This window comes from uncultured Porticoccus sp., from assembly GCF_963975625.1.
GTDB lineage: Bacteria > Pseudomonadota > Gammaproteobacteria > Pseudomonadales > Porticoccaceae > Porticoccus.
In genome coordinates, this window is sequence record NZ_CAXBHS010000002.1 from 173,015 (window position 1) to 230,685 (window position 57,671).

62 protein-coding genes (2 of these 62 running past the window's edge) are annotated in these 57,671 nt (G+C 49.8%); 28 read left to right on the forward strand and 34 right to left on the reverse strand.

What is annotated here, in order from left to right; translation table 11 throughout:
• The 4 genes from AACZ64_RS03450 to AACZ64_RS03465 all read right to left on the reverse strand — a co-directional run.
• Positions 1-505, reverse strand: the 5' portion of a protein-coding gene (locus AACZ64_RS03450) for an orotate phosphoribosyltransferase (RefSeq protein WP_293614843.1). 185 nt of this gene lie to the left of the window's left edge; only the first 505 of its 690 coding nucleotides appear in the window; its start codon is at positions 503-505; its stop codon lies beyond the left edge, outside the window.
• 247 nt (positions 506-752) lie between these two features.
• A complete protein-coding gene (locus tag AACZ64_RS03455; RefSeq protein ID WP_339639693.1) occupies positions 753-1,130 on the reverse strand; it encodes a hypothetical protein in 378 nt (125 codons plus the stop codon).
• Positions 1,111-1,347: a hypothetical protein gene (locus AACZ64_RS03460; protein ID WP_339639694.1), complete on the reverse strand. Its 237-nt coding sequence runs from the start codon at positions 1,345-1,347 to the stop codon at positions 1,111-1,113. Before AACZ64_RS03460 ends, AACZ64_RS03455 begins: the two co-directional genes overlap by 20 nt.
• Before the next feature lie 14 nt (positions 1,348-1,361).
• Positions 1,362-2,477, reverse strand: a complete 1,116-nt coding sequence (locus tag AACZ64_RS03465) for a phage/plasmid replication protein (RefSeq protein ID WP_339639695.1) — start codon at positions 2,475-2,477, stop codon at positions 1,362-1,364.
• Positions 2,478-2,643: 166 nt separating this feature from the next.
• On the opposite strand from AACZ64_RS03465, the gene AACZ64_RS03470 reads away from it, so the two are divergent.
• A complete protein-coding gene (locus AACZ64_RS03470) occupies positions 2,644-3,072 on the forward strand; it encodes a helix-turn-helix transcriptional regulator (protein WP_339639696.1) in 429 nt (142 codons plus the stop codon).
• A 543-nt stretch (positions 3,073-3,615) separates the two neighbouring features.
• Here AACZ64_RS03470 and AACZ64_RS03475 read toward each other — a convergent pair.
• The 3 genes from AACZ64_RS03475 to AACZ64_RS03485 are packed head-to-tail and all read right to left on the reverse strand — an operon-like array spanning position 3,616 to position 5,253.
• A complete protein-coding gene (locus AACZ64_RS03475; RefSeq protein WP_293614370.1) occupies positions 3,616-3,993 on the reverse strand; it encodes a hypothetical protein in 378 nt (125 codons plus the stop codon).
• A complete protein-coding gene (locus AACZ64_RS03480) occupies positions 3,974-4,210 on the reverse strand; it encodes a hypothetical protein (RefSeq protein ID WP_293614369.1) in 237 nt (78 codons plus the stop codon). The genes AACZ64_RS03475 and AACZ64_RS03480 overlap by 20 nt, the downstream gene beginning before the upstream one ends.
• A complete protein-coding gene (locus AACZ64_RS03485) occupies positions 4,207-5,253 on the reverse strand; it encodes a phage/plasmid replication protein, II/X family (protein WP_293614368.1) in 1,047 nt (348 codons plus the stop codon). The genes AACZ64_RS03480 and AACZ64_RS03485 overlap by 4 nt, the downstream gene beginning before the upstream one ends.
• Before the next feature lie 165 nt (positions 5,254-5,418).
• Here AACZ64_RS03485 and AACZ64_RS03490 point away from each other — a divergent pair, with 165 nt between their 5' ends.
• The 3 genes from AACZ64_RS03490 to AACZ64_RS03500 all read left to right on the forward strand — a co-directional run bounded on the left by AACZ64_RS03490 (position 5,419) and on the right by AACZ64_RS03500 (position 7,057).
• Positions 5,419-5,853, forward strand: a complete 435-nt coding sequence (locus AACZ64_RS03490) for a helix-turn-helix transcriptional regulator (protein ID WP_293614367.1) — start codon at positions 5,419-5,421, stop codon at positions 5,851-5,853.
• Entirely contained in the window at positions 5,834-6,145 is a 312-nt protein-coding gene (locus AACZ64_RS03495) for a hypothetical protein (protein WP_293614366.1), read from the forward strand. Before AACZ64_RS03490 ends, AACZ64_RS03495 begins: the two co-directional genes overlap by 20 nt.
• Before the next feature lie 666 nt (positions 6,146-6,811).
• Positions 6,812-7,057, forward strand: a complete 246-nt coding sequence (locus tag AACZ64_RS03500; protein WP_293614365.1) for a DUF1737 domain-containing protein — start codon at positions 6,812-6,814, stop codon at positions 7,055-7,057.
• Positions 7,058-7,214: 157 nt separating this feature from the next.
• Here AACZ64_RS03500 and AACZ64_RS03505 read toward each other — a convergent pair whose 3' ends face one another.
• From AACZ64_RS03505 to AACZ64_RS03540, 8 genes are all read right to left on the reverse strand, one after another.
• Positions 7,215-7,574 carry a hypothetical protein gene (locus tag AACZ64_RS03505; RefSeq protein WP_293614364.1) on the reverse strand — a complete coding sequence of 120 codons (360 nt, stop codon included), beginning with the start codon at positions 7,572-7,574 and terminating at the stop codon, positions 7,215-7,217.
• 361 nt (positions 7,575-7,935) lie between these two features.
• On the reverse strand, positions 7,936-9,291 hold the full coding sequence (gene gorA / locus AACZ64_RS03510) for a glutathione-disulfide reductase (protein WP_339639697.1): 1,356 nt from the start codon (positions 9,289-9,291) through the stop codon (positions 7,936-7,938).
• A 21-nt stretch (positions 9,292-9,312) separates the two neighbouring features.
• Positions 9,313-10,692 carry a siroheme synthase CysG gene (cysG, locus tag AACZ64_RS03515; RefSeq protein WP_293614362.1) on the reverse strand — a complete coding sequence of 460 codons (1,380 nt, stop codon included), beginning with the start codon at positions 10,690-10,692 and terminating at the stop codon, positions 9,313-9,315.
• A 28-nt stretch (positions 10,693-10,720) separates the two neighbouring features.
• Positions 10,721-12,007 carry a serine--tRNA ligase gene (serS, locus tag AACZ64_RS03520; protein ID WP_339639698.1) on the reverse strand — a complete coding sequence of 429 codons (1,287 nt, stop codon included), beginning with the start codon at positions 12,005-12,007 and terminating at the stop codon, positions 10,721-10,723.
• A gap of 14 nt (positions 12,008-12,021) precedes the next feature.
• Positions 12,022-12,393, reverse strand: a complete 372-nt coding sequence (crcB, locus tag AACZ64_RS03525; protein WP_293614360.1) for a fluoride efflux transporter CrcB — start codon at positions 12,391-12,393, stop codon at positions 12,022-12,024.
• Positions 12,393-13,727, reverse strand: a complete 1,335-nt coding sequence (locus AACZ64_RS03530; RefSeq protein ID WP_339639699.1) for a replication-associated recombination protein A — start codon at positions 13,725-13,727, stop codon at positions 12,393-12,395. Before AACZ64_RS03530 ends, crcB begins: the two co-directional genes overlap by 1 nt.
• The gene (gene lolA / locus AACZ64_RS03535) at positions 13,720-14,352 is read right to left on the reverse strand and encodes an outer membrane lipoprotein chaperone LolA (protein ID WP_293614358.1); all 633 of its coding nucleotides are present in this window, start codon (positions 14,350-14,352) and stop codon (positions 13,720-13,722) included. The genes AACZ64_RS03530 and lolA overlap by 8 nt, the downstream gene beginning before the upstream one ends.
• A gap of 27 nt (positions 14,353-14,379) precedes the next feature.
• Entirely contained in the window at positions 14,380-16,755 is a 2,376-nt protein-coding gene (locus AACZ64_RS03540) for a DNA translocase FtsK 4TM domain-containing protein (protein WP_339639700.1), read from the reverse strand.
• A gap of 188 nt (positions 16,756-16,943) precedes the next feature.
• On the opposite strand from AACZ64_RS03540, the gene trxB reads away from it, so the two are divergent.
• From trxB to infA, 4 genes are all read left to right on the forward strand, one after another.
• Complete coding sequence (trxB, locus tag AACZ64_RS03545; protein ID WP_293614356.1) at positions 16,944-17,894, forward strand: thioredoxin-disulfide reductase; 951 nt, start codon at positions 16,944-16,946, stop codon at positions 17,892-17,894.
• Positions 17,895-17,896: 2 nt separating this feature from the next.
• Positions 17,897-18,613: a leucyl/phenylalanyl-tRNA--protein transferase gene (gene aat / locus AACZ64_RS03550; protein WP_293614355.1), complete on the forward strand. Its 717-nt coding sequence runs from the start codon at positions 17,897-17,899 to the stop codon at positions 18,611-18,613.
• Positions 18,614-18,647: 34 nt separating this feature from the next.
• Entirely contained in the window at positions 18,648-19,370 is a 723-nt protein-coding gene (locus AACZ64_RS03555; protein WP_293614354.1) for an arginyltransferase, read from the forward strand.
• Positions 19,371-19,437: 67 nt separating this feature from the next.
• Positions 19,438-19,656 (forward strand): translation initiation factor IF-1, encoded by a 219-nt coding sequence (infA, locus tag AACZ64_RS03560; RefSeq protein ID WP_036861763.1) that lies wholly within the window; start codon positions 19,438-19,440, stop codon positions 19,654-19,656.
• A 22-nt stretch (positions 19,657-19,678) separates the two neighbouring features.
• Here infA and clpA read toward each other — a convergent pair whose 3' ends face one another.
• Positions 19,679-21,943 (reverse strand): ATP-dependent Clp protease ATP-binding subunit ClpA, encoded by a 2,265-nt coding sequence (clpA, locus tag AACZ64_RS03565; RefSeq protein WP_293614353.1) that lies wholly within the window; start codon positions 21,941-21,943, stop codon positions 19,679-19,681.
• 24 nt (positions 21,944-21,967) lie between these two features.
• On the reverse strand, positions 21,968-22,333 hold the full coding sequence (gene clpS / locus AACZ64_RS03570; protein WP_293614352.1) for an ATP-dependent Clp protease adapter ClpS: 366 nt from the start codon (positions 22,331-22,333) through the stop codon (positions 21,968-21,970).
• Between the two features lie 255 nt (positions 22,334-22,588).
• Between clpS and AACZ64_RS03575 the strand changes: the two genes are divergently transcribed.
• Positions 22,589-22,858, forward strand: a complete 270-nt coding sequence (locus AACZ64_RS03575; protein ID WP_293614351.1) for a cold-shock protein — start codon at positions 22,589-22,591, stop codon at positions 22,856-22,858.
• A 64-nt stretch (positions 22,859-22,922) separates the two neighbouring features.
• Here the strand turns inward: AACZ64_RS03575 and icd are convergent, their stop codons facing one another.
• Positions 22,923-24,176: an NADP-dependent isocitrate dehydrogenase gene (gene icd, locus AACZ64_RS03580; protein WP_293614350.1), complete on the reverse strand. Its 1,254-nt coding sequence runs from the start codon at positions 24,174-24,176 to the stop codon at positions 22,923-22,925.
• 183 nt (positions 24,177-24,359) lie between these two features.
• On the opposite strand from icd, the gene AACZ64_RS03585 reads away from it, so the two are divergent.
• From AACZ64_RS03585 to AACZ64_RS03610, 6 genes are all read left to right on the forward strand, one after another.
• The gene (locus tag AACZ64_RS03585; protein ID WP_293614349.1) at positions 24,360-24,950 is read left to right on the forward strand and encodes a pseudouridine synthase; all 591 of its coding nucleotides are present in this window, start codon (positions 24,360-24,362) and stop codon (positions 24,948-24,950) included.
• Positions 24,944-25,390 (forward strand): NUDIX hydrolase, encoded by a 447-nt coding sequence (locus AACZ64_RS03590; protein WP_293614348.1) that lies wholly within the window; start codon positions 24,944-24,946, stop codon positions 25,388-25,390. Before AACZ64_RS03585 ends, AACZ64_RS03590 begins: the two co-directional genes overlap by 7 nt.
• 13 nt (positions 25,391-25,403) lie before the next feature.
• Entirely contained in the window at positions 25,404-26,513 is a 1,110-nt protein-coding gene (mnmA, locus tag AACZ64_RS03595; protein ID WP_293614347.1) for a tRNA 2-thiouridine(34) synthase MnmA, read from the forward strand.
• Positions 26,504-27,136, forward strand: coding sequence for a high frequency lysogenization protein HflD (gene hflD / locus AACZ64_RS03600; RefSeq protein ID WP_293614346.1), 633 nt, complete (start codon positions 26,504-26,506; stop codon positions 27,134-27,136). Before mnmA ends, hflD begins: the two co-directional genes overlap by 10 nt.
• An 82-nt stretch (positions 27,137-27,218) precedes the next feature.
• A complete protein-coding gene (gene purB, locus AACZ64_RS03605; protein WP_293614345.1) occupies positions 27,219-28,586 on the forward strand; it encodes an adenylosuccinate lyase in 1,368 nt (455 codons plus the stop codon).
• 67 nt (positions 28,587-28,653) lie between these two features.
• A complete protein-coding gene (locus AACZ64_RS03610; RefSeq protein ID WP_293614344.1) occupies positions 28,654-29,592 on the forward strand; it encodes a cupin domain-containing protein in 939 nt (312 codons plus the stop codon).
• Positions 29,593-29,626: 34 nt separating this feature from the next.
• Here the strand turns inward: AACZ64_RS03610 and ggt are convergent, their stop codons facing one another.
• Positions 29,627-31,318, reverse strand: a complete 1,692-nt coding sequence (ggt, locus tag AACZ64_RS03615; protein ID WP_293614388.1) for a gamma-glutamyltransferase — start codon at positions 31,316-31,318, stop codon at positions 29,627-29,629.
• Between the two features lie 138 nt (positions 31,319-31,456).
• On the opposite strand from ggt, the gene AACZ64_RS03620 reads away from it, so the two are divergent.
• On the forward strand, positions 31,457-32,428 hold the full coding sequence (locus tag AACZ64_RS03620) for a GNAT family N-acetyltransferase (protein ID WP_293614343.1): 972 nt from the start codon (positions 31,457-31,459) through the stop codon (positions 32,426-32,428).
• A gap of 74 nt (positions 32,429-32,502) precedes the next feature.
• Here the strand turns inward: AACZ64_RS03620 and AACZ64_RS03625 are convergent, their stop codons facing one another.
• Positions 32,503-34,668: a malate synthase G gene (locus AACZ64_RS03625; RefSeq protein WP_293614342.1), complete on the reverse strand. Its 2,166-nt coding sequence runs from the start codon at positions 34,666-34,668 to the stop codon at positions 32,503-32,505.
• A gap of 120 nt (positions 34,669-34,788) precedes the next feature.
• The gene (locus AACZ64_RS03630; protein WP_293614341.1) at positions 34,789-35,727 is read right to left on the reverse strand and encodes a LysR family transcriptional regulator; all 939 of its coding nucleotides are present in this window, start codon (positions 35,725-35,727) and stop codon (positions 34,789-34,791) included.
• Between the two features lie 109 nt (positions 35,728-35,836).
• Here AACZ64_RS03630 and AACZ64_RS03635 point away from each other — a divergent pair, with 109 nt between their 5' ends.
• On the forward strand, positions 35,837-37,429 hold the full coding sequence (locus AACZ64_RS03635) for an isocitrate lyase (RefSeq protein ID WP_293614340.1): 1,593 nt from the start codon (positions 35,837-35,839) through the stop codon (positions 37,427-37,429).
• Between the two features lie 445 nt (positions 37,430-37,874).
• Here AACZ64_RS03635 and AACZ64_RS03640 read toward each other — a convergent pair whose 3' ends face one another.
• Positions 37,875-38,426: a cytochrome b gene (locus AACZ64_RS03640; RefSeq protein ID WP_293614339.1), complete on the reverse strand. Its 552-nt coding sequence runs from the start codon at positions 38,424-38,426 to the stop codon at positions 37,875-37,877.
• Positions 38,427-38,519: 93 nt separating this feature from the next.
• On the reverse strand, positions 38,520-39,008 hold the full coding sequence (gene rraA, locus AACZ64_RS03645; RefSeq protein WP_293614387.1) for a ribonuclease E activity regulator RraA: 489 nt from the start codon (positions 39,006-39,008) through the stop codon (positions 38,520-38,522).
• Between the two features lie 313 nt (positions 39,009-39,321).
• Here rraA and pabB point away from each other — a divergent pair, with 313 nt between their 5' ends.
• Positions 39,322-40,710 carry an aminodeoxychorismate synthase component I gene (gene pabB / locus AACZ64_RS03650; RefSeq protein WP_293614338.1) on the forward strand — a complete coding sequence of 463 codons (1,389 nt, stop codon included), beginning with the start codon at positions 39,322-39,324 and terminating at the stop codon, positions 40,708-40,710.
• A gap of 5 nt (positions 40,711-40,715) precedes the next feature.
• Here pabB and thrH read toward each other — a convergent pair whose 3' ends face one another.
• The gene (gene thrH, locus AACZ64_RS03655) at positions 40,716-41,333 is read right to left on the reverse strand and encodes a bifunctional phosphoserine phosphatase/homoserine phosphotransferase ThrH (RefSeq protein WP_293614337.1); all 618 of its coding nucleotides are present in this window, start codon (positions 41,331-41,333) and stop codon (positions 40,716-40,718) included.
• Between the two features lie 250 nt (positions 41,334-41,583).
• On the opposite strand from thrH, the gene AACZ64_RS03660 reads away from it, so the two are divergent.
• Together AACZ64_RS03660 and AACZ64_RS03665 are read left to right on the forward strand one after the other, a co-directional pair.
• Positions 41,584-42,315: a phosphoadenylyl-sulfate reductase gene (locus AACZ64_RS03660; protein ID WP_293614336.1), complete on the forward strand. Its 732-nt coding sequence runs from the start codon at positions 41,584-41,586 to the stop codon at positions 42,313-42,315.
• Positions 42,316-42,329: 14 nt separating this feature from the next.
• A complete protein-coding gene (locus AACZ64_RS03665; protein ID WP_293614335.1) occupies positions 42,330-42,665 on the forward strand; it encodes a hypothetical protein in 336 nt (111 codons plus the stop codon).
• A 69-nt stretch (positions 42,666-42,734) separates the two neighbouring features.
• Here the strand turns inward: AACZ64_RS03665 and cysB are convergent, their stop codons facing one another.
• Positions 42,735-43,709, reverse strand: coding sequence for an HTH-type transcriptional regulator CysB (gene cysB, locus AACZ64_RS03670; protein ID WP_293614334.1), 975 nt, complete (start codon positions 43,707-43,709; stop codon positions 42,735-42,737).
• Between the two features lie 113 nt (positions 43,710-43,822).
• On the opposite strand from cysB, the gene AACZ64_RS03675 reads away from it, so the two are divergent.
• Positions 43,823-44,611 (forward strand): sulfite exporter TauE/SafE family protein, encoded by a 789-nt coding sequence (locus AACZ64_RS03675; protein ID WP_293614333.1) that lies wholly within the window; start codon positions 43,823-43,825, stop codon positions 44,609-44,611.
• 12 nt (positions 44,612-44,623) lie between these two features.
• Here AACZ64_RS03675 and AACZ64_RS03680 read toward each other — a convergent pair whose 3' ends face one another.
• A complete protein-coding gene (locus AACZ64_RS03680; RefSeq protein ID WP_293614332.1) occupies positions 44,624-45,529 on the reverse strand; it encodes a 5'-nucleotidase in 906 nt (301 codons plus the stop codon).
• Between the two features lie 341 nt (positions 45,530-45,870).
• Here AACZ64_RS03680 and AACZ64_RS03685 point away from each other — a divergent pair, with 341 nt between their 5' ends.
• Positions 45,871-46,353, forward strand: a complete 483-nt coding sequence (locus AACZ64_RS03685) for a DUF411 domain-containing protein (RefSeq protein ID WP_339639701.1) — start codon at positions 45,871-45,873, stop codon at positions 46,351-46,353.
• 28 nt (positions 46,354-46,381) lie between these two features.
• On the opposite strand, the gene AACZ64_RS03690 is transcribed toward AACZ64_RS03685, so the two are convergent.
• The 8 genes from AACZ64_RS03690 to AACZ64_RS03725 form a co-directional block, all read right to left on the reverse strand.
• On the reverse strand, positions 46,382-47,704 hold the full coding sequence (locus AACZ64_RS03690; RefSeq protein WP_293614386.1) for a sodium:alanine symporter family protein: 1,323 nt from the start codon (positions 47,702-47,704) through the stop codon (positions 46,382-46,384).
• A 20-nt stretch (positions 47,705-47,724) separates the two neighbouring features.
• Positions 47,725-48,741 (reverse strand): D-cysteine desulfhydrase family protein, encoded by a 1,017-nt coding sequence (locus AACZ64_RS03695; RefSeq protein ID WP_293614385.1) that lies wholly within the window; start codon positions 48,739-48,741, stop codon positions 47,725-47,727.
• Between the two features lie 33 nt (positions 48,742-48,774).
• On the reverse strand, positions 48,775-49,110 hold the full coding sequence (yajC, locus tag AACZ64_RS03700; protein WP_293614330.1) for a preprotein translocase subunit YajC: 336 nt from the start codon (positions 49,108-49,110) through the stop codon (positions 48,775-48,777).
• Positions 49,111-49,185: 75 nt separating this feature from the next.
• On the reverse strand, positions 49,186-49,662 hold the full coding sequence (gene bcp / locus AACZ64_RS03705; RefSeq protein ID WP_293614329.1) for a thioredoxin-dependent thiol peroxidase: 477 nt from the start codon (positions 49,660-49,662) through the stop codon (positions 49,186-49,188).
• A gap of 70 nt (positions 49,663-49,732) precedes the next feature.
• Entirely contained in the window at positions 49,733-50,245 is a 513-nt protein-coding gene (locus tag AACZ64_RS03710) for a DUF2244 domain-containing protein (protein WP_293614328.1), read from the reverse strand.
• Between the two features lie 130 nt (positions 50,246-50,375).
• Complete coding sequence (locus tag AACZ64_RS03715; RefSeq protein WP_293614327.1) at positions 50,376-51,356, reverse strand: malate dehydrogenase; 981 nt, start codon at positions 51,354-51,356, stop codon at positions 50,376-50,378.
• 115 nt (positions 51,357-51,471) lie between these two features.
• On the reverse strand, positions 51,472-51,894 hold the full coding sequence (gene folK, locus AACZ64_RS03720) for a 2-amino-4-hydroxy-6-hydroxymethyldihydropteridine diphosphokinase (protein ID WP_293614326.1): 423 nt from the start codon (positions 51,892-51,894) through the stop codon (positions 51,472-51,474).
• Positions 51,887-52,663 (reverse strand): SDR family oxidoreductase, encoded by a 777-nt coding sequence (locus AACZ64_RS03725; RefSeq protein ID WP_293614325.1) that lies wholly within the window; start codon positions 52,661-52,663, stop codon positions 51,887-51,889. The genes folK and AACZ64_RS03725 overlap by 8 nt, the downstream gene beginning before the upstream one ends.
• A gap of 184 nt (positions 52,664-52,847) precedes the next feature.
• On the opposite strand from AACZ64_RS03725, the gene AACZ64_RS03730 reads away from it, so the two are divergent.
• From AACZ64_RS03730 to AACZ64_RS03755, 6 genes are all read left to right on the forward strand, one after another.
• On the forward strand, positions 52,848-54,920 hold the full coding sequence (locus AACZ64_RS03730; RefSeq protein WP_293614324.1) for a carboxy terminal-processing peptidase: 2,073 nt from the start codon (positions 52,848-52,850) through the stop codon (positions 54,918-54,920).
• Between the two features lie 172 nt (positions 54,921-55,092).
• Positions 55,093-55,905, forward strand: a complete 813-nt coding sequence (xthA, locus tag AACZ64_RS03735; RefSeq protein ID WP_293614323.1) for an exodeoxyribonuclease III — start codon at positions 55,093-55,095, stop codon at positions 55,903-55,905.
• Between the two features lie 73 nt (positions 55,906-55,978).
• Positions 55,979-56,308: a hypothetical protein gene (locus AACZ64_RS03740; RefSeq protein ID WP_293614322.1), complete on the forward strand. Its 330-nt coding sequence runs from the start codon at positions 55,979-55,981 to the stop codon at positions 56,306-56,308.
• 43 nt (positions 56,309-56,351) lie between these two features.
• Positions 56,352-56,957 carry an RNA polymerase sigma factor gene (locus AACZ64_RS03745; RefSeq protein WP_293614321.1) on the forward strand — a complete coding sequence of 202 codons (606 nt, stop codon included), beginning with the start codon at positions 56,352-56,354 and terminating at the stop codon, positions 56,955-56,957.
• Entirely contained in the window at positions 56,950-57,279 is a 330-nt protein-coding gene (locus AACZ64_RS03750; protein ID WP_293614320.1) for a hypothetical protein, read from the forward strand. The genes AACZ64_RS03745 and AACZ64_RS03750 overlap by 8 nt, the downstream gene beginning before the upstream one ends.
• Before the next feature lie 3 nt (positions 57,280-57,282).
• On the forward strand, positions 57,283-57,671 hold the 5' portion of the coding sequence (locus tag AACZ64_RS03755; protein WP_293614319.1) for a DUF3106 domain-containing protein. Its footprint extends 85 nt past the window's final position; 389 of the gene's 474 nt are visible here — the first part of the coding sequence; its start codon is at positions 57,283-57,285; its stop codon lies beyond the right edge, outside the window.

The window sequence follows — 57,671 nt, forward strand, 5'->3', positions numbered from 1 at the left end:
ATATGTCATAAAAGAAGATAACGAATGTATCGCTAACAGTAGCACCAGCATCGCGCAAAGCCTGGCAAAATTTGATCTTGCTGCCACCGTCCGTGGTCAGATCTTCAACCAATAGAACTCTCGAACCTTCCTTTAAATCACCTTCAATCTGCGCATCGCGGCCAAAACCCTTAGGTTTTTTACGAACATACTGCATAGGTAGAGACAAACGCTCTGCAAGCCAGGCTGCAAAAGGAATTCCAGCGGTCTCACCGCCAGCAATGCCATCAATAGATTCAAAGCCTATATTGCGGAGAATCGTCGAGGCACCGAAATCCATCAATGTCGATCTAACTCGGGGAAATGAAATAATTTTTCTGCAATCAATATATACAGGGCTAATTTTTCCTGACGTTAACTGAAAGGGATCATCTGGCCGAAAATTGATTGCACCAATTTCAATCAGCATCTTTGCAGATAATTGAGCAATCAATTTGGGGTCAGGAAAGCTATTGAACGACATCATTTCACCTGTATAACGAATCGCGAGAAGAGAAGGGAAAAATACGGTTAGTGGTTAGACTTGCCAAAAAACAAGCTGCGGAAATTTTGCCAGAACATCAGCAGAGATTCCATTTAATCAGACGTATTCCGGGCAGGTTATTCCCCAACAACCAAAAGAAAAGGGACCAAGCATCTGTCCAATTATTATATTTAACATAATATACATTATGCGCACATATAAAATGACCATAAAACCCGCTAAGCCAGGCTTAAAGCGCCAGTGTCGCCTTATGCAGTGAAATCAGCCCTGACAGATTGTCAGTCTCGACAATCGAAATATCCTTAACCCCAAACAATGGCATGACCAGGTGTTTGGGTTCCCACCAATGCCGCCAGGACAGCTCGTTGAAGTACAACCGGCCGCCGCGGATCTCCCAGTTCTTCCAGCCCAGATGATCCAGGTGGCCACATTGCGAGAGGATCAGTCTGACAGCCCAGCGCGGTGCTCTCTCAGCCTGCCAGCGGTACCAGGTGCGCGGGCTGATGTCACAAAGGGTAATTGCGTCGGCCACCGACATGCGTGCCATATAGCGGGCTTCGCGGATGTCTGAGGTGAGATTGAGACGATTACTCGGGACGTAGGACACGACGAGCCAACGAATCAACAGCCTCAAAGCGCTCAGCAATCAGCGCAAATGTTGAGGATAAATTAAGGGGTTCGTTCAGCATGGCCCGGACAGACTCAAGCTGGGACCATTCATCGAGAATGGCATGAAGAACGTCCAGCTCAGACAATACCTGCTCAACCTCGTCAGAGGAACGACCAAGGCCGGTTTTGCCCTGGGCAATCAATTCAAGACTCATAAATCAGCACTCTGCTAAGCCACCAAATGAAGTTGATGGCGTGTTATGGGCATCCGGTACCAAGAAGGCGGCTTGACGGATTTGACCTCAATAACCTGAGTAGATCGAACGGTGGGAGGCACGCGCGTCACATCATAAGGAATGGAGATATCGATACCGATCCGAAGCAAACGGGATCGGTGTATGTAGTACTGACTATTCCGAACTATCGGCTGACCATGCAGCCACTTGAAAGCAACGGCCTGGGTAGAATTTGCAGATTGGGTACTATTCACAATATTGCGAGAGAGCAATTGCTCAGAAATCATTTCATAAGTTGTGTGTGTCATATCATCGAGCCTCTTAAATATGTTTTCGATGTCAGTTAGATGAGGCAAAAAATCGGCTTCGTTGAGCCTGCCATATAGGCGTAAATTGTGGCGTTCAAGCCAGGGTTGTTTAAATGAATGCTCTTCTCTAATAAGTCCTACTTCCTTACAAAATTCAATGAGTTGATTGTAATATCGTTTATCCTCCTCGGTGGCTTTTCGGGTATTTACAGCGCGCTTGTCGAGCATATCAGCAGCTTTGTTGTAGAGCTTTTTATAAAGCCACTTTGAGTTTTGATACCAATCGACTGTTTTACCATTAGGGTAAAGATAAGCCGTTTTCCCTCTACCAAGGGACTGACTGGAGATGCCGCGAAGAAAGGCATTTTCCGTTCCGGGTGGCACAGAATGATTGCGAGTCCAGTCGATATGATCGATAAAAGCACCGTCCGTTACCAGTTGGACCTTGCCGCCCTCCTCGCCCTGGCGGTATTTAACTTCGGTGCATTTAGTGAATGGGGGAAGGTCAAAAGAAGCGAGAACCTGATTGTAGACGTTTATGCAATCATCAATGGTCTGGAGGCCAAAGAGATTATCAATACGATGGAATCGGCTGGGATTACCAGTAACTTTGACCCTGGACCCATCACAGCGAACGGTCAGCTTTGTGGAATGTGAACCTTCAACTAACTTGAAATTGGGTGATTCACTAATTGGTTCACCAGTAGAAAGCTCAACACGGATCACCATCTGTTCACCCACCAAAGGCAAAAGCCTTTGGTGATCTTGGTGGACGTTAAGCTTATCAATGAACCACGTCAAAACGGTTTAAATCCTTCCCATAAATTCCGGATGTCCGGAGTTAGTTTGTATGTAATAAGGACACAAACTGCCCTCTTCCAAAAACCTGTCAATCCCTTTGTGACATAACTTTAATCTACCCTATAGGGTATTATCAACTCCACAAGGTAAATATTGGAATTAAAATATGCTCACAGAAGAACTTGAGATGATAGATATGTCCTTTGGAGAGAATTTAAGAAGGCTTAGAAGGGATAAAGGGTTAACTCAGGCAGAACTGGGAAAACTCGCAGATATGAAGATCACCCATATGTCAAAGCTAGAGAACGATACCGGTGATCCAAAGCTATCGACACTCTACAAGCTAATGGGTGCCCTGGAGTGCTCAGCGGACACTTTGCTGATGGATGCAAACAAGGTTGGAGTGGATGGAGTTCTTCAAGCATCGTTTGATCGAGCGCAACAGCTACCCAAGCGCAAAAAAGCCATTGTCATTGAGCTGATTGACAGTTTTTGTATTGCCGATGGGATGAGCGAAATTTTTAACACCAAAGGCTGGACCTATCGAGACGGGGCAACGAAGCCAATTATGGACGGTCTAGAAGCTGAAGATTGAGGTAGAAACAGAACCCGAATATCCAGCTTAGCCCACATGTCAAAAAGTCCCATCATGGGAGTGACACAGGGCATTAGAGTGCCCCGTATGGAGCAAATCAACAAGAGCATAAAATCACCCTGATTTGCATGGAAAGTCCGACCCATCGGACTAAGTGGCGGTGTTACTAGGACCGCCACACCAGGTGAAGACCCAGAGAGGTTAAACGGCGTAAAACCGGAAGTAGCAGAGCACGGCCAACCATTGCACGTTAAGCGGCCTTAGATGGGCCGTGAGCCGCTTACGCGGCGGTAATCAGTACAGAAGAGCCCGAAGGACAACACAAGGGATTTGAACATTAGATCGCCGCAGGGAAGGTAAACGCGCTTATCTGCTCGCTCGCATTGCTTCGCTCGACAGATCGCGCTTGGGTTGGTGGGTGCGGTGTGGCGGAGGGCAAGCCTGCTCGCCACTCACCGCATCCCCAGCAAACCATCTAACTTATTGATATTGTTATACATTATGCGCACATATAAAATGACCATAAAACCCGCTAAGCCAGGCTTAAAGCGCCAGTGTCGCCTTATGCAGTGAAATCAGCCCTGACAGATTGTCAGTCTCGACAATCGAAATATCCTTAACCCCAAACAATGGCATGACCAGGTGTTTGGGTTCCCACCAATGCCGCCAGGACAGCTCGTTGAAGTACAACCGGCCGCCGCGGATCTCCCAGTTCTTCCAGCCCAGATGATCCAGGTGGCCACATTGCGAGAGGATCAGTCTGACAGCCCAGCGCGGTGCTCTCTCAGCCTGCCAGCGGTACCAGGTGCGCGGGCTGATGTCACAAAGGGTAATTGCGTCAGCCACCGACATGCGCGCCATATAGCGGGCTTCGCGGATATCTGAGGTGATGTTGAAACGATTACTCGGGACGTAGGACACGGCGAGCCAACGAATCAACCTCCTCAAAGCGCTCAGCAATCAGTGCAAACGTTGAAGATAAATTAAGGGGTTCGTGCAGCATGGCACGGACAGACTCAAGCTGAGACCATTCATCAATAATGGCATGAAGCGCATCCAGTTCGGACAATACCTGTTCAACCTCGTCAGAAGCACGACCAAGGCCGGTTTTGTCCTGGGCAACCAATGAAAGACTCATGACACGGCCCTCAGTGGCATTTTAGATGCTGATGGATGCACCAGACCACGATCGAAGGCCCAAGCAGGAATCTGAGCCGGTACCGCTTCGAGAATGCGAACCAGAGGCACCACATTAGAGCGGTCCATGGAATCTTGGCGTAAATCGATATTAATCCCATATTCCATCAGCTCTTTACGGTGTCGGTAATAGGTGTTTTTGGCCATGTTTGAGCGCAAATCGTGGCCATCCTTCCAAAGGACATAGGTGGAGCGCAGCCGCTGAGGCAGGTTCATCAACTCTTCGGTGCTAAGTGCAATTTGGTCATTCATATTGAGCCTCTTTAAATAGTCAAAGTACGTAGTCATCGCAGTACGAGGCAGCCAGCTATAGGCCTTAGATAAGTTAAGTTCGTCGAGTTCTTTAGATTTAAGTCGTAGTTCAATGCGCAATTTATTGTCGACCCATGGGATCAACGGCGTGTCTAGCAATGAATCCGGTAAACGGTGTTTAGGGACTTGCACCTCCTCAGCTTTGCAATAAGCCACCAGCTCCCAACGTTTGGAGCCTTTTCCATAATAAAGCGAACCACCCTTCGACGATGGCCGCCCGTGCCTGGTCTTGGATTTGTACTCGGCAGCTCGGAGCCAGGCGAGCACATCAGACCGTGAATCGAGCTCAAAGGAATTGTTGATATCTAGGCGAGTCAAACGGTAGTCCCCTGCCCTTACCTGGTTGAAATCGGTCAGTGCGGGGATCAGTTCCAAATATCGGCAAACAGAATCGTAGGTATCAACCATGAGCGCCACCAGGTCATCGGAACCAAAGATGTTATGACCCTGAAGGAATTTTGACGGATTACCGCTGAAAAATAGATGAGTTGCATTGCCGTTGCCGTCTGAACCATGGCTTTTAACAGTGACATTCTTCTCGAAAGAGCCTTCGACGACCATGCGACAAGGTGCAGACCACTCCACCTCACCGCCAGGCGTAATCTTGCAAACATGCCCCGCATTTAGCGGGGGATGAACGCATGGCAAGAATGCCGAAACCCAGTCAATCACAGAATCCGTCTACCCCTCGATTTGTACCCAAAATGGGACAAAAGGAACGTATTACTAACCCGTTCCTTTCCTCCCGCCAAAACCTGTCAAGCCCTCCACAGGGCAACTTTAATATCCCCTATAAGGTAATATCAAGCCTACGGTTAAAATTTATGGGGTTGATCTATGCCTGAAGAGCAACTTGAGATGATAGATATGTCCTTTGGAGAGAATTTAAGAAGGCTTAGAAGGGATAAAGGGTTAACCCAGGCCGAGCTGGCAAAACTAGCAGACCTGAAGATCACCCATATGTCTAAATTGGAGAACGACACGGGTGATCCAAAGTTATCGACGCTGTACAAGCTGATGGGTGCCCTAGAGTGCTCAGCAGACACCTTACTGATGGATGCCAACAAGGTTGGGGTGGATGGCGTACTTCAAGCATCGTTTGACCGGGCACAGCAGTTACCGAGGCGCAAGAAAGCCATTGTCATTGAACTGATTGATAGCTTCTGTATCGCTGACGGCATGGGCGAGATATTCAACACCAAAGGCTGGACGTACAGAGATGGGCCAACAAAACCGATAGGCGAAGGAATGGATGAAAAAGAACAAGGATAAAGACCCGAAAGTACAACAGGTTATCGAAGAGTTTGGGCTACCGAAGAATACAAAATTTTTGGGGTTCGTATGCCACCTGCCAGCATCAGACGAGTTCTTGCATGAAGTTAAGCGAGTCGATGACATAGAAGGCAGATTGTGGGGCGCGATACCACGACTTGCTCACAAGTATCAAACACATCGTGAAGCGAAAAAAGAAGTTGATCTGTACGGAGATGGTGCAGTTGTAGCTTTGCTCTTCGACGTTGGCCCACAATACATAGTTATTATCGATGAAGACTATGCGGGATAACCCGACAAGCTTACCCCCCCCTCGCCCGGCCTAACCTCATCCCTGCAATAAAACACTGACCAACCGAAAGAGATCAGATACCTGCTCAAGTAAGTTTAACGGCGTAAAACCGGCAGCAGCTGAGCATGGCCGACCAGTGCACGCTAAGGGGTTCTTAACCAAGTCGGAGCCGCTTCGCGGTGGTAATCAGCGAAAAGGGCCGGGAGTTGCTCCCATCATGGGCGTAATACGGGGCACCAGAATATCCCGGCAAAGGCTAACAGCGCTTATCTGCTCGCTCGCATTGCTTCGCTCGACAGATCGCGCTTGGGTTGGTGGGTGCGGTGTGGCGGAGGGCAAGCCCTGCTCGCCACTCACCGCATCCCCACCAAAACGCATAACCTATTGATATTGTTATACATTATGCGCATATATGAATCGGACAGAAAACCCGCTAAGCCAGGCTTATAGGGCCAAAGCAGCCTTGTGCAGTGAAATCAGCCCTGCCACATTGGCAGTCTGTGCCGGTTCGGCAATCGAAACATCCTTAACCCCGAACAGTGGCATGACTAGGTGTTGCGGTTGCCACAATATTATAATAAAACACCGGGGGAACTGGCAGCAGATTAGTACTTATCGGCACAGACAGCGTTAAATCCCTAACTATTGAGGATAAAGGAAGATCAGATGTTCATATACAAGGTAGTAACTGCAAAAAAAGGGTTTGTCGAGCTGGAAAAGGAAGTGTCATCCCTATTGAACAAGGGCTGGAAGCCCGTAGGCGGCGTGGCGTTCAATAACGGTTACCCATACCAGGCAATGGTAGGAAAGACAGCAAAAGACAGCCAAAAAACTGAAGAACCAAAATCAGAAACAACCTCCCTTCCCCGTGGCGCAATCGATGCCATGAAAAAGATAGACTCACTCACATAGAACACCGGGAAAAGAGATGAAGCCGTTTACAGCGGCCCCGACGGGGCTAGCGCCCCGGCCTTTCACCTGCGTGTGAGAGTACTGAAGCGGCAAGAGAAAAGCGGTTGAACAGGAAAGTAGTTCCTTTTGTCCCGTTTTGGGTAAAAAGGGGTGTTTCTTACTTACAGGCAGCATTCATCATTAACTTGTCGTGGGTTTTGCGGGTTTTGGCATACTCCGCACGCCAAAACGTGCAAGTTCGCTGTTTCTGGGCGTTGATGGCCTGTTGTTGCCTGCGATCAGCTTCTGACTGTAATCGGGCTTGGTTGAGCTCTTGTTGACGTGCAGCGCGTTCGCCTTTGGCAATGAGAGCGCGATATTCCATTTCTTTTTGCATGGCGATGGTTTCAGCTTCGAGTTGTCGGTCAAGAGCTCTGAGATCGTATTCAAACCAGAGCTTGAAGGTAGTGCCAACAACGAGCGATGAAAGTGTAAGTGCAAAAAAGATAGTTACACCGAGTTTTCCATAGCTGAGCATTTATCACCCTCCTTTGGTAAGGGTTGAATGATAGATGATGTTTTTGACTTTAGAAACGGCTATGGCTGGAACGGCTAACGTTTGGATCTATGAGCCGGTCTGTTGTTGTCTGTCGCACTGGTAGTTGGCAGGCATGGAGGAGACCCATCTAGCCGAAACTCTAGTGTCATATTCAAACCAGAGCTTAAAGGTAGTTCCAACCACCAAGGATGAGAGTGTACTGCGAAAAAGATGGTTACCCCGAGTTTTCCACAACTGAGCCTTGATCACTTTCCTTATTCCTCTGTATAAAAGTGATTCTATTGGAAAAAACAATAATGGAAAGCTGATTCAAGTAGCTAAGAACCCCCGCTTTTTCTAACTAGCTGGCATCACGCATGGTCACAAATTCTTCAGCCGCTGTGGGATGGATACCTATCGTGGCATCAAAATCTGCTTTGGTAGCACCCATTTTTACAGCAATCGCGATTCCCTGGATGATTTCACCGGCACCCTCACCCACCATGTGACAACCAACTACCCTGTCGTTGTCATTGACAACTATCAGCTTCATAAAGACTTTCCCGTCTCCGCCTCCCAGTGTCTCTTTCATCGCTCTGAATCTACTACGATAAATGCGTATGTTATCGCCGTATTGCCCTCTGGCCTGCTCTTCCGTCAATCCGACAGATGCCGTATTGGGTTGACTGAATACGGCTGTGGGGATATTTGTATAATCAATCGTCGTGGGGACACCGGTGACAAGAGTTTTAGTCAGTGCCATACCCTCGTTAATGGCGACGGGCGTTAATTCAACTCGACCAATGACATCACCAATGGCATAGATTGATGGTTCTGCCGTTTGGAAATAATCATCTACAATGATCGCACCATTGGAGCGGGTTTCAATGCTTGTATTCTCAAGGCCAAGTCCGTCAATGTTTGGGCGGCGGCCTGTCGCATACATCACAAGGCCTGCTTCAATGCTGTCACCTTTATTGAGGACTGCTCTGAAAAGACCGTTATCCAATTTTTCAATATTCTCGATATCAGTCGAGAAATGAAGCGTAACACCTTGTTTTTCAACCTCCTCCTTTAGCACTTCACGCACATCCTGATCGAAACCACGAAGAAACAGGTCACCCCGGTACAACAAGTGAGTATCAACACCGAGCCCATTGAATATCCCGGCAAATTCAATGGCGATATAGCCGCCACCCACGATCACTATGCGGTCCGGGAGGCTATCCAGATAAAAAGCTTCGTTGGATGTAATGGCGTATTCTTTACCGGGAAAGTCCGGCACAAAGGGTGTACCCCCCGTGGCAATCAATATTTTTTTGCACCGGTATACCTGGTCATTTACTTCAACACTGTCTGGTCCGAGGATTTTGGCCCAACCCTCAACCAGCTCCACACCGGCCTTATCAAGTAAATTACCGTAAATATCATTGAGCCGCTGGATTTCACGATTTTTATTATCCCGAAGGGTGGGCCAATCGAAATTTGACTCACCCACATGCCAACCGAAGCCCTTGGCAGTACGAAACTCCTCGCGGAACGACGATGCATATACAAAAAGTTTTTTGGGAACACAGCCGACATTGACACAGGTCCCACCAAGATACTGGGATTCGGCTACCACGACTCGCAGCCCCTGCTGAGCGCACATACGTGCTGTTCGCACTCCGCCAGATCCAGCACCAATCACAAACAGGTCAACATCATGGTCAGCCATGATTTCTCCTCAATTTCAGGTTTATTGCTTAAACCAAGACAATTTTTCGTGAAGTTTGACCACATCCCCCACAATGATCAAGGTGGGGGCCTTGGCATTGGCTTCACGAACTTTATCTGGCAAAGTTTTTAAGTCGCCAATAAAGACCCGTTGATTGGCAGTTGTGCCCTTCTCTATCAGAGCTGCCGGTGTCCCGGCAGCCTTTCCGCGTCGAATCAGCTCTCGGCAAATACTTTCCAGTCCACTGAGCCCCATATAAAACACCAGGGTCTGGTTGGGTGAAACAAGATCCTGCCAGTTCAAATCCAGTGAATTGTCTTTCAGGTGGCCTGTTATGAAGCGCACCGACTGTGCATAATCCCGGTGGGTCAGGGGTATGCCCGCATAGCTGGCACAACCTGAGGCGGCTGTTATACCCGGTACAACCTGAAAAGGAATTCCATATTCCGCCAGGTGTGAAATTTCTTCGCCACCACGGCCAAAAATAAAAGGGTCACCTCCCTTCAGGCGCAAAACGCGTTTGCCCTGCAGGGCATATTCAGCAAGCTTTTCATTGATATTATCCTGCGTAACCGGATGGTCTCCAGCGGTTTTTCCCACGTAGACCAACTCTGCATCACGGCGTACCAGCGCCAACACTTCCTTTGAAACCAACCGGTCATAAAGGACGATATCTGCCTTCTGCATCAAGCGCAGTGCTCGAAATGTCAGAAGATCCGGATCGCCCGGCCCGCCTCCAACCAGATACACCTCTCCGAGTTTTTTCGAAGCGGGATTAGCTAATTTCTGCTGAATGCGACTCTCGGCTTCATCCAGTTTTTCTGCGTAAACCAATTCAGCAATGTCACCTTCAAAAACATCTTCCCAGAAAGCTTTACGAGAAAGACCATCAGCTATTTTACGCTTAACCAGATCACGATATTTTCCCGCCAATGCAGCAAGCTTGCCATAACCAGACGGGATTGATGATTCCAGCCGGGTACGAAGCATTCTCGCTAACACTGGTGCAGTACCGGCACTGCTGATGGCAATTTGTACTGGTGACCGGTCAACAATAGAGGGAAAAATGACGCTACACAGTTCAGGGCTGTCTACCACGTTGACAGGAATGTTCTTGGTCTGGGCGAGCTCTGAGACACGCCTGTTAACCGCTGTGTCATTCGTGGCTGCAACCACCAGGACCGCTCCATTGAGGTCAGCATCCTCAAACTCACGGTTTACAAGTGTCAGGCCAGATTCACGGGCCAGTTTTTGAATGGATGAATTAATCTCTGGTGCAATCACCTCAATAGCAGCACCAACAGCAATTAGCTGACGGAGCTTTCGCAGGGCTATTTCGCCGCCACCAACCATGACACAGCGCCTATCGCGGAGATTATGAAATAACGGTAACAGGTCCATGGTTAAACTCTGGCTCTAAGACGCCCAATCAGCCAATACTGGTCTGACCACCCATATAGGGCCGCAATATCTGGGGAATGATGATAGTGCCATCTGACTGCTGGTAATTTTCCATCACAGCCAACAGCGTACGGCCCACAGCCAGTGCAGAGCCGTTCAGGGTATGCAGCAATTCTGGTTTGCCGGTCTCCGGATTGCGCCAGCGGGCCTGCATCCGGCGGGCTTGAAAATCACGAAAGTTACTACAGGATGAAATTTCCCGGTAACGCTGCTGAGATGGCAGCCACACCTCGATATCATAGGTTCGGGCGGCTGAAAAACCCAGGTCGCCACCACAGAGGATAATGGTTCGGTATGGAAGCTCCAGCTTTTGCAAGACCTGTTCTGCATGGCCGGTCAACTGTTCCAGTGTTTCAGTGGATTTTTCCGGGTGGACAAACTGAACCAGCTCCACTTTTTCAAATTGATGCTGTCGTATCATGCCACGCGTATCCTTGCCGTAGCTGCCAGCTTCACTGCGAAAACAGGGGCTGTGACAGGCAAATTTTACCGGCAATTGAGCCGCATCGAGAATCGTGTCGCGAAAGACATTGGTCACAGGAACTTCGGCCGTGGGGATCAGATAAAGGTCGCGATCGTCGGTTAACTTAAAGAGGTCTTCTTCAAATTTTGGCAACTGGCCAGTACCAAACAAGGACTCGCTGTTGACGATATACGGCACATTGATTTCCTGGTAGCCGTGCTCAAGAGTATGTGTGTCCAGCATGAACTGGATCAGTGCACGGTGTAACCGGGCAATATCCCCGCGCATAACGGAGAAACGGGAACCGGTGATCTTGGTGGCTGTTTCAAAATCGAGTAGACCACAACGTTCACCAAGATCCACATGGTCCCGCACGTCAAAATCAAAAGTTCTGGGTTGGCCCCAGCGACGAATCTCTACATTGTCTTCCTCTGAGCTGCCTGACGGCACTTCCTGATCGGGAATATTGGGCACATTGCGCAAATAATCATCCAGTTGATCCTGAACAGCGTCAAGCGCATCGTCAGCTTTCAAGGCAGCAATTTTTAACGCCTCGCCCTTCTCTTTAAGAGGTGCAATATCTTCGCCTCGTGCCTTGGCTTCGCCAATCGCCTTGCCCATGGTTTTTGCGTAGGCATTTCTTTCGGCCTGCAGTGATTGGGCTTTTTCCAGAAGGTCACGACGCAGTGACCCCAGTTGATTGAGTTTTTCGACATCCAGAGTGAAACCCTTTACTGCCAGTGCAGCGGCCACAGTTTCCGGTTGAGAACGAACGTATTTGGGATCCAGCATGGGGAGGGAAAGTCCTAAAGCAAACGAGTCAGCACAATGGCAACCAGGGTTCCAGCCAAGCATAAGACGATACTCAGAAAAACATAGGTACCAGCGAGCGCAAGGTGGCCATTTTGCCACAAAGCAAGCGTATCAAGCGAGAAGGCTGAAAATGTCGTGAATGCGCCAATAAAACCCACCATCAACAGATCCCTTAACGCGGCGGGCAGTATGCCACGCTCTATGATGAGCACGTAAAAAACACCCATTAATACAGAACCTGCCACATTCACGAGCAAAGTGCCAAGGGGAAAACGATTGCCGAGCAGCGGGAACATCAGCGAATTTATACCAAAGCGAGCCATTGCCCCCAGTGCGCCGCCAGCCGCAACTACCAGCCATTGCATTAATGATCCCCCTGATAACGTTTGACCGTGCTCTCTTCATCAAGAGTACGGAGATGGCGCAGTTTTTCGGCGATCTGTTTTTCTAGCCCCCGATCTGAAGGGAAGTAATACTGTTTGTTTTTGAGCGCCTCGGGAAAATAATTTTCTCCGGGTGAGTAGGCCCCTGGCTCATTGTGCGAATAACGATACTCTGCGCCATAATCAAGGGATTTCATCAGTGCAGTGGGTGCATTTCGCAAATGCAGGGGAACATCATGGCTTGGCATGCTGCGCACATCATCTTTGGCCTGATTAAAGGCCTGATAAACAGCATTGCTCTTGGGGGCTGCCGCAAGATAGAGAACAGCCTGGGCAATAGTCAACTCACCCTCGGGACTACCCAAACGCTCCTGGGTTTGCCAGGCATCAAGGGCAATACTCAAAGCTCGCGGATCAGCATTGCCAATATCCTCACTGGCCATCCTTACCACACGGCGGGCGATGTAAAGAGGGTCACAGCCGCCATCCAGCATGCGTGTATACCAATAGAGCGCAGCATCCGGTGATGAGCCTCTCACCGCCTTGTGTAGTGCGGAAATCTGATCATAAAAGTATTCCCCGCCCTTGTCGTAGCGACGGGTATCACCCAGCAATACTTCTTCTACCGTTTCCCGAGTGATCTGTCCGTCGTTTGCGAGATCACTGGCAATCTCCAGCAGATTCAGGGCTTTTCTGGCATCGCCATCCGCCGCAGCCACCAGTAACTGAACGGCATCCTCCACAATATCGAACTTTCCAGCGCCCAGGCCTCTTTCAGTATCACTCAGGGCATGTTGAATGATGCGTGTCAGCTGCACAGTATCAAGACTGCGCAAAACGTATACCCGGCAACGCGAAAGCAATGCATTGTTCAGCTCAAAAGATGGGTTTTCCGTGGTTGCACCAATCAGCACGACAGTGCCATCTTCCACATAAGGTAAAAAAGCATCCTGTTGCGATTTATTGAAACGGTGTACTTCGTCAACAAAAAGGATCGTCCGGCGCGATTGCTGATCGCGAATCGCCTGGGCCTGGGCAATCGCAGCCCTGATCTCTTTCACCCCTACCAAAACAGCAGAGACCGCTTCCAGGTGTGCATCCACAGAGTTGGCCACCAGGCGTGCCAGTGTGGTTTTACCCACTCCTGGAGGGCCCCAAAAGACCATTGAATGGAGTTGGCCACATTGAATTGCCTCACGAAGAGACCGCCCTTCACCTATCAAATGCGCTTGCCCGGCAAACTCCTCCAGCGAACGCGGGCGCATTCGGGCTGCCAGTGGCTGGGCGATATTCTGTGCGAACAGGTCACTAGTCATCGCGGAGAATATCAACCCCCTCCGGTGGTATAAACGTGAACAACTCGGGGGATAGCGGGCAATTTAATTCGGTATTAGAGAACTCGATTTCAGTGCGTTGGCCCAGGCCATCCCAGAGTTTCATGCCAGTGGGTTTCTTGCCAGCAAAACTGAGCGTCAGCTTTTCATAGAGATTGTCATCCGTTAGTGGAATCAAGGTGAAAACTGACAGCTGACCGTGCTCCAAAGACACCTGATAAATCTGTTCAAGCGCAGTCAGATCACCAATAAAAAGGACAGCCGGTGTTCTGCCAAGATCATTACTAAAAGATCGAACAGTCACCTGCTCAAGATCGGGATCAAACAGCCAAAGCGTTGTGCCATCTGAAACAATCAATTGCTCCATGGGGGGCGCCGTTTCCCAGCGCACCTGACCTGGTCTGGCAGCCTGAAGGTGGCCTGATGTTTGCTGCAGGAGATCCCCTTCAGTGGCATAAACGGTCTGTACAAACGCTGTATCCAGCGTATTCAGATCAATCAGCTTTGCACGCAATTTTTGCGCGGCCCCTGCTGTGTCTTCAGCAAAGAGCGTAGTGCTGATCGACAGCATGAAAAGCAGGAGAAACGACTGCCAAACTCTATTCAACTGTGCCAGCCTCATCGATGATGTCCACTAGTCTCTTCCCGCCCCGGGTGCCAGGACCTCCCGATTACCGTTGGTCCCCATTTCACTCACCACACCAGAGACTTCCATTTGTTCTATCAATCGTGCAGCGCGATTATAGCCAATACGTAATTTTCTCTGCACGGATGAGATGGACGCCTTGCGTGTTTTCAGAACGATAGCTACCGCCTCGTCATACAGAGGGTCAGATTCGCCATCGCTATCTGTATCGCCACCTTCTGAAGAAAATCCGGGGACCAGAATTGAGCTGGTCGCTCCTTCATCCGTAATGTCATCAAGGTACTGGGGTTCTCCCCTGCGCTTCCAGTCTGCAACCACTTTATGGACTTCATGGTCGTCTACGAAAGCACCATGTACCCGAATTGGCACGCTGGTGCCTGGAGGTAGATATAACATATCCCCGTGCCCCAGTAGCTGTTCTGCGCCACCCTGGTCGAGGATAGTTCTTGAATCAATTTTGGAAGAGACCTGGAATGCTATACGAGTCGGTATATTGGCCTTGATCAGCCCTGTTATTACATCGACTGATGGACGTTGTGTGGCAAGAATCAAGTGAATCCCTGCTGCCCTCGCCTTTTGCGCGATACGGGCGATCAACTGTTCCACTTTCTTGCCGACAATCATCATCATGTCGGCAAATTCGTCAATGACCACTACGATATAGGGCAGCTTTTCGAGATTCGGCGGCATCTGACCACCCTCTTCTGAAAACAAACTGGCATTATCATCGGGGCGCCACAATGGGTCAGGAATGGATTTTCCTGCTGCAGCGGCGTCAGCGACCTTTCGGTTAAACCCGGCCAGATTCCGCACACCCATGGCAGACATCAATTTATAGCGGCGTTCCATCTCTCCGACGCACCAGCGCAGACCGCTGGCAGCATCCTTCATATCAGTGATCACGGGCGTCAGCAAATGGGGGATCCCCTCGTAAACCGATAGCTCCAACATTTTTGGATCTACCAGAATCAACCGCACATCTTCCGGGCCAGCCTTGTAGAGAAGGCTCAGCAACATCACATTAATGCCAACCGATTTCCCTGAGCCTGTGGTACCCGCCACCAGCAGATGAGGCATTTTCCCCAGGTCGGCGACCACAGGAAATCCTGAAATATCATTTCCCAAAGCCAGTGTTAGCGGGGATTTGGCGTGTTCGTAGGTTTCCGAAGACAACACCTCTGCAAGGCGGACAATTTCACGGTGCTCGTTGGGTATCTCTATGCCAACTACCGATTTACCGGGAATCACCTCTACAACCCTGACGCTGACAACCGCCAGAGAACGAGCTAAATCTCTTGCCAAATTACTGATTCTGCTAGCTTTTACGCCAGCTGCAGGCTGCAGCTCAAAACGGGTGACTACCGGCCCCGGCAATACTTCAACCACTTCAGCACTGATACCAAAATCCTGGAGCTTCACCTCCAGTTGTCGGGACATCGCTTCAAGGGATTCTCTCGAATAGCCCTTATCACCGCTTTTATCCACTTTATCCAGCAAATTGATAGGGGGTAAGCTGCCACTGACTGGCTCGTCAAAAAGCGGGCTCTGCCGCTCTTTTTGCACGCGGACACTAACCGATTCCTGCTTTACCGGTGTCTGAATAGTGGGCGGAATGCGCGTTGCTTCTTTTGCCGCCCTTTTGGCTTTTACCTCGCGCCGGTGAGATTGGGCGACTTCCGCATACCGGGCTTCTTCCCGGCGAGCCCTGTAATCGGCAATGCTGTGACGCACCAACTCAAGTCCTCGCAGGGTAAGTCGTCCCGCACCATCAATTAATGCCATCCATGACAAGTCCGTAAATACCGTAAGACCGAATAGAAATATTGCCAAGAGGATTAATGTACTGCCGACAAAGCTGAAGGCTGTAGACGCTGCAGCAGAAACGGATGCTCCCAGTATACCGCCGACCCCAAAGGGCAGCGAAGTTGGCACACTGCCGTAGTGCAGGGCAACGAGCGAGGTGGCACAGGACATGACGAGAATCAGCCCCAGAATACGCAATGCAAAGACAACCCCGTCAAAACCACCCCGCTGCTGACGATAGGCACGGAACACACCCCACGCCCGCACGGCCAACAAAATCGGAAAAAGATAGGAAATGTAGCCAAACAGGGAAAAAAACACATCTGCCAACCAGGCACCCATCGGGCCCGCGGCATTTTCGACCCTGTTCTCAACGCCGGTATGAGACCAGCCTGGATCGCTCGGGGTATAACTGATAAACGCCAGCAACAGATATGCACAGACAGCCAGCCAGCCAATCAGCGCACCCTCTCTCAGAATGAGCTGACCCCTGGAGGACGGCTGCTCACCATTAGAATCACGGGTTTTTGATTGCTGCTTCTCTCTACTCAACTGGGCCATCCAGGTTTTTCATTGCTGTTCGCTATTGTAATGGCAGCAAGTTGAAATACCAGCGGCGCGAGACCGCATAAGCCCGGTATATTTCACCCATAGAGAAATGCTATTTTGTATGCCGTGTTCCATTCTTTATGATAGCCAACGGCTCTTTGGGCCTAACTGAAATCCAATTCTGCAGGAAACCTTAATATATGTCGGCTGTACAACACCATAAACTCATCATCCTCGGCTCCGGACCCGCCGGTTATACTGCTGCTGTCTATGCTGCCCGCGCGAATCTCAACCCGGTCATTATTACCGGCATCCAGCAAGGGGGCCAGCTGACTACGACCACGGATGTGGATAACTGGCCTGGCGATGCCGAGGGTGTGCAGGGGCCTGACTTGATGATGCGAATGCAGGCTCACGCTGAACGCTTTGATACACGCATCATCTTTGATCATATTGAGCATGTTGACCTGAAACAGCGCCCGTTTTTGCTAAAAGGCAGCCAAACCTTCAGTTGCGATGCACTGATTATTGCCACAGGTGCTTCCGCACAGTACCTAGGATTGCCATCGGAGGAAGCGTTCATGGGCAAAGGCGTAAGCGCCTGTGCCACCTGTGACGGCTTTTTCTACCGTAGACAAAAAGTCGCTGTTATCGGCGGGGGAAATACAGCCGTCGAGGAAGCGCTTTACCTGTCAAATATCTGCAGTGAGGTCACGCTGATTCATCGGCGAGAGACCTTGCGCTCCGAAAAAATATTACAGGATAAGCTCTTTGATCGCGCCAACAACGGTAACATCACACTCCTTTGGAATCACACCTTGGACGAAGTGCTGGGCGATGACACCGGGGTTACCGGGTTGCGCGCTGTGAGCACGCTTGATGGCAAGGCTACAAACATTGCATTATCGGGTGTCTTTATTGCCATTGGCCACAAACCGAATACGGATATATTTACAGACCAACTCGAGATGAAAAATGGCTATATCATTGTTCATGGAGGTAGCGCTGGAAATGCCACAGCCACCAGCATAGATGGTGTCTTTGCCGCGGGCGATGTTGCCGATCATGTGTATCGTCAGGCTGTCACCTCTGCCGGTTCTGGTTGCATGGCGGCGCTGGATGCCGAAAAATATCTTGATGCGTTAGCTTGATAATGCAAGAAAAGTTAACCCCGCTTGATCACAAGAACCCGGTTTTTCCAAATCCTGAAAAGGCTTTGAAAGAACCAGCGGGGCTACTGGCTATTGGCGGGAACCTTACAACAACCACCCTTTTGTCCGCCTATCGTCAGGGCATTTTCCCCTGGTACGAGCATGGGCAACCCATATTGTGGTGGTCACCCAATCCCCGGGCAATTATTTACCCGGAGCAGATACACATTTCACGATCATTAAAAAAGTCGATAAAACGCAGTAACTACCAAGTACGCACTAACACGGCTTTTTCGTCAGTTATCGAACTCTGTGCCGCCCTCAGGTCTAACAGTCTCGGGGGGACCTGGATTACCCACGAAATGAAGCACGCCTATAATACGCTTCATCGAGAAGGTCATGCCCATTCGATCGAAATCTGGCAAAACAACATACTTGTCGGCGGACTATATGGCGTTTTGATAGGACGTGTGTTTTGCGGTGAGTCGATGTTCAGCCTGATTAAGGATACGTCCAAAATGGCCCTTGTGACATTAGCTGAAATGATGTGCCGTCAGGGAGGGGCTTCTTTGATCGATTGCCAGATCAGTAACGATCACCTGTGTTCGATGGGTGCAACAAGCATTCCGCGGGCAGCCTTCCTCGATCAACTGCAAGTATTGAAGGACAAACCTTTCGATGGGAATTTTTGGCATACCTGCCATGTGGGTTTAAACTGACAAGACAACACTCACCAAGTTAAGCAGTATTATTATGTCCAGGGATATTTCGCCAGACGTCAAGGCCATCAGACTTTTCCTGACTGAGCCACATGCCTGTAGTTATCTTCAAAATCAACAAGCGACAACAGCGTTTGTCGATCCCGGCCTTAAAGTTGACCAAAATCTCTACAGTTACTTTTCCGGCCTGGGTTTTCGTCGCAGTGGACGATATATCTATGCTCCACGCTGCAAGCATTGTAATGCCTGTATTCCTGCAAGGATTCCGGTAGGGCAATTCAAACCCAACCGCCAACAGCGTCGGTGCCGTAAGCAGAATGCTGATCTCAGTATTTGGCTGACCCGTATGGTCAACGAAAGCGAACACTACCCTCTTTACCAGCAGTACCTCAACAGCCGCCATGCCGATGGAGATATGTATCCGCCGACCATTGGTCAATATCGTGACTTCATCAGTAATATTCATGACTATAGCGCCATGGTGGAGATTCGCTTAAAAGGTGAGCTGGTCGCGGCAGGTCTTGTGGACATTCTCAATGACGGCCTATCCGCGATCTACACTTACTACTCACCAAGGTTGTCGAAGCGTAGCCTTGGCACTTTCTCGATTTTGGCAGAGCTCATGTTGGCAAGAGAGCTGGGATTTCCCTACCTTTACTTGGGATACTGGATAAAGGAGAGTCCGAAAATGGCTTACAAGGACAGATATCAACCGTTGGAGTTGCTCAGAGATGGTGAATGGGCACCAATGAATTGACATTACCCGATTTTCAGGCAGAATGCGCCACTTCCAGAAGAAACCGTTCGCGGAGAATACAGGCAGCATGTCGAAAGAAGATCATATTGAGATGGAAGGTGAAGTGGTAGACACGCTTCCCAATACAACTTTCCGCGTGAAACTGGAGAATGGCCACATTGTTACGGCTCATATTTCCGGAAAAATGCGCAAAAATTACATACGCATCCTTACCGGAGACAAGGTCAAGGTCGAACTCACACCCTATGACTTGAGCAAGGGTCGAATCACCTATCGCGCTCGTTAATTCGACCCTTTTGACATCATAATCAAGCCTCTTCAACCTCTGTCTCAACCAGTAACTCACCGTCTTCGGACACAGAAACGTGTACAACACCTCCGGAAGATAAATTGCCGAACAACACTTCTTCTGCCAGTGGCTTCTTGATTTTTTCCTGTATCAAACGAGCCATGGGGCGAGCACCCATTTTCTCATCATAGCCACGTTTAGCTAACCAGTCTCTCGCCTCGTCATCGACCTCGAGCAATACGCGCTTGTCATCCAGTTGTTGCTGCAACTGGCTGAGGAACTTGTCAACCACGGTATGGATCACGCTGCTGTCCAGCGACTTGAATTGAATAATTGCATCAAGCCGATTCCTGAACTCCGGCGTAAACAGTTTGGTAATCGCGGCCATGCCATCCGTTGTATGGTCCTGAGTGGTAAAACCAATAGAACTGCGACTCATCTCTTCGGCACCGGCATTGGTCGTCATAATCAGAATGATATTTCTGAAGTCGGCCTTTCGCCCATTGTTATCTGTTAGCGTTCCGTGGTCCATCACTTGTAATAAAAGATTGAAAACCTCCGGGTGAGCCTTCTCAATTTCATCAAGCAAAACAACAGCATGAGGATTTTTAGTCACAGCATCCGTTAACAGCCCGCCCTGGTCAAAACCCACATAGCCTGGGGGGGCACCTATCAGCCTGGAGACGGTATGCCGCTCCATATACTCCGACATGTCAAAACGCAGCAATTCGATACCCAGCACTTCAGCCAGTTGCCGCGACACCTCGGTTTTACCCACCCCAGTCGGCCCGGAAAACAGGAAAGAACCAATCGGCTTTTCACCTTCCCGAAGACCTGCACGGGCCAGCTTGATCGACGTAGAAAGTGCAGTAATCGCTTCGTCCTGGCCAAAAACTACCATTTTCAGCTTGTCTGTGAGGCCCTTCAGCTGCTCTTTGTCAGAGGCAGAGACACTTTTTGGTGGAATTCTTGCCATCTTCGCGACAATCGCCTCAACATCACCAACACCGACGACTTTTTTTCGTTTCGAAGGCGGCTGTAACTGCTGATAGGCACCTGCTTCATCAATAATGTCTATTGCCTTGTCTGGCAAAAAACGATCATTAATGTGTCGTGCAGACAGTTCTGCTGCGGCTTTCAGCGCAGCCTGGGTAAACTTCAGTTTGTGATGCTCTTCAAAACGGGATTTGAGCCCCTTGAGAATACCCACAGTCTCTTCAACAGTGGGTTCAGACACATCAATTTTCTGGAAGCGACGAGACAGAGCCCTGTCTTTTTCAAAAATGCCGCGATATTCCTGAAATGTAGTAGAACCGATACAACGGATTTTTCCGGAGGTCAAAAGTGGCTTTAACAGATTTGAGGCATCCATAACACCACCGGAAGCGGCGCCAGCACCGATAATAGTATGAATTTCATCGATAAAGAGAATTGCACCCTCTTTCTCACGAAGTTCGGCAAGCACACCTTTGAAACGCTTCTCAAAGTCACCACGGTATTTGGTCCCGGCTAGCAAATCCCCAAGATCAAGGGCATAGACAACGCTATTACGCAGTATATCTGTCACCTTCTCTTCGACGATCATTTTGGCGAGGCCTTCAGCAATAGCCGTTTTACCGACACCGGCTTCACCAACCAGTAGCGGATTATTCTTGCGGCGACGAGCCAGCACCTGGCAGACACGCTCTACTTCCTCAACACGCCCCACGAGGGGATCGATATAGCCTTTACTGGCCTGAGCATTTAAATTAGTGGTGAACTGCTCCAGCAGACTACTGCTGTTGTTTTCCGCATCCGCGGTACTTTCTTCCTGAGGAGACTCACCATCGTGCTGCTCCGACTGGTCTGCGTATTTGGATATCCCGTGGGAGAGATAGTTAACCACATCGATTCTGGCTACATTTTGCAGACGGAGGAAGTACACGGCCTGACTTTCCTGCTCGCTGAATAACGCAACCAGTACATTATCGCCCTGCACCTCACTTTTACCGGAGGATTGCACATGAAACACGGCGCGCTGAAGAACACGTTGAAAACCGAGTGTTGGCTGCGTGTCTCTTTCATCAAGCTCATCGGGGATTATCGGTGTTGTAGACTCAATAAACTCATCCAGGTCGTGGCGAAGTACATTGATGTCAACGCCACAGGCTCTCAACACCTTGAGTGCTGACTCGTTGTCCAGCAACGCGAGCAGTAGATGTTCTACCGTCATGAATTCATGGCGTTTGTGACGGGCCCCTTTAAAGGCCTTATTCAGACTGAGCTCAAGCTCTCTGCTTAACATATATCGATACCTTTAAACTCTACTTTAGAGATCATCATCTTCCGAGGGTTCTACTTCGCAAAGTAATGGATGTTCATTCTTCCTGGCATAATCATTCACTTGTGCGACTTTGGTTTCTGCAACATCCTTTGTGTATACACCACATACGGCCTTGCCGTCCAAATGGACCTTCAGCATTACCCGCGTCGCCGCCTCACGGTTCATACCAAAGAAGATTTCGAGCAACCCTACAACAAACTCCATCGGAGTATAATCATCATTAAACAGAACCACCTTGTATCTCTTCGGGCGTTTGAGTTCAGGTGATGCTGCTTCGACAACAGCAGCGGTATTGTGTTGCCACTCCTGTTGCTCATCGTCTTTTTCACCAAAGTAAATCTTTAAGCTCATTTTCATAAATCTTGTCGGAATCAACAGCTTCTATCTTACATATTAATACGCTATTTGCGGCCCTATTCTAGTGTTAAGAATAAGTTTATGTCGATTTTTTGCGATTATGGAAGACTTGACTTGATTAGTTTTTCATTATAGAAAACGCCCTTGAGCAAAAAATAAACACTAAAAATACTATTGAATTGACAGGGTTATAACCTACGGCTGTAAAACAGCCACGCTTATAATAGAAAACCCGATGAGAGGTTGAGTATGCCGTCAGGAACAGTCAAGTGGTTTAACAATGCTAAAGGCTACGGGTTTATTCTGTCGTCAGATGGCGTGAGTGATGTCTTTGCCCACTACTCAGCTATCAACATGGAAGGCTATAAAACCCTAAAAGCCGGCCAAGAAGTGTCATTTGATCTCGCCGAGGGCCAAAAAGGCCTGCATGCTTCCAATATTATGCCTTTGATCAACGACACAGAGGTTACCCCGACAGAACCTGAATCCGGTGAATACATCGAAAATGGAAATAATTAGTGCCTCCCCGGTCATAAAAAAACCCCCGTCTCATTCCTGAGACGGGGGTTTTTAATAACAAAGCTTACATTCTGGCAATCAGCGCATCGCCAAATTGGGATGACGACAACAAGGTGGCGCCATCCATGAGACGCTCAAAGTCGTATGTGACCTTTTTCTCGGAAATCGCACCCTCGATCCCTTTGATTATCAAATCAGCGGCTTCATTCCAGCCCATGTGCCGAAGCATCATTTCGGCAGAGAGAATCAGTGAGCCGGGGTTAACCTTATCCTGGCCAGCGTATTTGGGTGCAGTACCATGGGTAGCCTCAAAAATCGCAATATTATCAGAGAGGTTGGCCCCCGGGGCTATACCGATACCGCCCACCTGAGCAGCAAGCGCGTCGGATAGATAGTCACCATTCAAATTAAGTGTGGCAATGACATCATATTCAGCCGGACGCAAAAGAACCTGTTGCAACATCGCATCTGCAATCACTTCCTTGATAACAATTTCCTTACCAGTGTTCGGGTTCTTCATGACCTGCCAGGGCCCGCCATCCAGAGGTTTCGCACCAAATTCATCTCTGGCCACTTCAAGGCCCCAATCACAAAAGGCACCTTCGGTGAATTTCATGATATTACCCTTGTGAACCAGGGTGACAGAGGATTTATCCTGATCGATCGCATATTGAATGGCTTTACTGACCAGGCGCTTGGTGCCCTGCTCTGAAACAGGTTTAACACCGATACCACAATTTTCCGGAAAGCGGATTTTGGTCACGCCCATTTCATTGCGGAGGAAATTAATGACTTTTTTGGCTTCATCAGTGCCTGCACGCCACTCAATACCAGCATAAATATCTTCCGAGTTTTCACGGAAGATACACATGTCCACTTCACCTGGTTTTTTGACCGGTGAAGGAACACCCTGGAACCAGCGAACCGGGCGCTGACAGACATACAAGTCGAGCTCCTGGCGCAGAGCCACGTTCAATGAGCGAAAGCCTCCACCCACCGGCGTTGTCAATGGCCCTTTGATTGAAACACTAAACTCTCTGATGGCATCCAGCGTCTCGGCGGGAAACCAGTCGCCATCATAAATTTCTGCAGCTTTCTCGCCGCAATAAACTTCCATCCAGGAAATTTTCTTGCTCCCTGCGTAGGCTTTTTCAACGGCAGCATCGACAACCTTGATCATCACTGGCGAGATATCTACACCGATACCGTCACCTTCGATGAACGGAATAATGGGGTTGCTGGGAACATTGAGAGAATAATCGGAATTGACTGTAATTTTTTCACCATCAGTTGGTATCTGGATGTGCTGATATCCCATTGTTGGCTCCATATGTTGGGTAGGTTACTAGTGCGTTATTGTCGGGTTTGAAACAAATAATTCTTGGTTTTATTGTTGTATAACTTTAGAAACGCATAAGATGTTATCACAAACACATGTGCTCTTGTAGTTGATTTACATAGCTTCAGGGCATTTTAGTCCCAAAAAACATGCACCCAATCCATGGCCAATCTCCTGCTCTTCAATAAACCCTATGGCGTCTTGAGCCAGTTCTCTGATTGTGACGGGCACCCGGGCCTGGGGCATTACCTGAAGCAACCAAACGTTTATGCTGCTGGACGGTTGGACCATGACTCGGAAGGTCTGCTCCTGTTAACAGATGATGGGAAATTACAAGCAATCATCAGCAACCCGAGACACAAACTGAAAAAGACCTACTGGGCTCAGGTCGAGGGTGAAATAACGCAACCGGCATTAGCTCAACTGATACGGGGCGTGAAGCTGAGGGACGGCATCACTCAGCCTGCCTCAGCCAAGCTGATCAAGCCACCCCGGCTCTGGACGCGAAATCCGCCCATAAGGCAACGACAGAACCAGCCTACCAGTTGGATAGAACTGCAAATTTCGGAAGGTAAAAACAGACAGGTACGCAGGATGACTGCGGCAACCGGCTTTCCCACACTGAGACTGATCAGGGTTGCCATTGGGAGCTGGACACTCGGGAACCTGCTACCTGAGCAATATCGCTGGGAAACCATTCATATATCTGACACAAAGCACCACCGGTTTCGCCCAAAGAGGTCAAAATGGTGAATCAAATTCATCTGACAGTGGCTGTCGTTGTTGAACATAAGCGCCGTTTTCTCATGGTCAGGGAAATTCGCAATGGAATCGAGCTATACAACCAGCCCGCAGGACATGTTGAATCCGGAGAGACACCCATGGAAGCCGCCATCAGAGAGGCCTTGGAAGAAACTACCTGGCATGTTGTACCCACCGCTATCATCAGCTTTACTACCTTTCGGGCACCCGCAAACGACATAACTTACTACCGTCTCGCTTTTGCGGCAGACGCTGATCGATCAGATCCACTACGGGTTATCGATCCGGATATTGAGGAAGCGATGTGGCTGACTTATGAAGAAATACTACAAAAACGACAACAACTGCGAAGCCCCATGGTTCTCGAAGCAATCGAAGATTACCGAAGAGGCATCTTCTATTCATTGGATTTACTGAAAACTCACCGGTAAAATCCGCTCCCCTATGAACCTACCCAAAAAAGTCATTGTCGGCATGTCCGGCGGCGTAGACTCCTCTGTCACTGCTTTGTTATTGCAAAAGCAGGGGTTTGATGTGGAAGGTCTGTTCATGAAGAACTGGGATGAGGATGATGGCACCGATTACTGTACTGCCCGCCAGGATCTCAATGACGCCCAAGCCGTTGCAGATTCACTGGGCATCCATCTTCATACTGCCAATTTCGCTGCAGAATACTGGGACAACGTTTTTGAGTACTTTCTGGCCGAGTACAAAGCCGGTCGCACACCAAATCCCGATGTCCTATGTAACCGCGAAATCAAGTTCAAGACATTTCTTGACTACGCCCTCATTCTTGGCGCCGAGGCTATCGCCACCGGCCACTACGCAAGGCGTCTTGACAGCAATGGGCAAACCTTTCTACTAAAAGGGCTGGACAACAACAAAGATCAGAGCTATTTCCTGCACGCTGTTGATGAAGCCGCTTTTTGTCAATCGCTGTTTCCCCTCGGTGAACTTGAAAAGCCGGCTGTGCGGGCTCTTGCGGAACAATATGGTCTTGCTACAGCAAAGAAACGGGACTCCACCGGCATCTGTTTTATCGGCGAACGTCGTTTCAAGGATTTTCTCGAACAGTACATACCGGCACAACCCGGCGATATCGAAGATCCGGAGGGCATTGTTATCGGTATCCATCAGGGCTTGATGTACCATACACTGGGGCAGCGTCAGGGGTTGGGCATTGGCGGTCTTCGAGGTGCCACAGATGACCCCTGGTACGTGGTGGGCAAAGACCTTCCCAGAAACATACTTATTGTGGCCCAGGGGGCGGAACACCCGCTTTTGTACAGCGACAGTTTGAGCACTACTGAGGTCCATTGGATCAACGGACTACCCGCTCACAATGAATTCCGATGCAAAGCCAAAGTTCGTTACCGACAAGCTGATCAGGGGTGTACTGTCACGAAGAATGACGATGGCTATCAGGTCCTGTTTGATGAGCGACAACGGGCCGTTACTCCCGGACAATCCGTCGTGTTTTACGATGGAGAGATTTGCCTGGGTGGTGGGGTAATCAATCACACATGGAACTCGACTGAGTCGTTATGCTGCTAAAGAAACCTACAAAAGATCAGATTATTGCACTCAGTGGCGTATTTCAGGCTTGCCAGCTCGTCGAAACCTTGGCAAAAACCGGGGCAATCCCCGCAGATCGTTTTCAAGTCTGTATCGAGAGCCTGTTTCAGCAAAACCCGGAAAGCACCGAACAGGTATTCGGTTCAGTGGATAACCTTCAGCTGGGCATGGAAACCCTGCAGGAGCTACTGACATTACAGACGACCGCCAAGCAGTCCGACACGCTACGTTACGCAGTGGGCGTCATCCACCTATCCAGAAAACTGTTGAACAATAAAACCATGATCAACATGATCGGAGAGCGGCTGGAACAGGCTGATCGCCAGGCAACGCACTTCTCTTCAGTTAGCCATACCAACGTCATTGCAAACCTGGCGCAGATCTATCAGGACAGTATCAGTACATTTCGCTACCGCATTCAGGTAAATGGTTATGCGGGATACCTGCAACAGGACTCTATTGCTCAACGCATACGCTGCCTGCTTTTTGCCGGCATCAGAGCAGCCATTCTGTGGCATCAACTGGGCGGCAAACGCTATCACTTGATATTCAGTCGCAAACAACTCCTCAGTCAACTTCATACCCTGCACACCCAACTTTAAAGCGCGCAGTAACTTTCCCTGAAAACCCCAACCATATCGGGTAAAATTTGCGGATTTCCTGATCCGGACACAAGATAATCTCATGAACCTTTCCGAACTTACTGCCATCTCCCCTATTGATGGTCGCTACAGCAGCAAAACTGAGCCACTGCAGGTGGCATTCAGTGAATTTGGTTTAATCAAATACCGTGTGACCGTGGAGGTTCGCTGGTTACAACAGCTGGCTTCCCATCCGGACCTGAAGGAAATTCCGCCATTTTCAGATAGTGCCAACGACGTACTGAATCAGTTGGTGGAAAATTTTGATGAGCAGAATGCTAAAAGAATCAAAGAGATAGAGCGAACCACCAACCATGATGTAAAAGCGGTTGAATACTTTATCAAGGAATCTATCGCTGTAAATCCGGAGTTACTGGCGGTATCAGAATTTGTCCACTTTGCCTGTACGTCCGAGGATATCAACAACATCGCCCATGCGCTGATGTTGAAAGAAGGTCGCGATCAAATCCTGCTGCCACAGGTTGGCCAGATTGTGCATCAACTGAGCGAATTAGCCCACCGTTATGCCGATGTCCCCATGCTGGCTCGCACCCATGGACAGACTGCCTCCCCAACTACGATTGGCAAGGAGATCGCCAATGTTGTCTACCGGATAACGCGACAACTCACGCAGATTCGGCAGGTATCGTTGATGGCAAAAATTAACGGTGCCGTTGGCAATTACAACGCGCACCTGTCCGCTTACCCAACCGTGGACTGGGCAAACAATGCAGAAATGTTCATTACAGGCCTGGGCCTGGAGTGGAATCCCTATACCACTCAAATTGAACCACACGACTATATTGCAGAACTGTTCGATGCCATAGCCCGGCTCAATACTATCCTGATCGACTTCAATCGCGATATCTGGGGCTATATTTCTCTCGGCTACTTCAAACAGAAAACCATTGCCGGAGAAGTCGGTTCTTCCACCATGCCACATAAGGTAAACCCGATAGATTTCGAGAATGCCGAGGGCAATCTGGGCATTGCCAACGCCATCTTTACCCACCTGGCGCAAAAGCTGCCGATTTCCCGCTGGCAAAGGGATCTCACCGATTCCACCGTACTCCGCAATATGGGTGTGGGTTTCGGCTACAGTCTGATTGCCTACCAGTCGACATTAAAAGGTATTGGTAAACTGGAACTGAACCAGTTGCGATTAGAGGCTGATCTCGAGAGTGCATGGGAGGTTCTTGCCGAACCGGTACAAACCGTAATGCGACGTTACAATATTCCAGAACCCTACGAAAAACTGAAAGCCCTGACACGCGGGCAGGCGATCACGCGGGAATCCATTCAGGCATTTGTCGACACACTGGATATCCCTGAAATAGCCAAAACTGAACTGCTCGCTTTGACACCCTCCAATTACATTGGCAACGCCCCCACTCAGGCGAAAGCGATCTAGTTTTTGTCCAGTTTTTTCAGACAGCCCAACTTTTGATGAGTACCACCAGGTTTCAGCGAGGACAGCCATGACCATTCAATCGATTCTTGGAAACTTGTCGACTGAGGAGTTTCTCGCTGAATACTGGCAGAAAAAACCGCTGCTGATCCGGAATGCCTTCCCCAATTTTGAGTCGCCGCTAACACCCGATGAACTGGCAGGCCTGTCTCTGGAAGATGAGGTGGAATCGCGCATTGTCTTTGAAAAAGGTGAGTCCGGCCCTTGGGATGTTCAGCATGGGCCTTTTGAGGAGAGTATTTTTGCCCAACTCCCCGAAAGCTGCTGGAGTCTTTTGGTCCAGGGCGCGGATCTGTGGGTACCGGAAGTCAAGGCGTTGCTGCCCTACTTCAATTTTCTACCGCCCTGGCGAGTCGATGACATCATGGTCAGTTATGCCCCGCTCGGTGGTAGCGTCGGCCCTCACTTCGACTATTATGATGTGTTTCTGCTACAGGGTCAGGGACAGCGTCGGTGGCAGGTTGGTCAGTTCTGCGATCAGCAATCATCGCTTATAACCGGCACACCACTCCGAATTCTGCAGACCTTTGATGCAGTGGATGAATGGGTCCTTCAGCCGGGCGACATGCTTTATCTGCCGCCGGGGATTTCCCATTGGGGGGTCGCAGAAAATGATTGTCTCACCTACTCGATCGGTTTCAGGTCACCATCGCTCACAGATATGCTAGACGACCTCACCACAGAACTGATGTCCCAGGGAAATAGCTGCTACTACCGGGACCCACCTCTTAGGCCTTGCATGGCAACTGAAACGATTGATCCTGCCTTCATTGAGCAAGTGCAAGCCATGCTCAGGGAAATGGCGGAAGATAAAACATTGCTGGGGGACTGGTTTGCCCGCTACATGACCGCACCGAAGTACCCGGAATTGGTCGATGAAGCGGACGTTGATCGACGCGCCACGATTGATGGCAGACATTATTTAAACGGAGAACAGGTCGATAAATAGTGCATCACCTTTGGCTTGCTGACAGTCACCTGCATTACTTATCGATAGCAACGCCGCCTCCGGGCCAACGGGTATCGGTCACACCTGAACGACGACCACTCTTTTCAGCAATAGCCTGAACTTTGCCCAGCACACGGGTGTGAGGAGATGTTTCATGCCCCATTTTCTCAAGTATTCGGATAGTATCGGGGCTAATACCTCGCTCAAACACAACCTGGTCAGGCAGCCATTGATGATGAATACGGGGTACCGCAGCAGCTTCGGCAATATTCATATCAAAATCGAGGTGATTAAGAATATGCTGCAACACCACCGTAATAATGGTACTGCCCCCCGGGCTGCCCGTTGCCATAATCGGTTTTCCGTCCCGGAATACTATCGTAGGTGTCATTGAAGACAGCGGCCGTTTTCCCGGACCGATAGCATTGGCTTCTTCACCGGTCAGCCCGTAGGCATTGGGCACCCCGGCCTTTGCCGAGAAATCATCCATTTCATTATTGAGCAGAAAACCGCCGCCCGTCACAGCAATACCACTGCCGTATGAAAAATTCAGTGTATAGGTATTGCTCACTACATTGCCCTGCTCGTCCCATACGACAAAATGGGTTGTTTGGGGACTTTCTTCAGGCACAGCCAGGTGCGGCTGGACGTCCTCCGACCGACTGGCCCTGCTCAGATCAATATCCTTGCGCAACTGTGCTGCATACTGCTTATCAATGAGACGGTCTACCGGAACCGGGTAATAGTCCGGGTCACCAAGGTGTCTGCTGCGGTCAGCATAAGCGCGCCGCATGGACTCTATCAGGCGATGCAGGTAAGCGGCACTGTTGTGACCATGGGACACCAAATCCCAGCCCTCCAGTATATTGAGCATCTGGATGAGATGAACACCGCCGGAGGATGGCGGTGGCATGGAATCAATTCGATAACCACGATAGATCCCAGATACAGGCCGGCGCTCAACAACCCGATATTTAACCAGATCACGGGCTGTAATAAGCCCATTGCCCCTCGCCATTTCATCGGTAATCAGTTTGGCAACCGGACCGCGATAGAATCCATCGGTACCTCTGGTGGCAATAAGCTCCAGCGTGGTCGCCAGGTCAGCCTGGCGCCATAGGCTGCCAACCTTTAGCGGCTTACCATCTGAGCGAAAAAAATAGCTGGAAGATGCCGGATGGGACTGTAACCGGGGTGCAGCCTTATTGAGTGAAGCAGCCAGTTCATGGTTCACAACAAAGCCCTTTCTGGCCAGAGCAATGGCCGGCGCCATGACTTTTGACAGACTCATCGTGCCGTAACGTTCAAGGGCGTGAACCAGACCGGCCACTGTCCCGGGGACACCGGCAGCCTGATGGCTGAATCGGGAGAGTGATTTATCAACTTCCCCATTGCGGTCAAGAAATTGATCCTGTCGGGCGGCAGCCGGAGCCATTTCACGGTAGTCGATAGCCAGTGTTTTATCTTTCTCGGCCAGATATACCATCATGAACCCGCCGCCGCCCAGATTGCCGGCCTGAGGGAGCGTAACAGCCAGCGCAAAACCAGTGGCGACAGCTGCATCCACCGCATTGCCCCCCCGCCTCAAAATATCGGCACCCACCTGACTGGCCAGATACTCCTGGGATACAACCATACCGCCATCAGAATAAACCGGATGAAGACGGTCGTCGTATTCAAAAATTACCGGTGCCTCGTCGGCATAAAGCATCGCCGGCAATAACATCCCCACTAGTATCAACCTTAAGATTAAAGCACCCACATTCATTCCCTGTTGTCTTCCAGTACTGCTCTTAGCGTAACATCCACCACTGTTTATATGGCCATCCCACAGCTAAGATAAGCAAAAAGAGGGGGGTGCTCTGTGGAAACCATTGATTTTTTTCCTATTGAGGTTGAACAAACCAGCTGGCAAAACTCAAGTGTGCAGCTCAAGGCGATACGCCATCAGATGTTCGTCGATGAACAACATGTACCCATTGAAGAAGAGATTGATGAACACGATCCAGTGGCCATGCATTGGCTCGCGTATGGACCTGACGAGATTCCTATGGCGACAGCCAGAATGCTGCCAGATGGCCAGATTGGCAGGATGGCTGTATTAAAGGGCTATCGGCAGTTGGGTGTCGGATCGGCTCTGATGCGCAAAATGATCAAATATGCCGTCCGTGAGGGGCACCAGGAGCTGACGCTGAATGCACAAATCACGGCATTACCTTTTTACGAGGGCTTCGGTTTTACTGCACAGGGCGAAAATTTTCTCGATGCAGGTATCCCACACAGAAAAATGGTACTGGACCTGCACCAATACACAGATCACACACCAAAACCGGTTCTGAAAGAAATTGCCGAAGAAGATCGCCAGCGAATTTCCGTTGAAGGACTGGATCAATTCCGTGATCAGGCTGTTTCACTGGTACAGCTGGCCCATCGGGAGGTTCGTATTTTTTCAGAGCGACTGGAAGCGGCTATCTACAGCAATACTGAGTTTTGCGATGCAATTTACACATTTGCCACCAGCCACCCGCTGGCCAGGGTGAACATACTGGTCAGGGATCTTTATCAGATCAGACACCAAACCAACCAGCTCAAGGAACTCTGTCACCGCCTGCCCAGCCGCATCCAGATGCGAAAATTCAATTCACTGGAACCCTGTCTGCACCGTGAATTTTTATTGATCGACAAGAGCGGCATACTCTACAAACAAGAACCTGAACGGTTTATCGGTTATGCCGTGTCATATGCTCCACTGGAAGCAATTGAGCTTGTGGAGGAATTTGATAACCATTGGGAGCAGGGAGAAGTGGACCCGGAGTTACGGCGCCTGCACATCTAAGGGCACTACTCTTAAACCGACGACAAAAAAACGCCGTTCCAGGGAACGGCATTTTTCTCGGGCAATATCGACGATTACTGTAACTTCGCCTTCTGCCGATAGGCATGCAACAGAGGTTCAGTATAACCACTGGGCTGAGCACAGCCCTTGAACACCAGATCACATGCCGCAGCAAACGCCACACTGGTATCAAAGTTTGACGCCATGGGACGGTAATCCGGATCGTCAGCATTTTGGGCATCGACAATTTTAGCCATGCGCTTCATGGTTTCCATCACCTGCTCTTCGCCACAAATCCCATGGCGCAACCAGTTGGCTATGTGCTGGCTAGAAATACGCAAAGTCGCGCGGTCTTCCATAAGACCAACATTATTGATATCAGGTACCTTGGAGCAACCAATGCCCTGCTCCACCCACCGAACCACATAACCAAGAATGCCTTGAGCATTGTTGTCCAGTTCTTTCTGAATGTCCTCTGCGGTCAGTTCACCATCCAGCAGTGGGATGGTCAAAATATCATCCACACTGGCGGGAACCCGATTCGCCAGTTCATTTTGCAGGGCAAAAACGTCTACCTGGTGATAGTGAATCGCGTGCAATGTTGCCGCAGTGGGTGAGGGTACCCAGGCAGTATTGGCACCTGCTTTTGGGTGGCCTATCTTGGCCACCATCATATCGGCCATCTGGTCTGGAATCGGCCACATGCCCTTGCCTATCTGGGCACGTCCTTTCAATCCACAAGCCAGCCCCACATCCACGTTCTGGTCTTCGTAAGCAGTGATCCACTTCAGGGTTTTCAGCTGGCCCTTTGGCGCGAATGGACCCGCTTCCATACTGGTATGGATTTCGTCGCCTGTGCGATCTAGGAAACCTGTATTAATAAAAACCACACGCTCACTGGCGGCACGAATACACTCTTTCAGGTTTACAGAGGTACGGCGCTCCTCATCCATAATGCCCACTTTCAGGGTATTTCTGGGCAAAGCAAGGGCATCTTCTACCGCAATAAACAGGTCGTTGGTAAATGCCACCTCTTCCGGACCGTGCATTTTCGGCTTTACGATATAAACACTGCCGGTTTTACTGTTGCGGACTGCGCTGTTGCCTTTCAGGTCATGGATAGCGATCAGACTGGTGATCATGGCGTCCATTATTCCTTCCGGAATTTCATTACACTCAGCGTCGAGAATTGCAGGGTTGGTCATCAGGTGACCCACATTGCGGACAAACAGCAGGCTGCGACCCGGTAACACCAGCGTATCCCCGGCAGGCGTGGTATATTCCCGATCGGAGTTCATGCGACGCACAATGGTCTTGCCAGCCTTGTTGAGGGTTTCCTCAAGGTCACCTTTCATCAGACCAAGCCAGTTGCGGTAAACCAGTGCCTTATCTTCGGCATCGACAGCGGCCACGGAGTCTTCACAGTCCATGATAGTGGTCAAGGCTGCTTCCATCAGGATGTCCTTGACGCCTGCCGCGTCAGAAGAGCCAATTTGACTGCTTCGATCAACTTGAACTTCCATGTGTATATTATTGTTTTTTAATAGAATTGCATCGGGACTTTCAGCTTCTCCCCGATACCCTACAAATCTCCCTGGATCGGATAATCCAACTTGAGCACCGTCATCAAGCACAACCTGTAACTGGCCATCAATAACACGGTATTGAGTGGCCTCCTTGTGAGAGCGACCAGCGAGAGGGGTTGTGTCGTCAAGAAGTTTACGGGCGTAGGCGATAACCAGGGCACCTCGAACCGGGTTGTATTCCGCCGTCTTCTCGGCACCACCGGTTTCCGGAAGGACATCGGTACCATAGAGCCCATCGTATAGGCTACCCCAACGAGCATTGGCCGCATTCAGGGCAAAGCGGGCATTCATCACGGGTACAACCAGTTGCGGACCTGCCTGTTGGGCGATTTCGGGGTCAACATTCTCCGTCGTGATCGAGAAATCTTCACCCTCTGGAACCAGGTAATCAATTTCTGTCAGGAAGGCCTTGTACTCGCGAGGGTTGTGAACCCGACCGTTATGTTGCTGATGCCAGGCATCAATTTGTGCCTGTAGCTGATCACGCTTTTTCAGCAGTTGACGATTTTTTGGCGCAAATTCATCGATAATTGCGCTGAATGACTGCCAGAAAGCCTCCAGGTCAATTCCGGTGCCGGGAATAATCTCGTGTTTGACGAGGTCGTGAATGGCTTGAGACACCTGAAGTCTACTCACTTGAATACGTTCAGTCATGATTGAGCCCTGTGGTTACGATAGGGAAGACGAGCGAGAATTGTAGGGAACCCAGTGGGGATTTAGCAATTTTATGGGTATTATTTTCGCTATTTACTCAGCGAATGATGTTAGCCGTTATCAATCTAGTGTTTTTGCCACGTCTGCAATGGTTCGCCGTATCCACTGATGAGCAGGATTGTGCTGCAACAGCGGACTCCAAGCCATTTTCAGCTCAATCTCAGGAATCTCAAAGGGTGGCTTTAGAATCGTAACATGCGGATTGCCCACCAGCAGAGAGGCGGCCTTAGTGGGCAGCGTCACTACCAGGTCATGCAACTCAGCCAGCCTCATGGCGGCCTGATAATGACGGGTAAACACGCGAATACGGCGTTTCTTGCCAATCCTCGTCAAGGCCTCATCAACCCAGCCAAGTCGTTGTTCCGCCCCGGGCTCCATACCCACACCAACCCCCATTCCTGTTTTACTGACCCAGACGTGACCACTCTCCAGATAGTTGTCCAGTGTGAAATCGTGAATAATCGGATTGTGAATACTCGCCACACAGGAAAACGTATCTCGCCAAATGGTCATCTGATGAAATGACTGCGGCAACACGTCAAAACGGTTGATCACCAGGTCAATACTGCCCTGCTCGACATCCTGATAACTGATATCGCTGGGGGTCAACACATCGAGTGTTATATTGGGAGCTTCAGAGCGCAAACGCCGCATCAAATGCGGCAACAAAGTTGACTCGGTATAATCGCTGACAGAAATCCTGAAAACCCGGTCGGCCTCAGCCGCATTGAATTCACGGCGGGGAACGACCGCCTTTTCAACCGACGCCAGAACTTCCCGGACTATGGGCTGTAGCTGTTCGGCCCGCTCAGTGGGGGTCATGCCATCGCTGGTTCTCACCAGCAGTGGATCATTGAATAAATCCCGAAGTCGCCTCAGACCATTACTCATGGCCGGCTGGCTGATACCCATATTCTCTGCAGCTCTGGTAACATTGCGCTCTTTCAGTAGCACATCCAGATACACCAGCAGATTCAAATCGACGTTTCTTATATTCATTTTAAAAATACCGAAAATAATAACTATAGATTAGCTAAATTTTAGGTCGATGGCTAGAATCCGTATCCACAAATTTTCCTTTTCTCTATCCAAACTGGAAGGACACACCATGTCAAACTACACCAAAGAGATTGATGCTGTAGCCAAAGTGCGCAATGCCAACAGCACCTGGAGCGCCATCAACCCTGAGTCAGCAGCCCGCATGCGTATTCAGAACCGTTTCCGCACTGGTCTGGATATTGCCCGTTATACTGCCAAAATCATGCGTGATGATATGGCGGCTTATGATGCCGACAGCTCTCAATACACCCAATCCCTGGGTTGCTGGCATGGCTTTATCGGTCAACAAAAACTGATTGCCATCAAAAAACACCTCAAAACCACCAAGAAACGCTACCTGTACCTGTCAGGCTGGATGGTTGCCGCACTGCGTTCTGAGTTCGGTCCACTGCCCGATCAGTCAATGCACGAAAAAACCTCTGTTTCCTCGCTGATCGAAGAGCTTTATACCTTTCTACGCCAGGCCGATGCCCGCGAACTGGATCAGCTGTTCGTGGACCTGGATGCTGCCCGCGAAGCCGGGGATAAAGCAAAAGAGGCCGACCTGTTAAACCAGATCGAAAATTTCGAGACTCACGTGGTACCGATCGTCGCCGATATTGATGCCGGCTTTGGCAACCCCGAAGCGACCTACCTGTTAGCGAAGAAGATGATCGAAGCGGGCGCTTGCTGTATCCAGATTGAGAACCAGGTATCGGACGAAAAGCAATGCGGTCACCAGGACGGCAAAGTAACTGTCCCTCACTCTGACTTCCTAGCCAAAATCAATGCCGTTCGCTACGCGTTCCTGGAACTGGGTGTCGACGACGGTGTTATCGTTGCACGTACCGACTCCCTCGGCGCTGGCCTGACCAAGCAGATTGCTGTGACCAACGAACCCGGCGATTTGGGTGACCAGTACAACAGCTTCCTCGATGGTGATTACGTTCAGAGTGCAGAAGACATCCAGAACGGTGATGTAGTAATCAAGGCCAATGGCAAGCTACTCAAACCAAAACGTCTGGCCTCAGGTCTGTTCCAGTTCCGCAAGGACACCGGTATTGACCGCGTCGTTCTGGACTGTATCACCAGCCTGCAAAATGGCGCCGATCTGCTGTGGATCGAAACCGAAAAACCCCACGTTGGTCAGATCGCTGAAATGGTTAACCGAATTCGCGAAGCAGTGCCCAATGCCAAACTGGTCTACAACAACAGCCCCTCCTTCAACTGGACGTTGAACTTCCGCCAGCAGGTCTTTGATGCCATGCAGACAGAAGGCAAAGATGTTTCTGCATATGATCGCGAAAAACTGATGAGCGTAGACTACGATGAAACAGAGCTGGCGAAGCTGGCTGACGAGAAGATCCGTACCTTCCAGGCGGACGCGGCTCGCGAAGCGGGTATCTTCCACCACCTGATCACCCTGCCTACTTACCACACGGCTGCCCTGTCCACCGACAATCTGGCAAAAGGCTACTTTGCAGATCAGGGCATGCTGGCTTATGTGAAAGGCGTCCAACGTCAGGAAATCCGTCAGGGCATTGCCTGCGTAAAACACCAGAATATGGCTGGTTCCGATATCGGCGATAACCACAAAGAATATTTTGCTGGTGAAGCCGCTCTCAAGGCCGGCGGTAAAGACAACACGATGAACCAGTTCTAAGGTTCATTCATCACCCATTCCCCTAAGAGTAAAAGTTTGGGAGCTGCTTCGCAGCTCCTTTTTTTTGCCTTGCTCAATGTGCTGCTATTTCGGCATCAGGCCATATAACCAGTCCGCAAGGGCTCGACATTCCTTATTGAGAGGTTCTGAAATGATGGCATGTCTCAATGCTGTATTCCCTGAATGAGTGCCATCGACACTTGCCGGAGTTCATTTGAGCTAATCACTACGGTCCGCTCTGGGACATCAGAGCACTCAGCTCTCCCGAAATAACATAAATGAGTTGGTGAATGATCAAGCGCTTCCTGCCCATCGCTACAATCAATGAGTGATGAAAATAGAATTTCACTTGTGATTTACCGGCAGCTCATACGAGGGTCGGGGCTGCTATTTACAACAACTGTAATTGCTACAGAAAATCAATAAAAACAACCTATTAAAGTAGTTACTTAAACCTTTTTGGAATTATTCGAAGCAAGGTGTTATCGCGCAAAATATAATGATGGAACAACCCTGCCAGGGCGTGAAGCCCTATCAAAAAATACCCTGCGCTGCCAACCGTCTCATGAACCTCTTTAATGGCTTTGGCCAGCGTTTCGTTTTCCGGCATCAATGCCGGAAAAGTCGTCCCGAAAAAAGGCACAGGCTTACCACTGGCGCTGAGCACCAGCCAACCCATCAGCGGCATGGCAATCATAAAAAGGTATAAAATGGCATGCATCGATCTTCCCGCCATCACCTGCCAGCGAGGTGGCGCTGGCAGAATCTCCGGCCTCACTTGTAAAAGTTGGGCAACCAACCGAATCCAGACCAATATAAAAACAGTCAGCCCGAGCATAAAATGCCAGGTTTTGAAGGCTTCACGGGGGTCACTACCCTTTGGGTAGAGTTCACGCAATTCAATACAGCTGTAGACCGCAATCAGTAACAACAACATCAGCCAGTGGAAAGCCACTGACATCAAACCATAGCGTTCGCTGGTATTACGCCAATCCACAATAACTCCTGACAAAAAACTATTTTGCGCGTTTAAAGTTTAACCTGCCGCGCCAATTGATATTTGATATGCATCAAGCCACGCAGAATCCATTCACCCCTCCCCTACCAATGGGCTGGGCGATACGATGACGCCATTGTTATCGGCGTACACATACTCTCCGGGATGGAAGGTAATACCGCCAAATGTCACCGACACATTCAGATCACCAATCCCACGCTTGTCGGTTTTCAAAGGGATCGCGGCCAGTGCCTGCACACCCAGATCCAGCTTTGCCAACGCATCAACATCGCGGACACAACCGTAAATAATCAACCCTTCCCATCCATTCCTGACCGCATTTTCGGCAATCATATCGCCCAGCAGCGCACGCCGCAGTGAACCACCACCATCCACCACGAGCACCTTTCCATGACCGGGCTTACCGGCACTCTCTTTCACCAGCGAATTATCCTCATGGCATTTGACAGTAACAATTTCACCGCCAAACGTATCCCTCCCACCATAATTGGCCATCATTGGCTCCATTACCTGCACCAGCTCGGGGTAATCATCACAAAGATCAGGGGTTGCAAAAAACATCATGACTCCAGCCTGTTGTTTATCCAACACTCATTCCCGGCAACCCGAATTGATCAAGGCAACGCCAGCAATAGAGGCTCTCTGCGTGCACGCAAACAACCCCGGGGCCAACCTGATATGGTCGGCAAAGTGTCGTCTGGCCAGTGAACGCTTACAGGGGCTGAGATTGCCATGATCAGAGACCTGGAGCAATCACAGAAATGCCGCACTTGCTGCACAGTCCCAAGATGAGGCCATAATAAAGTGCTGAAAAAGACAATAACAACGCTGAATTAGTCTGAAACATCCTCGCTTCTACCGTAGACTACCGACCATGCCTAACGTGGATATCACCGACTTTCCCTACCGTCCCGATGCCGAAGCGCTCTTTGCAGCAATACGGGATCTCGATGATCCCATCTGGATGGACAGTGGCAAGCCTCGCAGCCTCTCTGGTCGGTTTGATATTATTTCAGCGCAACCGACCACTGTTCTCGAGACAGTGGACAAGATCACACGAATCATAACCCCTCAGACCATCTATGAATCCTCTGAAGACCCCTTCGCGCTGGCACAGCAACTCCTCGACACCCTCGGACCAGCCGATCACAGCTTGAGCCATTATCCTTTTTTGGGGGGGTTGGCCGGCTATTTTGGTTACGACCTTGGCCACCGTATCGAAGTGCTGCCGAACCTGCTGGGCAAAGTGGACTCACTGCCGGATCTCCGGTTGGGGCTTTATAACTGGGCCCTTGTACTCAATCACTCGTCGAGAAAAGCCTGGCTGATTTTTCGCAACGATTGCCCGGCGGATCTTCGTGAAACGGTCTCGAAGCGACTGAAGCAGGCCGACAATGGAGAAAGCCTCACAGGAAGTGATGGCGAAGGGACAAATCCGTTTGAGCCCTCAATGAGCAGAGATGCTTACCTGAATGCTGTCAGCCAAATCAAGGAGTATATTAGTGAGGGTGATTGCTATCAGGTCAATCTCGCCCGGCATTTTTCAGCGAAATACCAAGGTGATAGCTGGCACCTATACAGAGTACTACGACGGATATTGCCCTCACCCTACAGTTGCTATTATCAGTTCGGAAAGCGCAATCAGGCGGTACTGAGCTTTTCCCCCGAGCGGTTTTTGAAGCTCTCTGCCGGACAGGTGGAAACCAAGCCTATCAAGGGTACTACCAGACGGGGCAGAACGGTGGAGGAGGATCAACAAAATGCTATCGAGTTGATGAACAGCACCAAAAATCGGGCTGAAAACCTGATGATTGTCGATTTGCTGCGCAATGATCTCGGGAAAACCTGTCAGCCAGGCTCGATTCGGGTACCAAAGCTCTTTGCGCTTGAAAGCTTTGCCAACGTACATCACTTGGTCAGCACGGTGACCGGAAAACTCCGTGACGGTGAATCACCACTGTCACTGTTACGAGGTTGTTTCCCCGGAGGCTCTATCACTGGCGCACCGAAAAAACGCGCTATGGAAATCATTGAAACACTGGAAACCTGTCGCCGCTCGGTGTATTGCGGCAGCATTGGCTATATCAGCAGCACAGGGCGAATGGATACCAACATCGCCATCCGCACGATCCTGGCCGATGGTGACAGACTGCACTGTTGGGGAGGTGGCGGCATCGTGGCCGACTCAAATGCCGAAAGTGAATTCCAGGAAATTCTGGACAAAATCCGAGTGCTTATCCAGCCGGATAGCCCCACCGGATAGGCGCCCTACAAGCTAAGCTCCCGGACACTGGCCTTGATGAATTCCTGTTTGAGCGCCTCAAATGTATGGACAGCCGGAAATTGCGGGAATTGATCAATAACATTCTGAGGTGCATGAAACAGGATACCGGCATCGGCCTCTGCCAGCATGGTCGTATCGTTATAGGAGTCGCCGGCAGCAATAGTCCGGTAGTACATGCTTTTAAAGCCGACAATCGCCTGGCGCTTTGGGTTGGCCTGCCGCAAGTGGTAATTAACCACGCGACCGTCCTGGTCTGTTTCCAGTTTGTGACATAGCAACGCGGGAAATCCCAACTGACGCATCAGGGGCTGTGCGAACTCATAAAAAGTATCGGAGAGAATGACCACCTGGAAGCGTTCCCGCAGCCAGTCAACAAACTCTCGCGCTCCTTCAAGAGGCGATAGCGTGGCTATCACCTCCTGAATCTCCTTAAGCCCCAGACCGTGTCGGTCCAGAATATCCAGACGGTAACGCATCAGCACATCGTAATCCGGTTCATCCCGGGTAGTACGCTTGAGCGCATCAATACCGGTTTTCTCGGCAAAGGCAATCCATATTTCAGGAATCAGTACGCCTTCAAGATCCAAACAAGCGATTTCCACAATGTCACCCTTAATCGTGCGAGACCAAAATAAGACCGCGCCACTCTAACGATTTCAGGGATATTGCGCAATAAAGTTGCGAGGCTTTTGATAGCTCCACAGGCAGGTAAATAGCCTTTTTACAGATTTTTAATAGCCATATCGATGAAGGTTATAGTTTCTGATTATTTTTGCTTTAGTGGCGGCTTTGATATGATGCGCGACTTTGAGGACAACCCCTCTAACTTATTGAGAATATTGAGTAACTCCCATGACTGCAAACCTTCTGAACACTCTTGATCTCGATCGGGAATTATCCAATCAGTCTCCACAGGAGATTATTGCCTACGCACTTGATCAATTTGACAATATTGCCATCTCATTCAGTGGTGCAGAGGATGTTGTACTGATTGATATGGCGCACAGGATCAACCCGGAGAAAGTACAGGTCTTTTCCCTAGATACGGGTCGCCTGCATGCCGAAACCTATCGCTTTATCGAAAAGGTCCGGGAGCATTACGGTATCCAAATCGATGTGGTTTTTCCCGATGCCTACGCCGTTAATAATATGGTGCGGGAGAAAGGACTTTTCAGTTTTTACCGCGACGGCCACAAAGAGTGCTGCAGTATCCGTAAGATTGGCCCCCTGCGCCGTAAATTGCTGACTGTAGACGCGTGGGTAACCGGTCAGCGTCGCGACCAGAGCCCTGGTACCCGCACAGCTATCCCTGTGATTCAGGACGACAAGGCCTTTGCCCGCCCCGATGGCACCCTGACCAAATTCAATCCGCTAGCCAACTGGTCATCAAACCAGGTTTGGGAATATATTCGTTCCAATAACGTGCCCTATAACGAATTACATGACCGGGGCTATATCAGTATCGGCTGTGAACCCTGTACACGTGCCACCGGCCCAGGCCAACATGAGCGCGAAGGCCGCTGGTGGTGGGAAGAAGCCACGATGAAGGAATGCGGTCTGCATGCCGTCAATACGCAAAAATAAACCGGGAAAGACACATGAAAATCACACTCGTCAAAAAGATCAAGCTGGACGGCAGTCTCTGCAGAAAGTGCGAAGACGTGCAACAAAAAATGGAAGCTGCTGACCAGATGTCTCTAATAGATGAGGTTTTGCTGGCGGATGAGCGGGACCCCAGCTCACCGGGAATGTTGTTGGCGAAACATTACAATGTGGAGCAGGCACCTTTTTTTGTGGTTGAGCGGGAAGGCCAACAACCGGAGATTTACACCGTCTATTTCAAGTTTGTCAAAGAGGTGCTTAACCAGAAAACCCGCGAAGAGGACGAGCTTAAGGAAATTCTTAACGACAACCCCGATCTCGACTTTCTATAAGGTTCAAAGCCATTCTTTGGTTCAATCTTGTTCAGCCCCGGATGTCGGGTTAACGGCAAACCAAATGGACTAAAGCTCCGGTAACTCTACCGCACTGAAAAATTTTTCCAGATCGTCCTTCGCATGAATGGCACAGGCCTCAGTTATTCTGTCCCGAGTTAGATGAGGGGCGAACAACTCGATAAAATCATACATATATCCCCGCAAATACGTACCTCGCCGAAACCCGATACTGGTGATACTGGGCTTGAACAGATGAGAGGCATCCAATGCCACCAGATCACTGTCCTTAACCGGGTCGTAGGCCATGTGGGCAACAATGCCAATACCCAGACCCAAGCGCACATAAGTCTTGATCACATCAGAGTCTGTAGCGGTGAATACCACCTTTGGAATGAGTCCCCGGTCATTGAAGGCCTCATCAAGGCGGGAACGCCCGGTAAAACCAAACACGTAGGTGACCAAAGGATAAGTCGACACCTCCTCCAGCGTCAATTTTGATACTTGAACCAGCGGATGGTCCCTGGGCACCAGAATACAACGATTCCATCGGTAACAAGGCATCATCAGCAAATCGTGAAATAACTCCAGTGCCTCAGTGGCAATGGCGAAATCCACTGAGCCATCTACAGCCTGTTCAGAGATCTGCATCGGTGTACCCTGATGCATATGTAATGAAACCTCGGGATATTTATCAATAAAGGCTTCAATAACCGGCGGTAGTGCATAACGTGCCTGAGTATGGGTTGTCGCGATAGTCAGGCTGCCGCGCCTGGGGTCATTATGCTCCTGAGCCAATTGCTTGATGCTATCGACTTTCCGCAAAATATCGCCAGCTACACGCAGAATCTCATCGCCCGCCGGGGTAACACGCGTGAGATGTTTGCCGCTGCGCGAAAAGATTTCCACACCCAGTTCGTCTTCGAGCAGGCGTATCTGCTTACTGATACCCGGCTGTGAAGTGTAAAGACTTTGGGCCGTGGCAGAAACATTCAACTCATGGTGCGCCACCGCCCAGATATATCGAAGCTGTTGTAATTTCATGCATTCACTCGGATAGACGACAATGATATAAAAATATAAGAAATTATTCCTTTGAAGAATAGGTACAAATTGCTAGAGTTTCCAGGTTATTTTGGGATAGAAGTGGATTAATTGTGCTGGATTTTTTGTTGTATGTTGGGTCCGGTGCTTTCGTGGGCTTAGTCGTCGGGCTCACCGGTGTTGGTGGCGGATCCTTGATGACGCCTATGCTAATTATGTTCGGCATCCCCTACAATGTCGCTATTGGCACTGACCTCCTCTATGCCGCTATCACAAAAGCCAGTGGTGTTGTGGCCCACACTCGGCAGAAAAGTATTCAGTGGCGACTGGTTGCCTATCTCGCTGCTGGCAGCATACCGGCATCACTCATTACATCCCAGCTCCTCTATCATGTGTTTACAGATGCAGAAGAGTATCGAGAAATCCTGACAACCAGTCTCGGTATTATGCTGATTATTACCGCCGCCGTGATTTTACTAAAACGTTTTCTACGCAATGCTTCCGACCGGCCACACGGCCCCGTAGGAGCATTTTTTCAGTTGCACGCCACAAAGGTAACTTTCGTTGCGGGCATTTTTCTGGGTATTTTTGTCACCCTCTCATCAGTGGGCGCAGGCGCATTTTGTGCGGCGCTACTGATGATTCTCTATCCTCGCCTACCGGCACTGCATGTAGTCGGGACCGACATTGCTCACGCAGTGCCACTGACTCTGATCGCCGGGCTTGGCCATTTATTCCTGCTGGGCAATGTCGATTTGGTACTGCTTGGGTCACTATTGATCGGGTCACTGCCAGCCATTCACCTGGGCACCAGACTGGCAGCACGACTCCCAAGCCGGGTATTGCAACCGGTTTTAGCCTGCCTGTTGCTCGGCATGGGCATCAAATTCGCCCTGTTCTAAACTGTAAACTGGTCAGTCCTTTTTGTTAGCTATGCCATGAGGCACATGCCCGGTGGCCACGTGGGATTTTGCCGATTCACAATGTGCCTGCTGATCGTCAAAGAACACATCCGCACCATAAGATTTAAGGAACGCACCCTTCTCCAGGCCTCCGAGAAACAGGGACTCGTCTATCCGGATATCCCATGTTCGGAGCGTTCGCACGACCCGCTCATGGGCCGGCGCAGAGCGCGCCGTGACGAGAGCTGTTCGAATAGGACAGCTCTCGGGTGGAAATTCTGACTGCAGGGTATGCAAAACCTGAAGAAAATGCTTGAACGGGCCACCGCTCATTGGCTGCCTGGCGGCGGCTTTCTCACTTTGAGTAAATGCCGCCAACCCGCTTTCCTTGTAGACACGTTCCGATTCATCGGAAAACAGTACAGCATCACCATCAAAAGCAAAGCGAAGTTCATCGTCATTGCGATCTCTGGATCCCGACGATATTAACGTTGCCGCTGCAATCCCGTTATTCAGGGCATTGCAGACATCTTCTGCATTGGTCGAAAGAAACAGATGGCAACCAAAAGCGGATACATACCGGTAAGGGCTTTCTCCACCACAAAACGCGGCACGGCTGATATTCAACCCATAGTGCTCAATGGAATTGAACACCCGCAATCCGGTGTCAGCCGAATTCCGGGAGAGCAAAATCACTTCCACCCTCGGGTCACCATCCAGTTTTTCATTGATTCTCAGCAGTTTTTTCACCATGGGAAATGCCTCTCCCGGTGCAAGAACCTCATCCTCATGCGCCACCTGATAACGGGAATAGGCATCCAACCCTTCCTGCTCATAAACCCGATGGCTTTCATCCAGATCAAACAGGGCCCTGGATGAAATAGCAATCACCAGTTTGTCACCAAAGTTCTTTGACACAGACTATTCCTCCGGGGGTTTACCCGTTACACCTTAGTAAAAACAACCCATTAAATAAAAACACTACATGTTAGCTCGCATCAAGACAGGGTCTTTTTGTCAATTGATCTACTCAATCTTGTACACTCGTATGCAGTGGATGGCCACAATCACGGTGGCGGCTAATCAAGACAAGCAGTGGCTGATAGCTGGATAAACTTTACCATGAGAACAATTTCACTCATGCTCTTCAGTAACAAGAAATTGAAACAACGATACTTTTATTTTAACGGATACTTGGCACTCACACCTTGGAGATCTCCATGACTAGTATAAAAAAATACGTTTTAGCAGGGTTTTTAATGACGTTTCTCATGGTGACCGGGTGTACAAGCGAGGAAAAAGCCGAATCTGAACGAGACTCGAACAGTACCCCGAAACTATTGACTTCGTCCTCTTACAATCTTTATAAAAGTGAATCCTGTGGTTGCTGTGAAGAGTGGATGGAATATATGTCCGACAAGGGTTATCACGCACTCATTCACCACCCTAAAAATCTGACGGCGGTCAAAAGTAGCCTGGGTATCGATTCAGAGTATCAATCCTGCCACACAGCAGTCTTTGAAAACGGCTATGTCATGGAAGGTCATGTGCCGGCCAAATTTGTAACACAATTCATGAACAACCCCCCTGATGGTGCACTTGGCCTGGCAGTACCGGGTATGCCTGTGGGTAGCCCAGGCATGGAAATGGAGGGCCGGTTTAAACCCTATAACATCTATTTACTGAAAAAGGATGGCAGCACTGAGGTTTATGCCTCTGTGGAGAGTGCCGACCAGCAATGATTACACCTGAAGATAAGCGGCAAACTGTCTATTGATCAAAGTATTCACGGGTCAGCCTGAAAATGACCGGACTTAACAATAACAGGCCGATAAGATTAGGCACGGCCATCATACCGTTAAGTGTATCGGCAATACTCCATACCAGGCTCAATTGCGATGTCGCGCCCACAAATACGGCGACAACCCAGACTATGCGAAACGGCACAATAACATTGATGCCAAAGAGGTACTCGGCACAGCGCTCACCATAATAACTCCAGCCCAGAATCGTGGTAAAAGCAAACAAGGCCAGACTGACGGCAACCACTTTATCGCCATGGGGCAGCACGCTATTAAAAGCGAATGCGGTGAGTGCAGCACCCTGCTCGCCACTGCTCCAGGCACCCGTCAGAATCAACACCAAACCTGTCATTGTGCAAATCACGATAGTGTCAATAAAGGTTCCCAGCATGGCAATGGTACCCTGGCGAACCGGACTATTGGTTTCAGCCGCGGCATGGGCAATGGGCGCGCTGCCCAAACCCGCCTCGTTAGAAAATATGCCGCGAGCTACCCCCATACGCAGTGCCAGCATAATCGTCGCTCCGGCAAAACCACCCCCTGCAGCCACCGGCGAAAAAGCGCTTTTTACCACCAGTATCAGGGCTTCGGGGACCGCACCGATATTAATCATCAGTATGATCACTGTAACCATAAGATAAAGGATCGTCATGAAAGGCACCAGTTTTCCGGCCACTTGCGCAATTCGTTGAATTCCCCCGAGTAATACCAGCCCCACCAGGATAGTCATTACTGCACCGGTAAGCTGTTCGGGTACCGCAAAACTGCTGTGCAATGCATCCGCCACCGAGTTCGCTTGAACAGTATTGCCAATCCCAAACCCGGCGAGGGTGCCAAAAACCGCAAACAATAACCCCAACCATGCCCACTTTGGACCCAATCCATTGCGGATGTAGTACATTGGCCCACCGACTTTCCTGCCTCGCTTGTCCGTTTCGCGATAGTGCACCGCCAATACAGCTTCACTGTACTTGGTGGCCATCCCCAGCAAGGCAGTACACCACATCCAGAAGAGTGCCCCGGGGCCACCGATACTGACAGCCGTGGCAACACCGACAATATTGCCAGTTCCAATCGTAGCCGATAGCGATGTCATCAGCGCATTGAAGGGGCTGATATCCCCATCGCCGCCACCCTTTCTCCCAATGAATAATTGCCTGAAACCGTAGCCTATTTTTCGTATTGGCAGCCCGCCCAGACCAATCGTCAAATAGAGGCCCGTGCCGAGAATAAGGCACAGCATCACCGGTCCCCACACAAACCCGTTGATGCTATTGACCACAGATTGCAGAGTCATGGATTCACCTAATATCACTCAATCAAACCTGACGCTGAAGATTTAAGCTGTATGCCCAGTTCATCGCGCTGGGCATACAAACCAAACAGACCACCAGTATGAATAAATACAATATCCGAAGCGCCCTGAAACGCCCCTGCCTTGATTTCTTGAATCAAGCCGTAAAACGCCTTACCGGTATAGACCGGGTCGAGTATCAGTCCCTCAAGAGAGGCCATGTGACGGATAGTGGAGAAGACCTCTGCTGTTGCCCGGCCATAGCCGGGACCGATATAACGATCGTTGACCTGAATAGCCACTTGCGTCATGTCCACAGATGTACCGTAACGTCTCGTCCAGTCGCTGATATCTTCTCTGATCTTGTTATGAAAATACGCGGCATCATCACAAACGGCAAAACCCACCACAGATATATCCAACTGGGATAGATGGCAACCCAGTGTCAGGCCTGCCTGTGTACCTCCAGACCCTGTTGCACAGACAATAGCGTCCGGCTTGATCTCGAGCTCCCTGAATTGGCATGCCAGCTCACTGACAGAGTGCAGATAACCCCAAATGCCAATACCGTCACTGGCACCCGTGGGGATGACAAATGGCTTGCGACCCCGACTACGATAAAAATCAAGCCAGTGGGCAATCAACTCAGGCAAGTGTTGATATTGGTTCTGTGGATAACAGCTGATTTCTGCCCCAACCAGACTGTCCAACAATAAATTGCCATCGGGTGGCTGCTCGGGGGGTTCCCCCCTGAGAATCAGATGCACCTTTAAACCCAGCTGTGCACCCAAAACAGCCGTCGCCCGGCAATGATTGGACTGAAGCCCGCCACAGGTGAGCAGCGTATCAGCACCCTCTGCTATTGCCCGAGCCAGGACAAATTCGAGTTTTCTGACTTTGTTGCCACTGGCGGCACAACCGGTAAGGTCATCGCGCTTAACCCAGATTCTCGGACCAGCCAATTCAGCGGATAGCCGTGGCAAAAACTGGAGCGGCGTAGGCAGCTGTGCAAGGTTGAGCTTGTCCGGAATCATGGGCAAAAAAAAGGCCGCATATGCGGCCTTCTCTCAGATATCCTTGATGGTGCCTTTGGGCAAAACAGCGTGAACGGCCGCCCTCTGAAACTTCAACTCCACATTATTGGCCACCTGTATGGTCATATAGTCATCATCAAGTTTGGTAATCTTGCCGAGCAACCCGCTATTCATTACCACCTCATCTCCCTTGCCCAGCGAACCAGTCAGTTCACGGTGTTCCTTTTGACGTTTGCGCTGTGGACGGATAATCAGAAAATACATAAAAAGAAACAGCCCACCGAACATCAGTAGTGTGAAGATCGGGTTTGGTTCGGAGCCAGACGGCGCGGAGGTCGCCATAACAACCTGTGATAAATCAAATGACATTCGGTTACCTCATTATTTATTTAAACGGTACGTTGTAAAAGAGAAGCGGGACTTTAGCGCGATAGCGGCTTCACCTCAAACCAGATTTTCTTTTACCCACCGCAGAATATCATCGTGGTGAGTTTTTGTTTTAACCTTGTCCATCACCAACCTGATCTTGCCCTGCTTGTCGATAACAAACGAAGTACGCAGTACACCCATAAACTCACGGCCCATGAACTTTTTCATGTCCCAACAGCCATAGGCCTGCGTAACAGCATGATCCTCATCTGAAAGGAGATCAAAATTCAGCTGCTGTTTTTCTTCAAACCGGGCCAGCCGTGGATAAGGGTCAGGGCTAATGCCCAGAACAACCGTATCAAGTTGGGCAAATTCATCTTTGGTATCACGGATGCCACAGGCTTGGACGGTACAACCCGGCGTCATAGCTTTGGGATAGAAGTACAACACGACATTTTTGTTGCCCTTAAAGTCCGTCAGTTTAATCGTCTCACCACGTTGATTTTTAAGGCTGAATGCTGGCGCTACGTTTCCCACTTTAGGAAATGGCATGAATAATGTCTCCTTACTGCGGTGTTTTAGTCATTGGAAGGTATTTAGGGAACTTACTTTAACAAAAATTCTAGAAGGAGGTGCGCTGAAATGTATTGTACTTGCTGACTTGCAGGTTAAGTTGTTCTTTGAGTACTCTGGCAAGCTTGAATCGGTCGGCACGGTTTAGAAACTCGCCCAACCGATAGCAGTGCCCCAAAGCCACCAGATCGATCAACGGCAATCCCATGGGCCGATCTGGACCATCTACAAGAAATCTCACAGACTGCTGAGGAAACGTCAGGTTAAAGTCAGGGATGTCTCTACCACGCTCAAGCCTCAGCACACCATTCTGTACAGTGATGACTTCACGAAAATCCAGCTTGCGGAGAGTCAGACGCATCGCGGAGCCCAATGCAATAATCTCAATGCCGGCAAAAGGCAGCACTAACCAGGCGCCATTGAGTGCCATCCCGACCGCCAGAATCAGCAATACAACCGAAGCGGCAAGCAGCACATAGAGATTGCCCTTCCAATCCATCGAACGATTGGGGCTGAGCACCAGTTGCCTGGCATGATCTGTCAATGCATGGAGGGTAACCATAATTGCTCCTGCATTCAGTATAGACCGTTTTCATATAGATTCACCGATCACGAAAACGTTCTCTGAGACATGAAAAAAGGCGCTCAATAGAGCGCCTTTTCCAGAACAACAAGCTTGAGACAAGCAATCCTCAGGGCAGCAAATGGCTCACAGCATCGCGTTCCTCAGCGAGCTCTTTCTCAGTGGCGGACATTCTGGCACGTGAGAAATCATTAACTTCCAGGCCCTGCACAATTTCCCAGTCTCCATTTTTGCAGACACAGGGGAAGGAGTAGATCAGGCCTTCAGCAATACCATAACTACCGTCACTGTAGACGCCCATGCTGACCCAATCACCCGAGTTTGAGCCAAGCGCCCAACTGCGCATGTGGTCGATAGCAGCATTTGCAGCTGAAGCTGCGGAAGAAGCACCACGAGCCTTGATGATCGCTGCACCGCGCTGTTGAACTTCAGGAATGTAAGTCGATTCATACCAAGCCTGATCGACCAGATCAATCGCAGCTTTGCCCTGAACAGTCGCGTGATGAAGATCAGGGTATTGGGTCGAAGAGTGATTGCCCCAAATCGTCATTTTTGTAATATCGTTAATGCTGGTACCGGTCTTCTGGGCCAGCTGGGTCATGGCACGGTTATGATCAAGCCGCATCATGGCGGTGAACTGGCGAGGGTTAATGTTCGGTGCGTTGCGTTGGGCGATCAGTGCGTTGGTGTTCGCTGGATTGCCCACCACCAACACTTTAATGCCGGACGATGCGTTGTCATTGATCGCTTTACCCTGCACAGAGAAAATAGCCGCATTGGCTTCCAGCAAATCCTTGCGCTCCATACCCGGTCCACGGGGACGAGCACCGACCAAAAGTGCGTAGTCGGCATCCTTGAAAGCAATGTTCGGATCATCTGTCTGAACTATCCCCGTCAGCAGCGGGAAAGCACAATCATCCAGCTCCATGGCAACGCCTTTGAGCGCCTCCAGTGCTGGCGTAATTTCCAGTAATTGCAGAATGACTGGTTGGTCCTCACCGAGCATTTGGCCCGCAGCGATACGGAACAGTAAAGAATAGCTAATTTGGCCGGCGGCGCCGGTGACGGCAACACGTACAGGTGCTTTCACAATAGATCTCCAAAACAAATTGATAATCAGATGGGGACGACATTATAAGGAAATGGCAAAGAATTTCACTTGTTCAGACAGATGATGGGCATCGATCGAGTGAATAAGTGAGTTCTCAGGGGCGGTGAACAACCATTGCACAGGTGTCCAGCAGCTCCTGAACCGGCACTCTCACGTAATCGTGACAATAGAAATCATCGGTCAGAATCACACCGTCCCAAATGACAATATCCAGGTCAATCGTTCTGGGGCCAGATTTAATCGGCCCTTTCAGCCGGCCCATCCTGTCCTCCACAGCCTTGAGGTAATGATTAAAGGGCACTCTATCCAGGGGTGTTTCAATCAGATATGCCGTATTGAGGAAATCGGGCTGAAACTGGTAACCCACGGGTGATGTCTGAATAACGTCGGCTGCCGCTAAAAGCGTCGTTTCAGCAACCAGAATCTCATAACAACGTGCAATGTTCTTTGCTGCCTCGATATTGGAACCGACGGAAATAATAACGCGATGCAGATGATCACCCTTTGACTCATTCAACTTTATCACCAGATTCATAGTCTTCAGCATTGAGACCCTGGTGGTTCATACCTTCACCTCCGTCCACAAACAGTATTTGACCTGTGACGAATTCACTATCCACTAAATAGTTCATAGCCCGGGTCAGGTCTTCCACCCTGCCCTGACGCTGTAGCGGAATACCCTGAATCCGCCAATCAATATAATCGCCGGTACGGGTTTCCCCGGGTAACACTACACCAGGGGCTATACCATTGACCCGGATTCGGGGCGAGAACTCCATTGCCGCCAGCTTTGTAAACTCGGCCAGTGCTTTTTTTGACATCAGGTAAGCACCATACTGATATTGCTGAAAGGCGATCTTGTTATCCAGAATATTAATGATGGAGCCACTCGCCACTTGCTTTGCGAAGCTCCCGGATAACAGGTAGGGAGCAAAAAAATTTACTGAGAACTGTTTCTGCAGTAATGCGCGATCTGTATTCGCTATCGTCCCGGCATGGTAAGCCGAGGCGCTGTTAATCAACACCTGCAGGCCGGGGAAGCGATGATACACCTGCTCTATCAGACACGCAGGGTCCTCATCAGAGAGGTCGAACTGGAACGTTTCACAGCGAACTCCTCTATTCCGGATCAATTCAGCCTGGTGCTGCGCCTGCTCGGTGGAATGGTGATAATGAAGTGCAATATCGTAACCACGATCTGCCAGTGCGGTCGCGAATGCCAGACCAAGTCGGTTAGCGGCACCGGTCACCAGCGCTGCAGGACGCTGCTGTTCTTTATCAGTCATGGTGGTCTCCAGTCCAGACTCCAATCATTTCATTGAAGGTAGTCGGGATCAACCAGTGACATCAATCGGGTAAGCTTTACCGAGTAATTGCAGATTGCATCAAACATTTTCGGCTGACCGGGGTCTATGAAGGGTCAACTTTGATAAACTAAACCCTTTACTGATCAAGAGACAATTTCATCTGATGCCTCATTTTATTCGCAACACCTTCTGTCTACTGCTGTTAACACTGACATCAATAGCCCTTGCCAAGGTCAGCTACAGTCCCGAGCAACCCAAAACCGCCATTGAAATTGTCAATGAACTGGCCAGCAAGCACTATAGCAAGCAGGTCCTGGATGATGGCTTATCCAACCGCTTTCTTTCTCAATATGTCAACAATCTCGATCCAGCCAAAAGTTATCTTCTCCAGAGTGATATCGATGAGTTCAGTCGCTGGGAAAACGAGCTGGACAATATGCTCAAGAAAGGAGACCTGAGCGCCGGTTTTTATATTTTCAATCGTTATCAGGAACGTGCCGAAGCACGCTTGCAAGCCAATATCGACTTGCTGGAAAGTGGCTTTGAATTTGATCTCACCGAAGATGACAGCCTGAATCTGGATCTTGAGCAGGCCCAATGGCCAGCGTCAGCCCAGGCTGCTGATGCCTTCTGGAAAAAACGGATCAAGGAGTCGTATCTACGGCTGATTCTCAGCGACAAAGAGCCCGATGCTGCCCGCTCCCTACTGGTAAAACGTTATACCAACCTGCAAAACCAGTTATCACAGCGTGACAGTGAGGATATTTTCCAGATTTTCATGAACTCTCTGGCTGAATTGTACGATCCCCATACCAGTTATATGTCGCCTCGTTCCATGGAAAACTTCCGCATTGCCATGTCACTGTCTCTGACCGGTATAGGCGCAGTGCTCCAACGGGAAGATGAACACACCAAAGTGGTAAGGATCATTCCAGGTGGACCGGCAGACAAACAGGGGATACTCAAGGCCGGGGATAAGATTATCAGTGTTGGACAAGGCAAAGAGGAAGGGGTCGATGTCATCGGCTGGCGACTGGATGACGTCGTGGACATGATTCGCGGTGCCAAGGATACCATCGTCAAGCTTGAAATTATGCCGGCAGTGGGTGAAGCCGCTGGCAGCACTCGAGAAATTGCCATTGTCAGAGACAAGATCCAACTTGAGGAGCAAGCTGCAAAATCTGAAATTATTGAGGTACAAAACGATTCCGGGAATTACCGTTTCGGCGTCATCACCATTCCAACTTTTTATCTTGATGTCGAGGCCTTTTACAATAGAGATCCCGAATTCAAGAGTACTACTAAGGATGTTCAGCGCCTGCTGGGCGAAATGGCCGATCAGAATATAGACGGTGTCATTCTCGACCTGCGCAATAACGGCGGCGGCTTTCTACAGGAAGCGACCACGTTGACCGACTTGTTCATTGATCCGGGTCCGATTGTGCAAGTTCGCGATGCCAATGAAGTGGTGTCACGCAATCATCGTTCGCGCTACAACGCCTACTACAGGGGCCCGCTGATGGTGATGACCAACCGGCTCAGCGCCTCTGCCTCAGAAATTTTTGCCGGAGCGATTCAGGACTACGAAAGAGGCTTTGTTGTCGGCGAGCAGACTTTCGGCAAGGGGACTGTCCAGATACAACTGCCGGTTCGCGAGGGACAGCTAAAATTGACTGAATCGAAATTTTACCGTGTTTCAGGCGAAAGCACCCAGAATCTGGGCGTGGTTCCCGATATCGAACTGCCTGCATTTTATGATGCTGAAATCGTTGGCGAAAGCAGCGAAAAAAATGCACTCCCCTGGGACAAAATAAATGCCGTCCCCCATCGCCGTTATGACCTGACAGATCTGCCCGTTGACAGATTGATCGAACGTCACAAGTCCCGACTCAGCCAGGATCCCGACCTGCGCTACCTCAGTGATGAGCTGACACTGATGAAAGAGCGCAGAGCACAGCAATCAATATCACTGAATGAAGAACAACGTCGCCAGGAAGCCAAAGACTATGATTTAACAAGGTTGGCCATTGAAAACAAACGCCGGTCTGCAAAGGGATTATCGCCCTATGAAACCGTCGAGGCATGGCAGGCAGAAAATTCTGTCGACGCCGATCTAGAAGGGGAGAAAACAATACCGCTACCGGAACGCGACCCACTACTCTATGAGACTGGCAATATCTTTGCCGATGTACTGATAATGAGTGATGCCAGATCCATGTTGGTACAACAGCCTTGAGCCAATAACAGCCTTGAGCCGAAAGACAGCCCCGAGTCGGCTCTCATTCGACGTTATCCATCGGCTTGAAGTCAATCAAGCTGATGGATAGCATAAAATCGTCAATTAACGCAGCCGGGAGACCAACTAAAAAGTTTGCTCTGAACAACAGCTGTGGCCGCTGGAACAAGACATGAATATCGTTTCTTTTAACGTGAACGGATTGCGAGCCCGCCTTCACCAGCTGAAAGCCGTTATCGACAAATATTCTCCGGACGTGATTGGCCTGCAGGAAACCAAGGTTGAAGATGCGCTGTTTCCCATCGATCAGATACAGGGAATGGGCTACGATGCGATTTATCACGGTCAGAAAAGCCACTATGGTGTCGCCCTGCTCTACCGGATACCCATCGCCGACCACATGAAGGGGCTACCTAACAACCCGGAAGACCACCAGAGAAGGCTAATTTACGGGAAGTTCGCTCTTAATAACCGTACCGTCCACGTCTATAACGGGTATTTCCCCCAAGGCGAAAACCGAAGCCATCCACAGAAATTCCCCTGTAAAAAACAGTTCTACGAAGATCTAATACAACATATATCGAGCGTTCACACCAATGGTGACCACATCATTGTGATGGGCGACATGAACATAGCCCCCCTCGACCGGGATATTGGTATCGGGGACGAAAACCGCAAACGCTGGCTACGCAGTGGTAAATGCTGTTTTCTACCCGAAGAAAGGACGTGGCTATCCAGCCTCCAGAGCCTGACTCTGAAAGACAGTTTTGATTATTTTCATCCGGATGAACCCAATAGATTCAGTTGGTTCGACTACCGAAGCCGGGGATTTGAGGCAGACCCGAAGCGCGGTCTTCGAATCGACCTTATTCTCGCTTCGGAAAACCTCCTGCCTGTCGCCACTGATGCTGGCATTGATTACCAGATCAGAGCCATGGAAAAGCCCTCCGATCACTGCCCAATCTGGTTGTCTCTGGAGCCTTGATCAAAAGATTTTGTCAACCGATACCTCAGCGGTACGTTCTAATGAGCATTACTGAAGAAATGGAGTACCCTGCATGCAAAAACTTCTTGTTCTCGGTCTGCTGACCACATCAATCATATTTGGCATGGCACCGGCCCTGGCCGGAGATCGCGACCACAAACCGAATTTTCGTGCTGAATACCGCCACAACTATCACCACGACTATCGCAGGATCTACCGGGATAATTATCGATATGACCAAAGGCGAGACCAATACCATGATCGCAGGTTTCATTCACACGACTACAAGCACAATAAGTACAGAAAACATTACGGTCATCCCGGCAGACAAAAAAACATGATTACTATCGGAGAAGTGCCTCAGATGATTACATCTACATTATTGGCGGGGCAGTGCTGTTAAATGAAATTTTGCATCACCGTCGTTGACAGAGCGCCAGTTATCCATGTTGCTGACCTTATTGGATAATCCGACAGGTAACGACAAAAGGAACGGGACCCTGACACAGCAATCTATGGAAAACTTTTTGTCGTCGGTAGAGCGCAGGGCCTATGCCATCGCAGTAACCTCCCTAACCGACAGGGAGGATGCGCTGGATATTGTGCAGGAGGCCATGACCCAACTGGTGGTCAGCTATGCACATAAGCCAAGCGGTGAATGGCGCCCGTTGTTTTATCGAATATTGCAAAGCAAAATCAATGACTTGCACCGTAAAAGAAAATTTCAGAGACAGTTTAAAGGATGGCTTTCCCACTTCAGGGACAAACAGGGTGAAGAGACCGAAGAAGACCCTATTGAAGCCGTTGCAGGGCCTGACAGTACAACACCACATACACGGCATGAGCGCGAACGTCAGATACGTGTTTTAAAAGAGGCACTGATCCACCTCCCTCCTCGCCAACAACAGGTTTTTATGTTGCGCTGCTGGGAGGGCCTCAGTACAAAAGAGACAGCAATAGCCATGAAGTGCAGTGAAGGCAGCGTTAAAACCCATTATTCCCGCGCATTAATCAAGCTTAGGGACACACTGGGAGATTATTGGTATGACTGATCTAGAGAAACAACTACAAGACACCTTGCGTCACTCTGAAAACGAGCTTGACTCTGCGACAGCCCGTCGCCTGGTGGCAGCAAGAAACATGGCTCTCAATGTCGCCAATCAACGCAGATGGCCAGACTTTTTTATCCCGGTTGTCAGCATGGCGGCAATCTCTCTGGTAGCAGTTATACTGGTGTTCTCACCACTCACACAAAATCTGCAGCAGGACAGTTCCCCCCAGGAAGAGTTCATGCTCAGTGAAGAAATCGATCTTTACGAAGACATGGAATTCTATTCCTGGCTGGCCAGCGACACCTCCAATCTGAAGGGCTGATACATGTACAAAAGCATATTCTGTCGCGGACATTTTTTACCACAGGTGCTCGCCTTTGCCCTGATCTGTGCCTTTTCACTTCCTGGACAAGCCCACCAGGGTGAACCTTTTACTCCGGGGCACAACCCTCTCAACCAGGTCATAAACCCCTTCGAGGCTGCCGGAAGCCATCGTTATTACGCTGAAAAAGACAAAGTGCACCCCTCCAAACGCCACAAGAAGGACTGGAAACAGCGTTATGAATCAATGACACCGGCAGAGAGGGACAAACTGGAGAAACGACGCGAGTATTTTAAATCACTATCGCCGGAAGAACGCCAACGTATCCATCAGGCACGTGAAAAATTTCACAACCTGCCCGCAGAGAAACGGGAAGCGTTAAAAGAACGATG

Coding starts and splice junctions, on each gene's coding strand:
- icd (WP_293614350.1), bottom strand. CDS start 24,176: ATGGGATATCAGCACATCCAGATACCAACTGATGGTGAAAAAATTACA.
- ggt (WP_293614388.1), bottom strand. CDS start 31,318: ATGTTATTGCCGGCGATGCTTTATGCCGACGAGGCACCGGTAATTTTT.
- infA (WP_036861763.1), top strand. CDS start 19,438: ATGTCGAAAGAAGATCATATTGAGATGGAAGGTGAAGTGGTAGACACG.
- AACZ64_RS03610 (WP_293614344.1), top strand. CDS start 28,654: ATGACCATTCAATCGATTCTTGGAAACTTGTCGACTGAGGAGTTTCTC.
- AACZ64_RS03695 (WP_293614385.1), bottom strand. CDS start 48,741: ATGATTCCGGACAAGCTCAACCTTGCACAGCTGCCTACGCCGCTCCAG.
- AACZ64_RS03575 (WP_293614351.1), top strand. CDS start 22,589: ATGCCGTCAGGAACAGTCAAGTGGTTTAACAATGCTAAAGGCTACGGG.
- trxB (WP_293614356.1), top strand. CDS start 16,944: ATGTCGGCTGTACAACACCATAAACTCATCATCCTCGGCTCCGGACCC.
- hflD (WP_293614346.1), top strand. CDS start 26,504: ATGCTGCTAAAGAAACCTACAAAAGATCAGATTATTGCACTCAGTGGC.
- AACZ64_RS03635 (WP_293614340.1), top strand. CDS start 35,837: ATGTCAAACTACACCAAAGAGATTGATGCTGTAGCCAAAGTGCGCAAT.
- AACZ64_RS03470 (WP_339639696.1), top strand. CDS start 2,644: ATGCTCACAGAAGAACTTGAGATGATAGATATGTCCTTTGGAGAGAAT.
- clpS (WP_293614352.1), bottom strand. CDS start 22,333: ATGAGCTTAAAGATTTACTTTGGTGAAAAAGACGATGAGCAACAGGAG.
- AACZ64_RS03540 (WP_339639700.1), bottom strand. CDS start 16,755: ATGGCCCAGTTGAGTAGAGAGAAGCAGCAATCAAAAACCCGTGATTCT.
- AACZ64_RS03740 (WP_293614322.1), top strand. CDS start 55,979: ATGCAAAAACTTCTTGTTCTCGGTCTGCTGACCACATCAATCATATTT.
- AACZ64_RS03630 (WP_293614341.1), bottom strand. CDS start 35,727: ATGAATATAAGAAACGTCGATTTGAATCTGCTGGTGTATCTGGATGTG.
- AACZ64_RS03725 (WP_293614325.1), bottom strand. CDS start 52,663: ATGACTGATAAAGAACAGCAGCGTCCTGCAGCGCTGGTGACCGGTGCC.
- bcp (WP_293614329.1), bottom strand. CDS start 49,662: ATGCCATTTCCTAAAGTGGGAAACGTAGCGCCAGCATTCAGCCTTAAA.
- AACZ64_RS03505 (WP_293614364.1), bottom strand. CDS start 7,574: ATGCTCAGCTATGGAAAACTCGGTGTAACTATCTTTTTTGCACTTACA.
- AACZ64_RS03710 (WP_293614328.1), bottom strand. CDS start 50,245: ATGGTTACCCTCCATGCATTGACAGATCATGCCAGGCAACTGGTGCTC.
- AACZ64_RS03625 (WP_293614342.1), bottom strand. CDS start 34,668: ATGACTGAACGTATTCAAGTGAGTAGACTTCAGGTGTCTCAAGCCATT.
- AACZ64_RS03730 (WP_293614324.1), top strand. CDS start 52,848: ATGCCTCATTTTATTCGCAACACCTTCTGTCTACTGCTGTTAACACTG.
- AACZ64_RS03660 (WP_293614336.1), top strand. CDS start 41,584: ATGACTGCAAACCTTCTGAACACTCTTGATCTCGATCGGGAATTATCC.
- cysB (WP_293614334.1), bottom strand. CDS start 43,709: ATGAAATTACAACAGCTTCGATATATCTGGGCGGTGGCGCACCATGAG.
- AACZ64_RS03490 (WP_293614367.1), top strand. CDS start 5,419: ATGCCTGAAGAGCAACTTGAGATGATAGATATGTCCTTTGGAGAGAAT.
- crcB (WP_293614360.1), bottom strand. CDS start 12,393: ATGCAATGGCTGGTAGTTGCGGCTGGCGGCGCACTGGGGGCAATGGCT.
- cysG (WP_293614362.1), bottom strand. CDS start 10,692: ATGGACCTGTTACCGTTATTTCATAATCTCCGCGATAGGCGCTGTGTC.
- aat (WP_293614355.1), top strand. CDS start 17,897: ATGCAAGAAAAGTTAACCCCGCTTGATCACAAGAACCCGGTTTTTCCA.
- purB (WP_293614345.1), top strand. CDS start 27,219: ATGAACCTTTCCGAACTTACTGCCATCTCCCCTATTGATGGTCGCTAC.
- AACZ64_RS03460 (WP_339639694.1), bottom strand. CDS start 1,347: ATGAGTCTTGAATTGATTGCCCAGGGCAAAACCGGCCTTGGTCGTTCC.
- AACZ64_RS03585 (WP_293614349.1), top strand. CDS start 24,360: ATGGCCAATCTCCTGCTCTTCAATAAACCCTATGGCGTCTTGAGCCAG.
- serS (WP_339639698.1), bottom strand. CDS start 12,007: ATGCTGGATCCCAAATACGTTCGTTCTCAACCGGAAACTGTGGCCGCT.
- xthA (WP_293614323.1), top strand. CDS start 55,093: ATGAATATCGTTTCTTTTAACGTGAACGGATTGCGAGCCCGCCTTCAC.
- rraA (WP_293614387.1), bottom strand. CDS start 39,008: ATGTTTTTTGCAACCCCTGATCTTTGTGATGATTACCCCGAGCTGGTG.
- clpA (WP_293614353.1), bottom strand. CDS start 21,943: ATGTTAAGCAGAGAGCTTGAGCTCAGTCTGAATAAGGCCTTTAAAGGG.
- gorA (WP_339639697.1), bottom strand. CDS start 9,291: ATGGCTGACCATGATGTTGACCTGTTTGTGATTGGTGCTGGATCTGGC.
- AACZ64_RS03530 (WP_339639699.1), bottom strand. CDS start 13,727: ATGACTAGTGACCTGTTCGCACAGAATATCGCCCAGCCACTGGCAGCC.
- AACZ64_RS03500 (WP_293614365.1), top strand. CDS start 6,812: ATGTTCATATACAAGGTAGTAACTGCAAAAAAAGGGTTTGTCGAGCTG.
- AACZ64_RS03745 (WP_293614321.1), top strand. CDS start 56,352: ATGTTGCTGACCTTATTGGATAATCCGACAGGTAACGACAAAAGGAAC.
- mnmA (WP_293614347.1), top strand. CDS start 25,404: ATGAACCTACCCAAAAAAGTCATTGTCGGCATGTCCGGCGGCGTAGAC.
- AACZ64_RS03495 (WP_293614366.1), top strand. CDS start 5,834: ATGAAAAAGAACAAGGATAAAGACCCGAAAGTACAACAGGTTATCGAA.
- pabB (WP_293614338.1), top strand. CDS start 39,322: ATGCCTAACGTGGATATCACCGACTTTCCCTACCGTCCCGATGCCGAA.
- AACZ64_RS03480 (WP_293614369.1), bottom strand. CDS start 4,210: ATGAGTCTTTCATTGGTTGCCCAGGACAAAACCGGCCTTGGTCGTGCT.
- AACZ64_RS03590 (WP_293614348.1), top strand. CDS start 24,944: ATGGTGAATCAAATTCATCTGACAGTGGCTGTCGTTGTTGAACATAAG.
- AACZ64_RS03750 (WP_293614320.1), top strand. CDS start 56,950: ATGACTGATCTAGAGAAACAACTACAAGACACCTTGCGTCACTCTGAA.
- AACZ64_RS03555 (WP_293614354.1), top strand. CDS start 18,648: ATGTCCAGGGATATTTCGCCAGACGTCAAGGCCATCAGACTTTTCCTG.
- AACZ64_RS03685 (WP_339639701.1), top strand. CDS start 45,871: ATGACGTTTCTCATGGTGACCGGGTGTACAAGCGAGGAAAAAGCCGAA.
- yajC (WP_293614330.1), bottom strand. CDS start 49,110: ATGTCATTTGATTTATCACAGGTTGTTATGGCGACCTCCGCGCCGTCT.
- AACZ64_RS03665 (WP_293614335.1), top strand. CDS start 42,330: ATGAAAATCACACTCGTCAAAAAGATCAAGCTGGACGGCAGTCTCTGC.